The organism is Romboutsia sp. (assembly GCF_051659545.1).
Classification (GTDB): domain Bacteria; phylum Bacillota; class Clostridia; order Peptostreptococcales; family Peptostreptococcaceae; genus JBOFOR01.
The window spans coordinates 57,672-115,342 of sequence record NZ_JBOFOR010000273.1 but is presented as its reverse complement, the minus strand read 5'-3'; the positions used below and the strand labels follow the sequence as shown (position 1 = coordinate 115,342).

62 protein-coding genes, 2 tRNA genes and 1 other RNA gene (2 of these 65 cut by a window edge) are annotated in these 57,671 nt (G+C 27.8%); 51 read left to right on the top strand and 14 right to left on the bottom strand.

Features of this window, described 5'->3' with window-relative positions; genetic code table 11:
• On the bottom strand, window positions 1-230 hold the beginning of the coding sequence (locus ACRC03_RS16435) for a hypothetical protein (protein WP_438653676.1). Its footprint begins 445 nt before the window's first position; 230 of the gene's 675 nt are visible here — the first part of the coding sequence; the start codon lies at window positions 228-230; its stop codon lies off the left edge, out of view.
• A gap of 321 nt (window positions 231-551) precedes the next feature.
• On the opposite strand from ACRC03_RS16435, the gene ACRC03_RS16430 reads away from it, so the two are divergent.
• Both ACRC03_RS16430 and pepT read left to right on the top strand, forming a co-directional pair.
• Window positions 552-1,802, top strand: coding sequence for an HlyC/CorC family transporter (locus ACRC03_RS16430; protein WP_438653675.1), 1,251 nt, complete (start codon window positions 552-554; stop codon window positions 1,800-1,802).
• A 25-nt stretch (window positions 1,803-1,827) separates the two neighbouring features.
• Entirely contained in the window at window positions 1,828-3,051 is a 1,224-nt protein-coding gene (pepT, locus tag ACRC03_RS16425; RefSeq protein ID WP_438653674.1) for a peptidase T, read from the top strand.
• A 66-nt stretch (window positions 3,052-3,117) separates the two neighbouring features.
• Here pepT and yfcE read toward each other — a convergent pair whose 3' ends face one another.
• Both yfcE and ACRC03_RS16415 read right to left on the bottom strand, forming a co-directional pair.
• A complete protein-coding gene (gene yfcE / locus ACRC03_RS16420; RefSeq protein ID WP_438653673.1) occupies window positions 3,118-3,687 on the bottom strand; it encodes a phosphodiesterase in 570 nt (189 codons plus the stop codon).
• Window positions 3,688-3,709: 22 nt separating this feature from the next.
• On the bottom strand, window positions 3,710-4,510 hold the full coding sequence (locus ACRC03_RS16415) for an NAD(+)/NADH kinase (protein WP_438653672.1): 801 nt from the start codon (window positions 4,508-4,510) through the stop codon (window positions 3,710-3,712).
• Window positions 4,511-4,690: 180 nt separating this feature from the next.
• Here ACRC03_RS16415 and megL point away from each other — a divergent pair, with 180 nt between their 5' ends.
• The 5 genes from megL (at window position 4,691) to ACRC03_RS16390 (ending at window position 9,583) form a co-directional block, all read left to right on the top strand.
• Window positions 4,691-5,887 carry a methionine gamma-lyase gene (megL, locus tag ACRC03_RS16410; protein ID WP_438653671.1) on the top strand — a complete coding sequence of 399 codons (1,197 nt, stop codon included), beginning with the start codon at window positions 4,691-4,693 and terminating at the stop codon, window positions 5,885-5,887.
• Between the two features lie 109 nt (window positions 5,888-5,996).
• A complete protein-coding gene (locus ACRC03_RS16405; protein ID WP_438653670.1) occupies window positions 5,997-7,181 on the top strand; it encodes an MFS transporter in 1,185 nt (394 codons plus the stop codon).
• Window positions 7,182-7,306: 125 nt separating this feature from the next.
• Window positions 7,307-8,209, top strand: coding sequence for an RluA family pseudouridine synthase (locus ACRC03_RS16400; protein ID WP_438653669.1), 903 nt, complete (start codon window positions 7,307-7,309; stop codon window positions 8,207-8,209).
• A 24-nt stretch (window positions 8,210-8,233) separates the two neighbouring features.
• Window positions 8,234-9,238 carry a nucleoid-associated protein gene (locus ACRC03_RS16395; RefSeq protein WP_438653668.1) on the top strand — a complete coding sequence of 335 codons (1,005 nt, stop codon included), beginning with the start codon at window positions 8,234-8,236 and terminating at the stop codon, window positions 9,236-9,238.
• A 126-nt stretch (window positions 9,239-9,364) separates the two neighbouring features.
• Window positions 9,365-9,583: a hypothetical protein gene (locus ACRC03_RS16390; protein WP_438653667.1), complete on the top strand. Its 219-nt coding sequence runs from the start codon at window positions 9,365-9,367 to the stop codon at window positions 9,581-9,583.
• Window positions 9,584-9,635: 52 nt separating this feature from the next.
• Here the strand turns inward: ACRC03_RS16390 and acpP are convergent, their stop codons facing one another.
• Window positions 9,636-9,863 carry an acyl carrier protein gene (gene acpP / locus ACRC03_RS16385; protein WP_438653666.1) on the bottom strand — a complete coding sequence of 76 codons (228 nt, stop codon included), beginning with the start codon at window positions 9,861-9,863 and terminating at the stop codon, window positions 9,636-9,638.
• Window positions 9,864-10,010: 147 nt separating this feature from the next.
• Here acpP and ACRC03_RS16380 point away from each other — a divergent pair, with 147 nt between their 5' ends.
• From ACRC03_RS16380 to ACRC03_RS16325, 12 genes are all read left to right on the top strand, one after another.
• The gene (locus tag ACRC03_RS16380) at window positions 10,011-10,412 is read left to right on the top strand and encodes a hypothetical protein (RefSeq protein WP_438653665.1); all 402 of its coding nucleotides are present in this window, start codon (window positions 10,011-10,013) and stop codon (window positions 10,410-10,412) included.
• Window positions 10,413-10,477: 65 nt separating this feature from the next.
• Window positions 10,478-10,681, top strand: coding sequence for a hypothetical protein (locus tag ACRC03_RS16375; RefSeq protein ID WP_438653664.1), 204 nt, complete (start codon window positions 10,478-10,480; stop codon window positions 10,679-10,681).
• Window positions 10,682-10,813: 132 nt separating this feature from the next.
• Entirely contained in the window at window positions 10,814-11,020 is a 207-nt protein-coding gene (locus ACRC03_RS16370; protein ID WP_438653663.1) for a hypothetical protein, read from the top strand.
• 158 nt (window positions 11,021-11,178) lie between these two features.
• Window positions 11,179-11,397, top strand: a complete 219-nt coding sequence (locus ACRC03_RS16365) for a hypothetical protein (RefSeq protein WP_438653662.1) — start codon at window positions 11,179-11,181, stop codon at window positions 11,395-11,397.
• Window positions 11,398-11,599: 202 nt separating this feature from the next.
• Window positions 11,600-11,773: a hypothetical protein gene (locus tag ACRC03_RS16360; RefSeq protein ID WP_438653661.1), complete on the top strand. Its 174-nt coding sequence runs from the start codon at window positions 11,600-11,602 to the stop codon at window positions 11,771-11,773.
• Between the two features lie 129 nt (window positions 11,774-11,902).
• Window positions 11,903-12,094 carry a hypothetical protein gene (locus tag ACRC03_RS16355; protein WP_438653660.1) on the top strand — a complete coding sequence of 64 codons (192 nt, stop codon included), beginning with the start codon at window positions 11,903-11,905 and terminating at the stop codon, window positions 12,092-12,094.
• Between the two features lie 298 nt (window positions 12,095-12,392).
• A complete protein-coding gene (locus tag ACRC03_RS16350) occupies window positions 12,393-13,406 on the top strand; it encodes a LacI family DNA-binding transcriptional regulator (RefSeq protein ID WP_438653659.1) in 1,014 nt (337 codons plus the stop codon).
• Between the two features lie 235 nt (window positions 13,407-13,641).
• A complete protein-coding gene (gene hutH / locus ACRC03_RS16345) occupies window positions 13,642-15,210 on the top strand; it encodes a histidine ammonia-lyase (protein WP_438653658.1) in 1,569 nt (522 codons plus the stop codon).
• Window positions 15,211-15,283: 73 nt separating this feature from the next.
• Window positions 15,284-17,278, top strand: coding sequence for a urocanate hydratase (locus tag ACRC03_RS16340; protein WP_438653691.1), 1,995 nt, complete (start codon window positions 15,284-15,286; stop codon window positions 17,276-17,278).
• Between the two features lie 29 nt (window positions 17,279-17,307).
• Window positions 17,308-18,201: a glutamate formimidoyltransferase gene (ftcD, locus tag ACRC03_RS16335; RefSeq protein ID WP_438653657.1), complete on the top strand. Its 894-nt coding sequence runs from the start codon at window positions 17,308-17,310 to the stop codon at window positions 18,199-18,201.
• 4 nt (window positions 18,202-18,205) lie between these two features.
• Window positions 18,206-19,471 (top strand): imidazolonepropionase, encoded by a 1,266-nt coding sequence (gene hutI, locus ACRC03_RS16330; RefSeq protein ID WP_438653656.1) that lies wholly within the window; start codon window positions 18,206-18,208, stop codon window positions 19,469-19,471.
• A 21-nt stretch (window positions 19,472-19,492) separates the two neighbouring features.
• Entirely contained in the window at window positions 19,493-20,137 is a 645-nt protein-coding gene (locus tag ACRC03_RS16325; RefSeq protein ID WP_438653655.1) for a cyclodeaminase/cyclohydrolase family protein, read from the top strand.
• Window positions 20,138-20,187: 50 nt separating this feature from the next.
• On the opposite strand, the gene ACRC03_RS16320 is transcribed toward ACRC03_RS16325, so the two are convergent.
• Window positions 20,188-20,634, bottom strand: a complete 447-nt coding sequence (locus ACRC03_RS16320; RefSeq protein WP_438653654.1) for a hypothetical protein — start codon at window positions 20,632-20,634, stop codon at window positions 20,188-20,190.
• Window positions 20,635-20,845: 211 nt separating this feature from the next.
• Here ACRC03_RS16320 and ACRC03_RS16315 point away from each other — a divergent pair, with 211 nt between their 5' ends.
• Window positions 20,846-21,628 (top strand): hypothetical protein, encoded by a 783-nt coding sequence (locus ACRC03_RS16315; RefSeq protein WP_438653653.1) that lies wholly within the window; start codon window positions 20,846-20,848, stop codon window positions 21,626-21,628.
• Between the two features lie 127 nt (window positions 21,629-21,755).
• Window positions 21,756-21,943, top strand: a non-coding RNA gene (gene ssrS, locus ACRC03_RS16310) — 6S RNA.
• A 55-nt stretch (window positions 21,944-21,998) separates the two neighbouring features.
• Here ssrS and ACRC03_RS16305 read toward each other — a convergent pair.
• Window positions 21,999-23,012 (bottom strand): hypothetical protein, encoded by a 1,014-nt coding sequence (locus ACRC03_RS16305; RefSeq protein WP_438653652.1) that lies wholly within the window; start codon window positions 23,010-23,012, stop codon window positions 21,999-22,001.
• 182 nt (window positions 23,013-23,194) lie between these two features.
• Here ACRC03_RS16305 and ACRC03_RS16300 point away from each other — a divergent pair, with 182 nt between their 5' ends.
• Window positions 23,195-24,346, top strand: coding sequence for an exosporium morphogenetic protein CdeC (locus ACRC03_RS16300; RefSeq protein WP_438653651.1), 1,152 nt, complete (start codon window positions 23,195-23,197; stop codon window positions 24,344-24,346).
• A 43-nt stretch (window positions 24,347-24,389) separates the two neighbouring features.
• Here ACRC03_RS16300 and ACRC03_RS16295 read toward each other — a convergent pair whose 3' ends face one another.
• Genes ACRC03_RS16295 through ACRC03_RS16285 form a run of 3 tightly spaced genes read right to left on the bottom strand, consistent with a single transcriptional unit; the run spans window position 24,390 to window position 27,225 of the window.
• Window positions 24,390-25,046, bottom strand: a complete 657-nt coding sequence (locus tag ACRC03_RS16295) for a hypothetical protein (protein ID WP_438653650.1) — start codon at window positions 25,044-25,046, stop codon at window positions 24,390-24,392.
• Window positions 25,043-26,380, bottom strand: coding sequence for a polysaccharide biosynthesis protein (locus ACRC03_RS16290; RefSeq protein WP_438653649.1), 1,338 nt, complete (start codon window positions 26,378-26,380; stop codon window positions 25,043-25,045). Before ACRC03_RS16290 ends, ACRC03_RS16295 begins: the two co-directional genes overlap by 4 nt.
• 50 nt (window positions 26,381-26,430) lie before the next feature.
• Window positions 26,431-27,225 (bottom strand): histidinol-phosphatase HisJ family protein, encoded by a 795-nt coding sequence (locus tag ACRC03_RS16285; RefSeq protein ID WP_438653648.1) that lies wholly within the window; start codon window positions 27,223-27,225, stop codon window positions 26,431-26,433.
• A 109-nt stretch (window positions 27,226-27,334) separates the two neighbouring features.
• Here ACRC03_RS16285 and ACRC03_RS16280 point away from each other — a divergent pair, with 109 nt between their 5' ends.
• From ACRC03_RS16280 to ACRC03_RS16270, 3 genes are read left to right on the top strand one after another with little or no spacing between them, the layout of a single operon-like run.
• Window positions 27,335-28,762 (top strand): PLP-dependent aminotransferase family protein, encoded by a 1,428-nt coding sequence (locus ACRC03_RS16280; protein WP_438653647.1) that lies wholly within the window; start codon window positions 27,335-27,337, stop codon window positions 28,760-28,762.
• 52 nt (window positions 28,763-28,814) lie between these two features.
• On the top strand, window positions 28,815-29,024 hold the full coding sequence (locus tag ACRC03_RS16275) for a DUF896 domain-containing protein (RefSeq protein ID WP_438653646.1): 210 nt from the start codon (window positions 28,815-28,817) through the stop codon (window positions 29,022-29,024).
• A 24-nt stretch (window positions 29,025-29,048) separates the two neighbouring features.
• Window positions 29,049-30,443 carry an aminopeptidase gene (locus tag ACRC03_RS16270; RefSeq protein ID WP_438653645.1) on the top strand — a complete coding sequence of 465 codons (1,395 nt, stop codon included), beginning with the start codon at window positions 29,049-29,051 and terminating at the stop codon, window positions 30,441-30,443.
• 36 nt (window positions 30,444-30,479) lie between these two features.
• Here the strand turns inward: ACRC03_RS16270 and ACRC03_RS16265 are convergent, their stop codons facing one another.
• Window positions 30,480-31,385, bottom strand: a complete 906-nt coding sequence (locus ACRC03_RS16265) for a selenium metabolism-associated LysR family transcriptional regulator (protein ID WP_438653644.1) — start codon at window positions 31,383-31,385, stop codon at window positions 30,480-30,482.
• Between the two features lie 230 nt (window positions 31,386-31,615).
• Between ACRC03_RS16265 and ACRC03_RS16260 the strand changes: the two genes are divergently transcribed.
• The 11 genes from ACRC03_RS16260 to ACRC03_RS16210 all read left to right on the top strand — a co-directional run bounded on the left by ACRC03_RS16260 (window position 31,616) and on the right by ACRC03_RS16210 (window position 39,894).
• The gene (locus tag ACRC03_RS16260; RefSeq protein WP_438653643.1) at window positions 31,616-32,347 is read left to right on the top strand and encodes a hypothetical protein; all 732 of its coding nucleotides are present in this window, start codon (window positions 31,616-31,618) and stop codon (window positions 32,345-32,347) included.
• Window positions 32,348-32,474: 127 nt separating this feature from the next.
• The gene (locus ACRC03_RS16255) at window positions 32,475-34,175 is read left to right on the top strand and encodes an ABC transporter ATP-binding protein (RefSeq protein WP_438653642.1); all 1,701 of its coding nucleotides are present in this window, start codon (window positions 32,475-32,477) and stop codon (window positions 34,173-34,175) included.
• 103 nt (window positions 34,176-34,278) lie between these two features.
• Window positions 34,279-34,461 carry a hypothetical protein gene (locus ACRC03_RS16250; RefSeq protein WP_438653641.1) on the top strand — a complete coding sequence of 61 codons (183 nt, stop codon included), beginning with the start codon at window positions 34,279-34,281 and terminating at the stop codon, window positions 34,459-34,461.
• Between the two features lie 310 nt (window positions 34,462-34,771).
• Window positions 34,772-35,692: a hypothetical protein gene (locus ACRC03_RS16245; RefSeq protein ID WP_438653640.1), complete on the top strand. Its 921-nt coding sequence runs from the start codon at window positions 34,772-34,774 to the stop codon at window positions 35,690-35,692.
• Between the two features lie 163 nt (window positions 35,693-35,855).
• Window positions 35,856-36,005, top strand: a complete 150-nt coding sequence (locus ACRC03_RS16240; RefSeq protein ID WP_438653639.1) for a hypothetical protein — start codon at window positions 35,856-35,858, stop codon at window positions 36,003-36,005.
• Window positions 36,005-36,247 carry a hypothetical protein gene (locus ACRC03_RS16235; protein WP_438653638.1) on the top strand — a complete coding sequence of 81 codons (243 nt, stop codon included), beginning with the start codon at window positions 36,005-36,007 and terminating at the stop codon, window positions 36,245-36,247. Before ACRC03_RS16240 ends, ACRC03_RS16235 begins: the two co-directional genes overlap by 1 nt.
• A gap of 16 nt (window positions 36,248-36,263) precedes the next feature.
• The gene (locus tag ACRC03_RS16230) at window positions 36,264-36,410 is read left to right on the top strand and encodes a hypothetical protein (protein ID WP_438653637.1); all 147 of its coding nucleotides are present in this window, start codon (window positions 36,264-36,266) and stop codon (window positions 36,408-36,410) included.
• A 211-nt stretch (window positions 36,411-36,621) separates the two neighbouring features.
• The gene (locus ACRC03_RS16225; protein ID WP_438653636.1) at window positions 36,622-37,152 is read left to right on the top strand and encodes a hypothetical protein; all 531 of its coding nucleotides are present in this window, start codon (window positions 36,622-36,624) and stop codon (window positions 37,150-37,152) included.
• Between the two features lie 13 nt (window positions 37,153-37,165).
• Window positions 37,166-37,369 (top strand): hypothetical protein, encoded by a 204-nt coding sequence (locus tag ACRC03_RS16220; protein WP_438653635.1) that lies wholly within the window; start codon window positions 37,166-37,168, stop codon window positions 37,367-37,369.
• A 393-nt stretch (window positions 37,370-37,762) separates the two neighbouring features.
• Window positions 37,763-38,461: a hypothetical protein gene (locus tag ACRC03_RS16215; protein WP_438653634.1), complete on the top strand. Its 699-nt coding sequence runs from the start codon at window positions 37,763-37,765 to the stop codon at window positions 38,459-38,461.
• 242 nt (window positions 38,462-38,703) lie between these two features.
• Window positions 38,704-39,894, top strand: a complete 1,191-nt coding sequence (locus ACRC03_RS16210; protein ID WP_438653633.1) for a hypothetical protein — start codon at window positions 38,704-38,706, stop codon at window positions 39,892-39,894.
• Window positions 39,895-40,297: 403 nt separating this feature from the next.
• On the opposite strand, the gene ACRC03_RS16205 is transcribed toward ACRC03_RS16210, so the two are convergent.
• Window positions 40,298-40,954 (bottom strand): hypothetical protein, encoded by a 657-nt coding sequence (locus ACRC03_RS16205; RefSeq protein ID WP_438653632.1) that lies wholly within the window; start codon window positions 40,952-40,954, stop codon window positions 40,298-40,300.
• A gap of 116 nt (window positions 40,955-41,070) precedes the next feature.
• Between ACRC03_RS16205 and ACRC03_RS16200 the strand changes: the two genes are divergently transcribed.
• The 3 genes from ACRC03_RS16200 (at window position 41,071) to ACRC03_RS16190 (ending at window position 43,840) form a co-directional block, all read left to right on the top strand.
• On the top strand, window positions 41,071-41,475 hold the full coding sequence (locus ACRC03_RS16200; RefSeq protein WP_438653631.1) for a hypothetical protein: 405 nt from the start codon (window positions 41,071-41,073) through the stop codon (window positions 41,473-41,475).
• 201 nt (window positions 41,476-41,676) lie between these two features.
• Window positions 41,677-42,582 (top strand): phospholipase D-like domain-containing protein, encoded by a 906-nt coding sequence (locus ACRC03_RS16195; protein WP_438653630.1) that lies wholly within the window; start codon window positions 41,677-41,679, stop codon window positions 42,580-42,582.
• Between the two features lie 235 nt (window positions 42,583-42,817).
• On the top strand, window positions 42,818-43,840 hold the full coding sequence (locus tag ACRC03_RS16190) for a hypothetical protein (RefSeq protein ID WP_438653629.1): 1,023 nt from the start codon (window positions 42,818-42,820) through the stop codon (window positions 43,838-43,840).
• A gap of 180 nt (window positions 43,841-44,020) precedes the next feature.
• Here the strand turns inward: ACRC03_RS16190 and ACRC03_RS16185 are convergent, their stop codons facing one another.
• On the bottom strand, window positions 44,021-44,812 hold the full coding sequence (locus ACRC03_RS16185; protein WP_438653628.1) for a YkgJ family cysteine cluster protein: 792 nt from the start codon (window positions 44,810-44,812) through the stop codon (window positions 44,021-44,023).
• A gap of 354 nt (window positions 44,813-45,166) precedes the next feature.
• Between ACRC03_RS16185 and ACRC03_RS16180 the strand changes: the two genes are divergently transcribed.
• The 4 genes from ACRC03_RS16180 to ACRC03_RS16165 all read left to right on the top strand — a co-directional run bounded on the left by ACRC03_RS16180 (window position 45,167) and on the right by ACRC03_RS16165 (window position 49,184).
• A complete protein-coding gene (locus ACRC03_RS16180) occupies window positions 45,167-45,373 on the top strand; it encodes a hypothetical protein (protein ID WP_438653627.1) in 207 nt (68 codons plus the stop codon).
• A 66-nt stretch (window positions 45,374-45,439) separates the two neighbouring features.
• Window positions 45,440-46,060: a phage regulatory protein/antirepressor Ant gene (locus tag ACRC03_RS16175; protein ID WP_438653626.1), complete on the top strand. Its 621-nt coding sequence runs from the start codon at window positions 45,440-45,442 to the stop codon at window positions 46,058-46,060.
• Window positions 46,061-46,265: 205 nt separating this feature from the next.
• A complete protein-coding gene (locus ACRC03_RS16170; RefSeq protein WP_438653625.1) occupies window positions 46,266-47,384 on the top strand; it encodes a hypothetical protein in 1,119 nt (372 codons plus the stop codon).
• A 1,269-nt stretch (window positions 47,385-48,653) separates the two neighbouring features.
• The gene (locus ACRC03_RS16165) at window positions 48,654-49,184 is read left to right on the top strand and encodes a hypothetical protein (RefSeq protein ID WP_438653624.1); all 531 of its coding nucleotides are present in this window, start codon (window positions 48,654-48,656) and stop codon (window positions 49,182-49,184) included.
• Window positions 49,185-49,203: 19 nt separating this feature from the next.
• On the opposite strand, the gene ACRC03_RS16160 is transcribed toward ACRC03_RS16165, so the two are convergent.
• Together ACRC03_RS16160 and ACRC03_RS16155 are read right to left on the bottom strand one after the other, a co-directional pair.
• Window positions 49,204-50,190, bottom strand: coding sequence for a tyrosine-type recombinase/integrase (locus tag ACRC03_RS16160; protein WP_438653623.1), 987 nt, complete (start codon window positions 50,188-50,190; stop codon window positions 49,204-49,206).
• 117 nt (window positions 50,191-50,307) lie between these two features.
• Window positions 50,308-50,393 (bottom strand) — tRNA-Leu (locus ACRC03_RS16155).
• Between the two features lie 148 nt (window positions 50,394-50,541).
• Between ACRC03_RS16155 and polA the strand changes: the two genes are divergently transcribed.
• The 8 genes from polA to ACRC03_RS16115 form a co-directional block, all read left to right on the top strand.
• Window positions 50,542-53,190 carry a DNA polymerase I gene (gene polA / locus ACRC03_RS16150; protein WP_438653622.1) on the top strand — a complete coding sequence of 883 codons (2,649 nt, stop codon included), beginning with the start codon at window positions 50,542-50,544 and terminating at the stop codon, window positions 53,188-53,190.
• An 8-nt stretch (window positions 53,191-53,198) separates the two neighbouring features.
• Window positions 53,199-53,801 (top strand): dephospho-CoA kinase, encoded by a 603-nt coding sequence (gene coaE / locus ACRC03_RS16145; protein WP_438653621.1) that lies wholly within the window; start codon window positions 53,199-53,201, stop codon window positions 53,799-53,801.
• A complete protein-coding gene (locus ACRC03_RS16140) occupies window positions 53,794-54,351 on the top strand; it encodes a lytic transglycosylase domain-containing protein (protein WP_438653620.1) in 558 nt (185 codons plus the stop codon). The genes coaE and ACRC03_RS16140 overlap by 8 nt, the downstream gene beginning before the upstream one ends.
• Window positions 54,351-55,973, top strand: coding sequence for an ABC transporter substrate-binding protein (locus tag ACRC03_RS16135; RefSeq protein WP_438653619.1), 1,623 nt, complete (start codon window positions 54,351-54,353; stop codon window positions 55,971-55,973). The genes ACRC03_RS16140 and ACRC03_RS16135 overlap by 1 nt, the downstream gene beginning before the upstream one ends.
• An 89-nt stretch (window positions 55,974-56,062) precedes the next feature.
• Window positions 56,063-56,149: transfer RNA gene (locus tag ACRC03_RS16130), tRNA-Leu, on the top strand.
• A gap of 37 nt (window positions 56,150-56,186) precedes the next feature.
• The gene (locus tag ACRC03_RS16125; protein ID WP_438653618.1) at window positions 56,187-56,399 is read left to right on the top strand and encodes a heavy-metal-associated domain-containing protein; all 213 of its coding nucleotides are present in this window, start codon (window positions 56,187-56,189) and stop codon (window positions 56,397-56,399) included.
• Between the two features lie 236 nt (window positions 56,400-56,635).
• Window positions 56,636-57,247 (top strand): hypothetical protein, encoded by a 612-nt coding sequence (locus tag ACRC03_RS16120; RefSeq protein ID WP_438653617.1) that lies wholly within the window; start codon window positions 56,636-56,638, stop codon window positions 57,245-57,247.
• A gap of 104 nt (window positions 57,248-57,351) precedes the next feature.
• A protein-coding gene (locus ACRC03_RS16115) for an endonuclease/exonuclease/phosphatase family protein (RefSeq protein ID WP_438653616.1) crosses the window boundary here: on the top strand, window positions 57,352-57,671 show its start. It continues 415 nt past the right edge of the window; the window shows 320 of its 735 coding nt (coding positions 1-320); its start codon is at window positions 57,352-57,354; its stop codon lies off the right edge, out of view.

The following is a 57,671-nucleotide window of genomic DNA, read 5'->3' as shown; positions in this document are numbered from 1 at the left end:
TTCATACCTAAATCTTCCCAAGCATTGTCTATATCATCTTCTTTTAATCCTACTATAGCTATACGTTGTGCAGCAGTAACCTTTATAGCAGCAACTTGGTATTTATCAGCAACATCAGCTATTTTTCTAAGTTGGTCAGGACTTACTAATCCAGCGGGAAGGTGAGGTGCTATAGCGTATGTTTCTTTGTCTCTTTGTAATACTGCGCCTTTTTCTAATAAATCTTTCATAAATTTAACCTCCTAATATATTGATAATGATTTACCTATTTCTTATATACGTATAGAATATTTTTTTTTAAAGGTTTTATATAAATATAGTATTAGTATGTGAATATAGTAATTATTTTATAAATCAAATAATATATTTTATTTTTAAAGAGATTTATTGCATATATAATGCTCATTAATAAATAATTACTAGGCTAGCAAGGGAATAATAAATTAAAATACAAAAGAAATAGTAGTTACTTGTATTAATTTCCAAATACAAATTAAATATGATATAATCTATATTGACATCAAAAATAAAAACTAGGAGAGTGGTAAAGGTTGGAAGGAACCAGTATTTTAATTCAAATTATAATCTTGGTGATATTACTTATAGGCTCAGGTTTTTTTTCTGCATCTGAAACTTCGTTAATGTCACTAAGTAAAATAAGAATGAGGCATATGCAAGATGAAGGAGTAAAAGGAGCAAAACTAGTAGCTGACTTAATAGAACATCCAAATAGTTTATTAGGCTCTATATTAGTTGGAAATAACGTTGTAAATATAGCTGCAACATCTATATCTACATCATTATTTATAACATTGTTAGGACCAGAAGGAGTTCCTGTAGCTACTTTAGTTATGACAATATTAGTTTTAATATTTGGAGAAATAACCCCTAAAACTATTGCAGCAAACAACTCAGAAAAAGTTGCTATTTTAGTATCTAAGCCAATAAAGGTAATAATTTTTATATTAAGACCTGTAGTATGGGTATTTAATTTAATAACAGGAGTAATATTTAAATTAATTGGTGTAGAAAATAAAGGCAATCAACCATATATAACTGAAGAAGAGCTAAGAACTATGGTTAATGTAAGTCATGAAGAAGGAGTATTAGAAATAGAAGAGAGACAAATAATAAATAATGTATTCCAATTTGGAGATATGCAAGCGAAAGAAGCGATGGTTCAAAGACTAGATATGGTTGCCATTAGTAGTGAAGATAGCTATGATGAAATAATAGAAATGTTTAAAAATGAAAAATTAAGTAGAATGCCTGTGTACAATGACTCAATTGACGATGTTATAGGTATATTGAATATAAAAGATGTAATATTTTTAACTGATAAAGAAATTGAAAATTTTGATATTAATAATTACATTAGAGAACCGTTTTTCACATATGAATTTAAAAAAATTACTCAATTATTAGAAGAAATGAAAATAGAAAAAAGTCAAATGGCTATAGTAGTAGATGAATATGGTGGAACTTCAGGCCTTATAACTATAGAAGATTTAGTAGAAGTTATAGTTGGGGATATAGAAGATGAATATGATGAAGAAGATGAGGAGATTATAGTAATAAAAGAGGATGAATATATAGTAGAGGGTAGTACAAAAATAAGTGATGTTAATGAACTTATAGGCGTTAAATTAGAATCTGAAGAATTTGATTCTATAGGTGGATTTATAATAGGTTACTTAAGAAGATTACCTGAAGAGAATGAAGTAATACAAGTAGAAAATATAAAGTTCTGCATAGAAAGCCTAGATAAAAATAGGATTAAGAAAATAAGAATTTTCACATAATGAAAAAAAGAAAGAGGTACTAAAGATGAGAAAAAATGTAGTAGAAAGATTTTTAAAATATGTTACGTTTGATACAACGGCAAATCCTAAAAATTCTAATTGTCCATCAACTGAAGGTCAAAGAGTTTTTGCTAATTATTTAGTAGAAGAATTAAAATTATTAGGGCTTGAAGATGCAAATGTAGATGAAAATAGTTATGTTATGGCAACATTAAAAGGGAATGTAGAAGGTGCAGAAACTATAGGATTTATATCTCATTTAGATACAGCACCAGATGTTAGCGGTAAAGATGTTAAGGCGAGGATTATTGAAAATTACGATGGAAAAGACATAGTTTTAAATTCAGAGCAAAATATAATTACAAGTGTTAAAGATTATCCAGAGATTACTAAATTTGCGGGTGAAGATTTAATAGTTACTGATGGTACAACTTTACTTGGTGCTGATGATAAGGCTGGAGTAGCAGAAATAGTTACTGCAATAGAATATTTAGTTAACAATCCTGAAATTAAACATGGAGATATAAAAATAGGATTTACTCCAGATGAAGAAATAGGCAGAGGTGCAAATTTATTTGATGTAGAAAAATTTGGAGCAAAATATGCTTATACTATTGATGGTGGAATTGAAGGCGAGCTTCAATATGAAAACTTTAATGCTGCAGGTGTTACTATAACAATACAAGGCAGAAATGTACATCCAGGAGCATCTAAAAATAAAATGGTAAACGCTTTACATATAGCTGCAGAAATATCAGAAATGTTCCCAACAAGTGAAAGACCTGAAACTACAGAAGGATATGAAGGATTCTATCACTTAAACGACCTAAATGGAAATGTTGAAAAAGCTACTATGGTTTATATAATAAGAGATCATGATAAGCAAAAATTCGAAAAAAGAAAAGCTTATATGGAAGAAACAATAAATAAGTTAAATGAAAAATACAATGGTAGAATTACTTTAGATATGAATGATCAATACTTCAATATGAGAGAAAAAGTAGAGCCAGTTAAATTTATAGTTGATATAGCAGAAGAAGCTATGAAAGAAGTTGGAATAGACCCACTTATAATACCAATAAGAGGTGGTACAGATGGAGCAAGATTATCATTTATGGGACTTCCTTGTCCTAACATATTTACTGGAGGATTAAACTTCCATAGTAAAAATGAATGTGTACCAGTAGGTACTATGGAAAAATGCTCTAAACTAATAGTAAAAATAGCGGAAAAATACGCTCAAATATAAAGTTAATATTATTAATTACTAAAGAACAAAAAGGTGCCAAGTTTAATCTTGACACCTTTTTGTTCTTTAATCTTTATTATTTATTTTTATAATTCTGCCTGTATTAATATCTATTAAATTAAAATTCATATCAAGCTCATCTTCGGTTTGAATTATATCTATAATTGCGATAGAATGAGTTCCGTCTTTTGGGATAGAAGTACTTCCTGGATTTAAAACAATTAAATTTTCATCACAATATAACTCTTTAACATGAGTATGTCCTAATATTAAAATATCAGCACCCATACTTTTAGCCTTTTTTATTGTTTCATCTTTAGACTCAGTATATCCATGAGTCATAATAATTCTAACTTCTCCAAATTGACTCATAACATAAGGTCCTTGGATTGGATGATTTATAACCATTTGATCTACATCAGCATCGCAATTTCCTCTAGTAATAAGTATATTATTAACTTCATTTATTTTAGCAATAATACCTTTAGGATTATATCCTTCAGGGATATCATTTCTAGGACCATGATATAATACATCTCCACCGTGAAGTATAACATCACATTCAGATAATGAATCTAGAGCTTTTTCAAAATAAAGTAGACTTCCATGAGTATCGCTCATTACGCCAATTTTCATATGTATTGCCTCCTAAGTATAGTTATAAGAATTTTTCAGTGACTCTACTCCAAAACTCATAATTAGACATTCTAAGTAAATTCACCTTAATATCTGATACAAATATTTTAATATCAGATACATCGCTAAATCTATGCTCTACCCCATCTACAACTACTAAAATGGAATTTTCAAACCTATATTCTGGTGCTATGTTTATTATAGACTCACTAGAAAATATTATACTAGATGTAAAACATCGGTAAGCATTTGTATTTATTGGATGAAGTGGAGTAAGTTGCATAAGGTTTAAACTAGGATCTACGATACTACCACGAGCAGAATAGTTATAGGCAGTAGAACCAGTAGGTGTCGATATAATTAAGCCGTCGCCTCCAAAATCTTGTATATGCTTATCATTTACCTTTAAATCTAAATGTATAACTCTAGACTTATCTCCTCTGATTACAACTTCATTAATAGCATAAATATTCTCACAGCATTCATGTGAGAATATTTCAGCTTCAATAAGTGATATACCTTGTATAATATAATCATTATTATTATAAGCGTCAATAAACGTGTCTATGTTGTCAGGACTGATATCTGCAAAAAAACCAAGGTGACCAGTATTTATTCCAACTACAGGAACATTAGGAAAGTTAAAATCATGTACAGTCTTCAAAAAAGAACCATCTCCACCAATGGATACAACTAATTCTGTATCTGGATGGAAATAATCTTTTACATCAAAGCCTTCAGATATTAATTTTTTAGTTAGTAGCTCTTTAGTCTCAAGGGACTTATATACTTGGTTTGAATTTATAGTTACAAATCTTTTCATCTTTACACCCCTTTATACTTTGTATTATAGCATAATTTAATAATTCGAAATAACAATTATTATTTAAATAGGAACGTATATAGAAGAATTTTATTACATAAAAGAAATATAATACTATAATTAAAGTAGAGCATTAAAATAAAAGGATAATCTAACTTTATATTAAGGGGGGTACTTATTATGAAAAATCTAGAAGAAATGAGTTTTTCAACTAAGGCAATTCATGGAGGCTATAAAAAAGATTCAGTGTGTGGAGCTTTAACAACACCAATTTATCAAACATCAACATTTATATTTGACAATGTAGAACAAGGTGGGAGAAGATTTGCCTTAGAAGAGGAAGGTTATATTTATACAAGGCTAGGAAACCCAACTCTTACTCAATTAGAAGAAAAAATTTCTGTTTTAGAAGGTGGAGAAGCTTCTATAGCAACAGCTTCTGGTATGGGGGCAATATCAGCAGCGCTTTGGACAGCTTTAAAAGCAGGAGACCATGTTTTAGCTGACAAGACTTTATATGGATGTACCTTTGCTTTATTAAACCATGGGCTTACTAGATTTGGAGTAGACGTTACTTTTATAGATGCATCTAATTTAGAAGACGTAAAAAATTCAATAAAAGAAAATACAAAGGTAGTGTACTTAGAATCACCAGCAAATCCAGACCTTAAACTTGTAGATATAAAAGCGATATCAGATATTGCACATGAAAAAGTAGAGAATTGTTTAGTATTTGTAGATAATACTTTTGCCACACCTTATATTCAAAGACCAATAGAGTTGGGAGCAGATGTAGTTATTCATTCAGCAACTAAATACTTGAATGGGCATGGAGATGTTATTGCAGGTATAGTAGTTGGCAAAAAACAGTTTATTGATGAGGTAAGATTCTTTGGAGTTAAAGATATGACAGGGGCAGTACTTAGTCCATTTGATGCTTATTTGATAATAAGAGGTATGAAAACATTAGATGTAAGAATGGAAAGACATTGTAAAAATGCACTAGAGGTAGCAAAATTCTTAGAAAGTCATAAAAATGTAGAAAAAATAAGCTATCCTGGGCTAGAAAGTTTCCCACAATATGAACTTGCTAAAAAACAAATGAGATTTCCTGGTGCAATGATATCTTTTGAAGTAAAAGGTGGAGTAGAAGCAGGAAAGAAACTACTAAATTCATTGAAGCTATGTACTCTTGCAGTTAGTTTAGGTGATTGTGAAACCTTAATTCAACATCCAGCATCAATGACACATTCACCATATAGTGAAGAAGAAAGATTAGAAGCAGGCATAGCAGATGGGCTTATAAGGTTATCTGTTGGCTTAGAAGATGTGAAGGATATTATAGCAGATTTAAAAGAAAGCTTAGATAATCTATAAAAATTTTATATAATAACATAAAAGCCTTACCAAATTGGTAGGCTTTTGTGTTATTATATAAGGTACAAAATATGCAGTATACAAAGACAAAATAAGTAGAGGTTAAGACATGGATAAAAACAAAATAAACAAGATTCTATTTATAAATTTTATAACAATGACTACATTTAACATGGCTCATCCAGTAACACCTACATTAATAAATACTTTAGGATTACCAACTTATATGTTTGGAGTTTTATATTCTACAATGGCAATAGCTCAATTCGTTATGGCTCCAATTTGGGGTTCAATATCAGATGCTAAGGGAAGAAAAAAGGTATTAATAATAGGAGTAATTGGCTATGGAATAAGTCAACTTGGTTTTGGGCTTGCACAAACATCCACATTAATTCTTTTATTTAGAATATTAGGAGGGGCTTTATCTGTAGGATTTATGACTGGCTCTATAGCTTATGTAAGTGATGTATCTACGAAGGAAGAAAGAATTAAGTATATGTCATACCATACAGCTACAATGTCTATAGCAAGTTCATGTGGTGCTCTTTTAGGTGGTGCAATCGGAGGATTTGGATATAAATATGCCTTTATTACTCAGTTTGTTCTTACTATTCTAGTAGGTGTATGTATATATTTATTACTAGATGAAACTATAGAAAATAAATCTAAAGAAGTAAAAATATATTTAGAACACTTAAAACCAGGAAAAAAATCAATAGATTTAAAGTCAATAATAGGTATAATGATGATAATAATGACTCTTGCTACAATTGCGACTACATCGTACAACTCAACAATAAACTTCTACGTAGAATCAGTGCTTAATATGCCGACAATAGTAAATGGTATAGTAATGGCTATAGCTGGAGTAATTGCGTTGATGATGAATTTATTCGTAAATCCTTATTTAGGTAAAAAGTTTGATGAAAATAAAACTATAGTAGCTGTTTTAGGTATTGCAGGAATTTCTATAGTAATTTCGAGTTTAAGTTCAAATATGATTGTAGCATTAATATTCTTAGCGATGTTCATTGCTTCAAGTGCATTAATTACTCCATTACAACAAAGTATTGTCTCTAAATTAGCTAAAAATAATTATGGAGAAGTAATGGGAATACAAGGGTCATTTAAAGCTATCGGTATGGTTACAGGTTCTTTAGTATCAGGATTTATATTTGATTACGGAAATAAACTACCATTTTTACTAGGTGGAGTATGTTGTTTATTTGCATTTATATTATTATATAAAGTATTTATAGGCAATAATAAACAAGAGTTAAAAAAAGTTAGCTAAAAAGTTAGTTAAAAAAGCTTTAGGTTATTATAGCCTAAAGCTTTTTAATGATAAAAAGTACTTATCTATTATTTAAAAATAGTATAAAATAGTAATGTTATGACTTAAGGAAAGCAGGTGTAGAATTGTTCAAAAAAGAAAATCAAAAGTATAATGTTATTTCATATACATCAAAAGAAGATTCAACTCTAAAAGAAATACTATTAGATAAATTAAGTTTTTCAGTTAGAGCATTATCTAAGATGAAAAGAGATCAAACCGTACTAGTAAATGGTATATTTAAAAAGCCTAGTACAAAAATAAAAAAAGGCGATTTAATAGAAGTAAAAATAGAAGAGGAAAGAGCTAAATTTGAGCCACAAGATTTAAATTTAGATATATTATATGATGATTTTGATATAATAATGGTAAATAAACCTCCATTTATGGTAGTACATCCAACTAAAAGTCATTTTGATAATACTATTGCAAATGGAGTAACAGATTATATAATTAAGAAAAACGAAGAAGTAAAAATTAGATTTGTAAACAGACTAGATATGAATACATCAGGACTAGTAATAGTTGCTAAAAGTGGATATGCACATCATGCTCTATCTTTGGATATGGGAGAAAACAAAGTTGAAAAAACTTATATAACTGTAGTCAAAGGAATAGTAAAAGAAGATGAAGGTACTATAGATCAACCTATATACAGATCTACAGAAGAAAGTATAAAAAGAGTAGTTGATGAAAGAGGTCAAGCATCACGTACTCACTATAAAGTACTAGAAAGATTAGAAGATGCTACAGTTTTAGAGGTAAAATTAGAAACAGGAAGAACACACCAAATAAGAGTTCATATGGAATACATAGGTCATGGTATAATAGGTGATGAGTTATATGGATATGTAGATGAAAACCTTATAAATAGACAAGCTTTACATGCATATAGCTTGGAATTTGAACAACCAAGAACTAAAGAAGAATTAAGCTTTAATGCTAAATTACCAAAAGACATAGAAGAATTAATACAAAAACTAAGATAAATATAAGGATTTGAGGTGGGAAAGATGATAATACATAAGTTTATAGTCCATGTTTTGGATAAAAATAGTGAGGTACCTATACTAAATGATTTTGAAGGAAAAGTAAATCAAGAAGTAGATAAGTTTTTCCAAAAGGTAATAAAAAGAGTAACTAAAGACGAGGACATAAGAAAAGCTGTTTTTAAAGACTACAATGATAATGTAATAAAAAATTGTTGTGAGCAAATCATTTACGATGAAGACACATTCTTAGAAAATTCTAAGGAAATTGCAGCATATTTATTTGATGTTATGAAAATAAATGCAGAAATAGAATCTTGTGATTTAGCAATATGCTTATACACTGTAAAAGACGAAAAAAATGTAGCTATAATAAAATTAGACTACAAAAAATTGTACACTCATTCAATAGAGTTTATAGATGAAAAATTTAATATCCAAATGGTAGCAAGTGAAATAGGTATACCAGAGACTGTAAGACAAAAACAATGTGCAATAATAGGAGTAAGTGGAATAAATGATGAGTTCCATTTAAGATTATTAGACAAAGATTCAGAAAAAGAAGAACTTGATTCTAAATTTATAACAGAGTTTTTAAATGTAGAAAAAATAGACGATGATAAATATAAAACAAAGGTATTTAAGAATAGTGCTGAGAACTGGATAACTAATGCTCTAAGCAATGACATAAAACATGCAGAAGAGGTTAGAAGTGTATTAAATTACACATTAAAAGAGAAACACGAAGTAGATATACACGATTTTGTAGAGAACTCTATGAAAGATGAGGAACTTAAAGAGAGCTTTAAAGAACACATGGAAGAAAAAGGACTAGAAAAAGGCTTTAATATAGACAAAAAGTGGGTTGAAAAGAAGCTTAAAAAGAGAAGTATAAAAACAGACAATGGATTTGATTTAAAAGGAAATCTATCAGACTTTGAAGATCCTATGAAATACAGTGTAAGGCAGAATCCAGATGGAACTATAGATATAGTAATAAAAAATGTAACTTTTTATGAAGAAAAGTAACTAATAGTCATCAAGGTTGTTATAGCCTTGATGATTTTTTTTAGGTACAAGCACTAAGTTTAAAAGAACATCATATATATAATAAGAGTATTTTTAAATTTGGTACATAATTAAGGGGGGGATAGTATGGACCAATTGAAAGATATGTTAAGAGGATTTGATGGTATAAATGACAATCCAATGCTGTTATTTTTGATAATAGGATTTATAATATTGTTGGTAATGAACAATGGAGATATAGGTTGCTTTTTTGAACAAAACAATTCTCTTATATGGATTGTATTAATTGTATTTTTATTATTTATATTTAATAATAATAACTGTGATGATGATTGTTGTTATTAATATATATATAAAAACCGAGTTGAATAAACTCGGTTTTTATATGTAGATATATTTACTTGTTATCTTCTATATACTTGAATAAATCTCCAACAGTCTTAAAGTTCTCAGCTTCTTCATCTGGAATTTCTATACCAAACTCATCTTCAAGAGACATAATAATTTCTACTGCATCTAATGAATCAGCTTCTAGATCATCTACTAAAGATGTTTCTAAAGTTATTTCATCTAAATTATCTATACCTAATTGATCAGCTATTATTGATTTTACTTTTTCAAACATGATTACCCTCCTAAAATCTTTGACAATTTTAATTGTAGTTTAATATAATATGAAGATTTTTTCAATACGGATTTGAATAAAAAGTAATAAATTTTTATTAATGGAATATAAATTACTATATAAAGCAAAAACATAGGAGGAATTATTATGAGGAACATAGGATTGTTTGTAGCATCAATAGGTGTATTCCTAGTTGTTGTAGCAAACTTATACTATAATTCAATAACTTTAGATATACAGATGATAAAGGCCTATATAGTAGAGTCTAATATTATATTAGAAGATATAGTAGATAAAGAAAATTATGTAAATAAGAAAAAGGATGAATATATATCTAGATTAATGACTTTAAAAAGAGGAATTGAAAATTCACATACAACTTTTTTAATAGATGATTATAAAAAATATAAAATTAAATCGATAGAATATTTAATAGAAGGTGTATCTGAAGATAAAGACAAAGGATATTATTTGAAAAAAGCAACCGAGTATAATCATTTATGTGAAAAAGAGTTAAATAAATTAGCAAATAATAATATAACAGAGTAAAGAACTTATTTAGGTATTAAACATATACTTATATATTAGATAGAGTAAAAAAAGGGGGGGAGGTCATGGCGAAGCTAGAGCAATCACTATATAGGTTATTTGGAGGCGAAGATGGCCTTTTTGGAAACGGAATGTTAATAATAATAGTGCTAGTATTATTATTTATGTGTACTGATATATTAGATATTTTCCTGGAAGATGATAATATGTGGATATGGATAATACTAGTAATATTATTGGTATTTAATTTTGATGATACTTGCTATTAAAAGAAATCGAATGATTTCTTTTTTTTTTGAAAAAATAATTAAGCAAAAAGTAACAATTTAATTCACAAATACATAATATTTATTAAATAGGTGTAAATATAAATACCTATAAATTCCAAAGGGGGCATAAATATGTCAAATAATATATCATTAGAACGTTTATTTGGAGGATGTGGATTTGGAGGATGTGGATTTATAATAATAATAATAATAGGTGCACTTCTTCTATTAGGGGATGAAATTATAGAATGGTTATTCTGTGAAGAGATGTCTTTAATATGGATAGTGTTATTAGTTCTTCTTTTAACTAATTTTGATGATGGGTGTGGATGTTGCTAATATTAAGGGACCTTTAAATGGTCCTTTTAAATTACTAAATTTTATAAAAAAATAATAACACTTTAGTGAGATTTACATAGTATATAAAGAGAGGGAAATAATCCCTATGACATCTGGGGATGCATAAATTAAAGATCTATATTTAGGAGGGGAATTATATGAGTAGTAAGTTGACTAGAATGTTCGATTGTTTTGGAGGCGGAGGATGGTGGATAATAGTACTATTTTTCCTATTCTTAGCTTTCCAAGAGTGCTGGAGTGAAATATGTATAACTGATTGGATTCCATTCTTAATATTATTACTAATTGTATGTTCTTGTGGAGAATTTGGAGACGACGGAGATTGTGGATGCTTAGATAATAACTACGACTGCTAGTAGTCAAGTGAACAAAAGAAGTAAAAAAGGATGCTTTTGCATCCTTTTTTACGCTTAAGGAAATTATAGTTAGCAACAGGAGCAAATTAAATTTTTATGTTAAATAAAAAAAAATAAATAAAACATTATCACTTAACATATAACATGCATATTATATGTTAAGAGTGAAAGCTCAAAATAAATAACAACAGGAGGTAGCAAAATGTTAGATAGATTTTTTGGTGAAGATGGGTTATTTGGAGGAGTATGGTGGATAATAATATTATTTTTCTTATTCCTAGCATTTGGGGATAGCTGGGTAGACATAGATATAATGGCTTGGATACCTTTCTTAATAGTATTGTTAATAATTTGCAGTTGTGGAGAATGTTTGTAACAAAAAACTAATTAATATCATAGTATATACTATGAAAAAAAGTTAATAAAAATGGTTAACTGTCATATAGAATATACTTGTCTATAAAGTATATCTAAGTTAAATCTTTAATTATGGGGAGGACTATATATGTTAAGTAGATTATTTGGAGAAGGTGGATGTTTCGGTGGAGGAGCATGGTGGATAATAGTATTATTCTTCTTATTCCTAGCATTTGGAGATAGTTGGGTAGATATAGACATAATGGCTTGGATACCTTTCTTAATATTATTATTAATAACTTGCTCTTGTGGAGAATTATTTGGGGGAGATTGCTGCTAGTAGCATATAGCAATCTCAAAGCATTGGTACAAAGTACCAATGCTTTTTTACGCTTAAGGAAATTTTTCTATTATAGAACATGTAGCATAAAAATGATTTTTTCATTTGAAAAGGTATAAAATTGTGCGCTTAGAGTAATATAAAAATATATTAAAGTATATCAGTAAAAAATAGGTATTTTGTAGAACATTAAATTATATATTTATATAATGTAATATTTATGATAAAATATAGTTTTGATTAATAAAAAATAAATTAAAATAAATTAAGTTAAAATAAATAAAGGAGGGCATTAAACATGAAGAGTGTTATTACGATAAAAGATGTAGCAAAACAAGCAGGCGTTTCTATATCTACAGTATCTAGAGTTATAAATGATTCAAAGCCAGTTACAGATGAAGTAAAACAAAAAGTTTTAGATGTTATAAAGGAAACGGGGTATATACCAAATCCATTAGCTAGAAGTTTAGTAACAAAGAAAAGTCAGCTTATAGGAGTAATAGTACCTGAAGTTTCAGACTCATTTGTAAATGAAATATTAAACGGAATAGAAGAAGTAGCTAAAATGTATGACTATGAAATTCTTTTAGCAAATACATATTCAGATAAAGAACAAGAATTAAAAAGTATAAATTTACTAAGAGCAAAGCAGGTTGAAGGTATAGTTATGATATGTTGGAATGTAGAAGAAGAACATATAAGCTACATTCAAAATTGTGGAATACCAGCAACATATATAAGTAAAACAGCTAGAAACTATGATATTCATACAGTTAGTACGAGCAATAAAGAAGCTACTTATGATATGACTAAGTACCTTATAGCTAAAGGACATAAAGATATAGCTTTCGTAATGACTAGTAAAGATGATACGGTTTTAGAAATGGAAAGACTTGCAGGGTATGAGCAAGCACTTGAAGAAAATGGAATAAATATTAATAAAGAGTTAATAAAATACGGTGGAACTAATTATGAAGCGGGATATGAAAGTATGAAGGAACTTCTAGATGAAGGTAAAGTACCTCATGCAGCATTTGTAACGGGAGACGAAGCAGCAATAGGAGCTATCAACGCAATATGCGATGCAGGATACAAGGTGCCTGAAGATATATCAGTAGCAGGATTTAACGATGTAAAAATAGCAAAAATGTATAGACCTAAATTAACAACAGTACATCAACCATTATACGATATGGGCGCTGTTGCAATAAGAATGGTAATAAAAATGATAAGTAAAGAAATTTTAGAATCTAAAAAAATAGAACTTCCATATAAAATAGTTGAAAGAGAAAGTGTTATAGAGAGAAGATAAGTAAAAGGCATATTATCCATATAGATAGTATGCCTTTTTGATTTTCAAAATAAATAAAATGACTAAAGCGTAGTAAATTATTATCTCATTAAATTTATACATATAAATTTAACAAAATAAAATATGAATATATAGAAGGACTGAAGAAATATATATAGAATTATTAAAAAGAATGTTGAAAAAAGTCATTCTAAAATCAAACTTTAGAAAATAATAACATTAAGGAGTATTGGTTATGGGAAAAATATTTATAGACGGGAATAGTTTGACGATTGAAGATGTTGTTAATGTAGCGAGACAAAATTATGAAGTGGTTTTAACGGAAGAAGCACTTAGCAAAGTTAAAAAAGCAAGAGATTTAGTAGACAAGCTTGTGGAAGAAGAAAAAGTATCTTATGGAATAACAACAGGTTTTGGAAAATTTTCAGATGTAGCTATAAATAAAAAAGATTCACAACAGTTACAAAAAAACTTAATTATAAGTCATTCATGTGGAGTAGGAAACCCTTTAAGTGAAGATATAGTAAGAGGAATTATGCTACTTAGAGTGAATGCTTTATCGAAGGGATATTCAGGAGTTAGAATAGAAACCTTAAGAACTCTAGTAGAGATGATAAATAAGGGAGTACATCCTATAATACCAGAAAAAGGTTCTTTAGGAGCGTCAGGGGATTTAGCACCTTTATCTCATATGGTTTTAACTATGCTTGGAGAAGGTGAAGCTATATATAAAGGCGAAAGATTAAGCTCAAAAGAAGCAATGGAAAAAGCAGGTATAAATATACTAGAATACTTATCTTCAAAAGAAGGTTTAGCACTTATAAATGGAACTCAAGTAATGACATCAGTAGGACTATTGACATTATATGATTCAATAAATTTATTAAAAACTGCAGATATAGCTTTTTCTCTTACTATGGAAGCACTGAATGGAATAACTTGTGCTATGGATGAAAAAGTACATTCAGTAAGACCTCATAAAGGTCAAATAAATACTGCAAAAAATATTCTTGAAATACTGTCAGGAAGTCAAATGACTACAAAACAAGGAGAGCAGAGAGTTCAAGATGCATATTCATTAAGATGTACTCCACAAATACATGGAGCTAGTAAAGATGCAATTGAATATGTAAAAAATAAAATAAACATAGAAATAAACTCTGCAACAGATAATCCAATAATATTCCCAGATGTGGAAGAAATTATTTCTGGAGGGAACTTCCATGGACAACCTATGGCATTAAGCTTTGACTTTTTAGGAATAGCGTTATCAGAGTTAGCTAATATATCAGAAAGAAGACTAGAAAAATTAGTTAATCCAGCTTTAAGCCATGGTTTACCAGCATTCTTAGCTAATAATGGAGGCCTAAACTCTGGATTTATGATAGTTCAATATAGTGCAGCATCATTAGTATCAGAAAATAAAGTTTTAGCTCATCCAGCAAGTGTAGACTCAATACCATCATCTGCAAATCAAGAAGATCATGTGTCTATGGGTACTATAGCAGCTAGAAAAGCAAGAGAGATTATGGAAAATGCACGAAAAGTAATAGCTATGGAAGTTTTAGGTGCAGTTCAAGCTATAGACTTAAGAGGAAAAGAAACTCTAGGAGCAGGAACAGAAGCAGCATACCAAGTAGTTAGAGAGCATACTTCTTTTGTAGATAAAGATAGAATAATGTACAAGGACATAAATATTGCAGAAGACATAATAATTAATAATCTGTTAGTTGAAGCAGTTGAAAAAGCACTTGGAAGTGAAATTTTAACAGATGAAAACTTTTTAGCACCGAGTTTAAGTTAATCTAAGGGGGATAATAGGTATGATTAGTATAGACAAGTCATTATCATATTTAAACAAAGAAATAGAAGAATCTATGAGTATTAAAATAACTCATATTCCAGAAAAGGTACCACAGTTTATAGAGGGAATAAGAAGGGCGCCAAAGAGAGAAGCAAAATTATCAGATGCAGATATTAAACTAGCATTAAAAAATGCTTTAAGATATATACCAGAAGAATATCATGAAGAACTTGCACCAGAGTTTTTAAATGAATTAATGACGATGGGAAGAATTTATGGATATAGATTTAGACCAGAGGGTAACTTAAAGGGAAATTGTATAGATGAATATAATAGTAAATGTATAGAAGGTAAGGCCTTCCAAGTTATGATAGATAACAATCTTGATTTTGATATAGCTTTATATCCATATGAACTTGTAACATATGGAGAAACAGGTCAAGTATTTCAAAACTGGATGCAATATGTCTTAATAAAAGAATATTTAAAAGTATTAACACAAGATCAAACTTTAGTTATTCAATCAGGGCATCCATTAGGTTTATTTAAATCTAAGCCAGATGCACCAAGAGTAATATTAAGTAATGGGCTTATGATAGGAATGTTTGACAATCAAGAAGAGTGGAAAAGAGCTGCTGCTATAGGTGTATCTAATTATGGTCAAATGACTGCTGGTGGGTGGATGTATATAGGCCCACAAGGTATCGTACATGGAACATACTCTACATTATTAAATGCAGGTAGACTTGTACTTGGAGTAGATGCAGACTTAGATTTAGCAGGTAAATTGTTTGTAACATCAGGACTTGGTGGAATGAGTGGAGCTCAAGGTAAGGCTTGCGAAATAGCTGGAGGAGTAGGCATAATAGCTGAAGTTGACTATTCAAGAATAGAAACAAGATACACTCAAGGTTGGGTAAGTAAGGTAGCTAGAACTTGTGAAGAAGCTTTTACTTTAGCTAATGAATATATGGAGAGAAAAGAACCTTGTGCTATAGCTTATCATGGTAATATAGTAGATTTATTAGAGTATGCTGTTAATAATAGCATACACATAGATTTACTATCAGACCAAACATCATGCCATGCGGTTTACGATGGAGGATATTGTCCTCAAGGGATTACCTTTGAAGAAAGAACTAGGCTATTAGCAGAAGATAAAAATAAATTTATAGAGTTAGTAGATAAAACTTTAATAAAGCATTTTGAGATGATTAAAGAATTACATAATAAAGGTGTTTACTTCTTTGATTATGGGAATAGCTTTATGAAGGCTGTATATGATGCTGGATGTATGGAGATATCTAAAAATGGAGTAGACGAAAAAGATGGATTTATATTCCCATCATATGTTGAAGATATTTTAGGGCCACAGTTATTTGATTATGGATATGGGCCATTTAGATGGGTATGTTTAACTGGAAAAGAAGAGGATTTAGAAAAAACAGATAAGGCTGCTATGGATTGCATAGATCCTAATAGAAGATATCAAGATAGAGACAATTGGGCTTGGATCAGAGATGCAAAGAAAAATAAATTAGTAGTAGGGACTAAGGCAAGAATACTTTATCAAGATGCTATGGGAAGAACAAGTATAGCTCTTAAATTTAATGAGATGGTAAGAAAAGGAGAAATAGGACCAGTAATGTTAGGTAGAGACCACCACGATGTATCTGGTACAGACTCTCCATTTAGAGAAACTTCAAATATAAAAGATGGAAGTAATATAATGTCTGAAATGGCTACTCATTGCTTTGCAGGAAATTGTGCAAGAGGAATGAGTTTAGTGGCTCTTCACAATGGAGGAGGAGTTGGAATAGGTAAATCTATCAATGGAGGTTTTGGAATGGTACTAGACGGTTCTCAAAGAGTAGATGACATACTTAGAACGTCAATGCCATGGGATGTTATGAGTGGAGTCGCTAGACGAGCTTGGGCTAGAAACGAAAACTCTATAACAACATCTATTGAGTACAATAAAATGTGTGAAGGAAAAGACCATATAACTCTTCCTTACATAGTAGATGAAGAATTAATAAATAAAGCAATAGAAAATACAACAATATAACTATATATCATAATAGGGGGGATTTTAATATGGCAATAGTACAATGCGTACCTAATTTTAGTGAAGGTAGAGATTTAGACAAAATAGAAAAGATAGTTAGTCCATTAAGAGGAAAAGAAGGAGTTAGGCTTTTAAATTATGAGCCAGACAAAAATTACAACAGATTAGTAGTAACAGTAATAGGAAATCCACAAAAAGTTAAAGCAGCAGTATTAGAAGCTATAGGAGTAGCAAAAGATGTTATAGATCTTAATGAGCATAAAGGACAACACTCTAGATTTGGAGCAACAGATGTATGTCCGTTTATACCGATAAAAGATATGACTATGGAAGATGCTATAAAAGTAGCTAAAGAGTTAGGTGAAGAGGTAGCAGAGAAATATAAGATACCAGTATTTTTATATGAGCAAGCAGCAGCTAAAGCTGAAAGAGAAAATTTAGCTACTGTTAGAAGAGGTGAATTTGAAGGTCTTGATTTAAAATTTGAAGATGCTAATTGGGCTCCTGATTTTGGTGAAAGCAAAAAACACCCTACAGCTGGAGCAATAGCAATAGGGGCAAGAAGACCTCTTATAGCTTACAATATCAACTTAGATACTACAAATATTGAAATAGCATCAAAAATAGCTAAGACAATAAGACATTCTAGTGGTGGCTATAGATATATAAAAGCAGGACCAGTAGAAATACCAGAAAGACAAATGACTCAAGTTACAATGAATTTAACAGATTATACAAAAACAAGTATATATAGAGCTTTCGAAGCTGTAAAAATGGAAGCGAGAAGATATGGAGTAAATGTTACAGGAAGTGAAGTTGTAGGACTTTGTCCAATGGAGGCATTAGTAGATACAGCTGCATACTATTTAGGTCTAGAAGATTTTTCTCTAGACAAGGTACTAGAAACTAGTTTAATGGAGTAAAAATATGAGAATAGATTTGATTATTAAAAATATAGGAAAACTAGCCACTATGAGAGGTTCTAATTCTCCAAGAATAGGCCAAGACATGAATAAGATAGAAATAATAGAAAATGCATATGTGGCAATAAGGGATGGAATAATTGTAGAAATTGGAACAGGAAAAGACTATGAAAATATAGTAAGTAATGATACAAAAATAGAAAATGCAAATGGTCTTTTAGTAACACCAGGACTTATAGATGCTCATACCCACTTGGTTCACGGAGGATCAAGAGAAAATGAGTTTTCTAAAAAATTACAAGGTATTCCTTACATAGAAATATTAAAACAAGGTGGAGGAATACTGAGTACAGTAAAAAGTACAAAAGAAGCTAGTGAAGATGAATTGTACAATAAGGCTAGAAAAAGCTTAGATAGAATGTTAGAGTTTGGTGTTACAACTGTAGAATCTAAGAGTGGATATGGTTTAGAATTAGATACGGAAATAAAGCAATTAAAGGTAGCTAAAAAACTAAGCGAAGAGCATCCTGTAGATTTAGTACATACATTTTTAGGAGCTCATGCAATTCCTATGGAGTATAAAAATAACTCTAAAGCATTTGTAGATATAGTAGTCAAAGAAATGTTACCAAAAGTAAAAGAACTAGAGCTAGCTGAATTTTGTGATGTATTCTGTGAAGAAGGAGTATTCTCTATAGAAGAAGGAGAATACATACTTTCGTCAGCAAAGAATATGGGATATAAATTAAAAATTCATGCTGATGAAATAGTTTCCTTAGGAGGAGCTGAATTATCTGCAAAATTAGGATGTATCTCATCTGACCATTTAATGGCAGCGAGTGAAGATGGATTAAAGATGATGGCAGAAAATAATGTTGTTGCTAATATACTTCCAGGCACATCTTTTAATTTAAATAAAAACTATGCAAATGCAAGAAAAATGATAGAGTTAAATGTGGCAGTAGCTTTATCTAGTGATTATAATCCAGGAAGTTGTCCAAGTGAAAATTTACAGTTTGCTATGCAATTAGGATGCTTAGGATTAAAAATGACACCAAATGAAGTTTTAAATGCTGTTACTATAAATGCAGCATATGCAATTGATAGACAAGATGAAATTGGGTCTATAGAAGTAGGAAAAAAAGCAGATTTAATAATATTTGATGCACCTAATGTAGAGTATTTAATGTACCATTTTGGAATAAACCATGTAGATAGAGTTTATAAAAATGGTGTGTTAGTTGTTGATGATAAGAAAGTAATACAATAATAAAATTTTAAGGGGGAAAATATGAAGTTAATTGATATGACTATAGTAGATTTTTCAGATGAAGTAGATTCTAACTCACCAGCACCTGGTGGGGGTTCTGTATCAGCTTTTGCAAGTAATATAGGAGTTGGACTTGCTAGAATGATGGCTCATTTAAGCTTTGGAAAGAAAAAGTATGAAAGCTTAGATGAAGATATAAGAGTTGAGTTTGTCAGTAGATTTAATAAACTAGGAGATATAAGACAAGAATTAGTAAAACTAGTAGATAAAGATACTGAGTCATTTAATGAAGTAATGAAGGCTATGAAGATGCCAAAAGATACAGAAGAAAAACTAGTAATTAGAAAACAAGCTATACAAGATGCAACTTTGTTCTCTATAGATGTTCCTCTAAGAACTGCTAAATTATCATTAGAGGCTTTAGAGATATTAGAGCATTTGATATCACATGGAAATCAAAATGCTATAACTGACATAGGGGTAGGAACTCTTATGATATATAGTGGATTAGAAGGAGCAATATTAAATGTAAAGGTAAACCTAATGGGTCTTGAAAATAAAGAGCTACATGAAGAATACAGCAAAGCATGCAAAGAAATTTTATCTAAAGCATGTGATATTAAAAAAATAATAATAAAAGATATACATTTAAAATTAGAAAGCTAAAAAAATAAAGGAGAACTCAATGTATTGAGTTCTCCTTTATTTTTTTAATTTTAATTAGAATCAGTGCTTGATTTTTTTACTTTTCTTATTACTTTTTTAGTTTTTTTAGTAGAAGATGGTTGATCGGATTCTGTAGCAGTAGAATTATTTTCATTAGATTTAGATTTTTGAGATTTTTTTTCTTGGGAAGTACTGTCTATATTGGTATTCTTCTTACTTTTAGATTTTTTACTATCAGTTTTACTTTGAGCTTCGGCGTCAGAAATTTTGTTCATTATTGCGTCTATTTTCTTTCTTTGACCATCATCAAGAAAAGTTTTTAATTTAGAAACAACCTCTTCTTTACCCTCTAAAGTTTTTCCAATTTTAACAAGTTCATCCATAAGCTCAGATTCTGATTTGCCTTTATATCCATCAGCTATCTTTTCAATTTGATCTTTGTCTATATTTTTTTGTTTAGCCATTTTTTCAATAACTTCAGTATTTACTTTTTTCATAAAATTCTCCTTTCTTATAATATAAGTGAGTTTTAATTCATATTATTTATATATAGAAAAATAGAAAAAGTGTGAAAAGTAAAGTAATTAAGATAAATAAAATTTTCTATAGATAATATATATGCATTAAATTTAAAAAAAAGTAACACTAGTATTAAATAAAACATACTTTATATATGAGGAAGAAGTATATTTTAAGGGGTGACGAATATTGAATAACCTATTATTAATAATTGGAATAATAGCATTAAGTAATGGTAATATATCCCTAGGAAACGTATCATTATTTGATAGTAAAAATAAATCAAAACAAGCTACTAAAGAGACTGCTACTGATTCTTCAAATACAAATAAAAAACCTAAGCCTATAAAGAAATCAACTACTAAAAAACAAAGAAATAAAATAGAAAATATACTTGGATTTAATATAGATGATATAAACAAAGGTATGAAGTTGATGGATTTAAGTGATGAAGACTTAGAAAGAGGTATGGAAATAATAGCTAGAACTAAAAAATATATGTCTAAGGATGAAAAAAAGCTACTAGTAAAAGTAGAAAGTTTATTAGATTTGGTAAGAGGAATAAAGAAACTTAGCTCTCTAGACATTATGGAGGAAGATGAAACAAACTTTTTTAGAAGTATGGATGAAGAAGATAAGAAAAATATGATGATAAAAGAAATACTAGAAGTTTTTCCAGAGAAAAGGAAAGACTCTATTGATAAAGCTATTGATATGAAGAAAAAGATTGATTTATTTGCAGAGCTATTTTTACCTGATGATTTTGGAGAAAGTGGATTTAGTTTAAGTTCTTTAGTAAATATAAGTAATTTAGGAAGTATGAATAATCTTAAATTATTAGGAAACCTTTTAAGAAGTGATGATAATGATGACTCTGAAGATGAAGAAGACTATGAAGAAGAAGATCATGATGTCTATGAAAATGAAGAAGATTACTATGAAAATTATGATTATGAAGATGAAGAAGATTAAAAATATGAAGTTTTGACATGTACATATAAGACAATAATGAAAAAAATGGAAAAAAAGAATAAATTTCTTATATTTCCTATATAAAACCACTTTCAAAATTTTGATATTTATTATATAATAAATATAAGAAATCCTGAAGCATACGACAAGGCTTATTTAAATTCAACCGACAAATGTTATAAGGGAGATTGAAGTTTAATAAAACTATAACAAGCCACTTATTTATAAGAGGAAGTTAAAAATTATTAACAGATCACCCACCTGGGAGTATCTCGGGTATGAATTTATATGAGTCACCGGTGTTTTGGGATTTTAAAAAAGTGTTGCTAATTTAGCAACACTTTTTTTTTGAATTTAAGTAATTTTAATTTTAAAAACCAATAATACCGATTGTACTATAGGTAGTAAATACACCTGTTGGATTATAAGGCAAGTCATCTATACAATTAGAGGCAAAGTTAGCTCTAGTAAAATCTTCTTCCACGCTAAATTCATCAACATCATGTTCACCCCAAGTCTTACCTAAATCATTAGATACTGAGGTGTATAATCTTTGATAATTGACCCACATTAAATATAATGCAGAATCATATTTAAGAATAGTAGGATACATACAAGTGGATGGACCTGTAATATAAGTTGAAACATTGATCTCTAATTTATTTTCATTTAAATAGCCGTTTATGTATTTAACTGAATATCCATTATCTGTGTTTTCACAGAAAGTTAAATGGTAAAAGTTCATACTATCTTTAAGTACAGAGAGGTATAATTTGTTTTTATTTGAATTTGTAATTTGTACAGGATTAGACCAAGAAAAAGTACTAATATTAAATCTTGAGAAAAATACCTCTTCATAGCCATCTACCAAATTGAAATAAAATACTATAGGAGAGTCTTGACTTAAAACTACAGTAAATTTATCTAATACTATATGATTGATAAAATCAATTTTATTTTCTATCCAAACTCCATTGTGACTATAATGATGAAACAAAGCACAAGTATTATTAGAGTTATTGTTAAAAACATAGTACAAGATATGTATATTTCCATCAATTACATTTATATAGGGAAATGAAATACTAAATTTTTTATAGTTATAAGTTAAAATCTCTCTACTTGAAAAGTCAGAACTACCTTTGTTAATTTCAATAATCTTTAAAGAATTATCTTTATAAATACCATAAACAGTATCATATTTATCCAAAGTAAAATAACAGTTTGTAAAATCAATAGGTGTAGATGACTTTAAAGTTTTGGACGAAATGAAGTTATTATCCTTATCAAAGTAATCAAACACAATATCGTTATCTAATCTAATATTAAACACATCTCTTTGACTACGTCTAATAATAGTAAAGCATTTATTAATAAAACTCATATATATCCTCCTTATCAAAATGTTTATACTAAATATATATTTACAAAAAAAAAAAATATTCTACTTTTATATTAAGAAAGAGTACAAGTAAGTAACAAATATTAACTAAACTGCATATTATTAATTAGGCAAAGAAAGCCAATAAATTTTAAAGAATTCATTCTAGGGGAGGACATTTATAAATGAAAGATATGAAAAGGGTCACAAAAAAGGTAACAAGCAAACCAGTTGCACAATCAGTAATAAGAGAAGAAGCTGTTTGTGAAGAGTTAGATAGAGGTTGTAAATCAAAAGGACATCAAGAGCATGAAACTAAAAAAATGCATTGTGAATGTGAATGTGAATGTACTAGCAAGCCAACTTGCGAGCCATGCAAAATAGACGCAACAGATTGTATAGATAATGTTGATTGTGGTCCAGATTGCTGCTGTCCTATAGTTCCACCAAAATTCTCAACTTCTAACTGTACACCATATGCAATAGAAGCTAGTAGAATATATGATACTATGCAATTTCAAACTTTTACAGATGCATTAGGAGAAAACGGAGAACCGTTATGCTTTGAATATGAAGTACTAGAAGTTAGAGGTCCAGTTCCAAGAGGTGGGCAAGTAAATGTAACAATAGATAAGGTTTGCTTAAATTATTCTTCTATATCAATAATTCCAGGAGTACCAAGCTTAGAGGATTATGAAATAGAACTTATAGAAAATGAAAGACCTTGTGAAACTACTTTTGATTATGCAGTATGCTTAGAAAAAAATTCTGCTTGCTGCAGACAAGGAAAAGGTCAAAACGTAGTTTATAAGCAAAAAGGTGTAGCAGTAATGGTAGAAGATTTAGTATTAGAATTAAGAGGAAAATGTGGATGCACAGAAATAGTTGCTTTAGCATATCCTTCAACTAAACCATTTGGTGGTCAAAAAAGAAAATGTAATGAAGTTGAATTTATATTTAACACATTATCGGCTCCAATATGCCTTCCTGCTGACGGAAGAAATATTACTTTAAGACAAGATTTCCAAGCTAACTTAACAGTAGACTGCGTAGGAAAAGCATTATTAAAACATGTAGGAAGAGACTGTTGTGACGATTGTTGTGACGATTTCTGTGGACATGAACAATACAAATTATGCATACCAAATGATATAGATTTAATTTGTTGCTTACAAGTAGTAGTTAGCATACTAATAAATGAGCAAATAGTAGTATTAGGGGCTTCACAAGTAATAAAACCAAGAGTAGTAGATACTTTTGCAAAAGTGTGTGATTTCTCAGGATGTGGAGATACTGCTAACCAAAATCAAAATAAAAAAGGTCATTGTGGTTGCTAAATAAAAACAAAGGCTATCAGTTTCTGATAGCCTTTATTAATATCTAAATTTTATACTTTATGCTATAGCAGTATTCAAAAATATCATCTTTTATATTTGAGAGAGGCATTCTTAAACTACTACCATTAGGATTACATCTAATAAGAGCATTTGGAGTAATCCACTTTCTTCCAAGCGTGTTAAAAATAAGTATGTTATCAGATAGATTTCTACTAATATTAGATTTAGATTTGTATTCAAATATAATATTGGAAAGTTCATCAATATTTAGTTTATAAATACACTCTTTATCTTTAAATATATTGGTTATATTGTATCTACTAACATTATAATTGCTAATATTGAAATAAAGATGAGATATCTTATACAAATTTTCAGATATAGGAGAGCTTTCCACAACAAATACATTAAGTAAATCATTAATTATATAAAGTCTCATATCTTTAATATTCCTTAAACTATTAAAAAACTTATGGATAACCTTCTTTTTCCAAGAACCATTATTGTTGAAAAAATGTACTAGTCTACCGGATGTATCTAAACAACATAGATGAATATTGTTCTTATCATCAAGATTAGCTGAATAAGAGTAAATATTATTTGATAATTTTTCTGTATATTCATTAATATTTTTTATATATAGACAATTTTTTTCAGTATATATATAAAAGGGTTTTATATTTTTATTAGTGCTATTCATTTTAACCTCCTAATGTTTAGAAATTTTAAAGCTCTAACAAGAACTATAGCATGTAATAAGCATGTAAACACTGAAACTAGAGTTATAGTATGTATATAAGCGTAAATATTAATAGTAGGAATAGGAATTAATATATATATAGAAAGTAATTGAATTACCATTCCTGATATGGTTATAATGCTACATAAAAATTCTTTTCTTATTGCTTGTAAGATTCCAGAAAGTGTTTGATTTAAAGATATAAATAAAGGAGCTAAAAACATGGATTTCAAATAAATGCCAGCTAATTTGTTGTTAAACATAATTAAACATAAATGATTAGAGAAAAAATAAAATAAGAAGGAACAAAAGCTACCTACAAAAAAACTTAATAGTAAAGAGTACTTGATTTTTTTTTTGATATTTTCGTACTTATTCAAAGTTAGTTCTTGTGAAATACTTGGAATTAGGTTAACTACTAAGGCAGAACCAAGTGTAAGAGGAAGGTAAATAAAAGGAATTACCATTCCGCTTAGAATACCGTAAACTCTTAAAGACTCTCCGTAAGTTATGCCAGATAAGGTCAATCGTGATGGAATTATAATAGAACTAATTGAATTTATCAATATACTAGACATACGATTACAAGTTATGGGTACAGACATTTTAATTGTTTCTAGGGAGGCATAGTAAAAATCCTCAAGTTTTATAGTATATTTATTGTAGATATTAGAATTTTTATAAAATGAAAGTGTCATGAATAGAATATTTGCAATCTCCCCAACCGATATACCCAATAAAGCTATGTAACAACTTAAATATTTATTATTAATATATAAAATAACTAAGAAAACAAATAATATTCTAACTACTTGTTCTATTATTTGACCTATTGCAGGAACAACAACATCCTCTAAACCATAGTAATATGCTCGTAAAATATTAGAAATAGTTATAAGTATGATAGCAGGACAAATAGCTAATACAAATAGGGTTAAATTAGAATCTTTCAAAAACTTAAAGGATAAGTATTTTGAATTAAATGAAACTAATAAGGATATTATTAAAGCCATAAAAAAGGATATGTATAATGTAGAGATAAAAAAAACATTACTACTGTGTTTATCATGTAAAGCTTTTTTGTTAGCGACTAAACAGCTAAGGGCAGTAGGTATACCCGTAGTGGTAAAAGCAATACACATCATTAAAAAATTAAAAAGCATGCAATACATACCTAAACCAGTTTCACCTATAGTTCTAGATAAAAATACTTTATATAAAAATCCAAGGATTCTAACTACAATATTAGATAAAAATAGGATAATAGTTGATAATACAAGGTTAGGTATTTTCAATAAATCACCCCCTTATAATTTAATATATTCATAAGGGGGTGAAAAAATAATTATATCTTAATAAATTCTGGATTCATTTTATCAAATTTACATACATACTTAAATCCTATACTCTTAAGATAAGAATATATATAATCAAATTTATAGGCAATTTGAGAAGGCATATGAGAATCAGACCCAGTAGTAATAATTTCTCCGCCTAATTCTTTATACATATTTAATATGTATCTAGATGGAGTTAAGTCTGGAAGATTATATCTATAACAAGATGTGTTTATTTCTATTCCCTTTCCATCTTGAATAATTTGCTTTAATATAGTTTCGATTATATCTGAAAATAATTTATCATCTAGTAATTTATTATAGTCTCCATATCTTTTAATTAAGTCTAAATGACCTAAAACAGAGTAATCTTTATAAGTTTTAACAACAGAGTAAAGCTCATTAAAGTACATCTCATAAGCTTCATGCTGATTTTTGCCTTTGAAGAATTCTCCAAAATATAAATCTAATTTATCAATAGAATGAATCGAGCATATTATAAAATCAAAAGGATATTGATTTGCTACACTACTACATGTATCAACTATTTGTTTTTGAAGTCCAAATTCAATACCTTTTTTTATTGAAATTTTATTCTTATATTTATCTTGAAGATTTTCAAGTTTATTAAAATATTCATCAAAAATAATTGGTGGACCGTAATCAGTATCTACATCATAATCGACATGATCGGTAAAACAAATTTCTTTAAGTCCTAGGTCAATAGATTTTTTTATCATATCTTCCATAGAAGACTTGCTGTCGTTAGAAAAGTTAGAGTGCATATGATAGTCATAAAACATAAATAGTTCCCCTTTTCTTGATTTTTTTGGTATTATATATACATACTACATATTAGCAGATATAAATACAACCATCAATAAATTAGTGTAAAATATAAGTGGTGATAAAATGGAAAAATATAATATAAAATTAGATAATAGCACTAAAAAGTATTTACAAATCTATAACTATATAAAAAACTTAATAATAGAAAAAGAACTAAAAGAGCATGAAAAATTACCACCAATAAGAAGACTATCACAAACTATAGGAGTAAATAACACAACTATAGTAAAGGTTTATGAACTTTTAGAAAATGAAGGGTATGTATATAAGACCATAGGTAGTGGAACTTTCGTTTCAAGATTAAAAAGTAACAAGGAAGACCCAAATACAGAATTCAAAAATGAAGATATAATCCATTTTGACAGTGGAAATCCATCTACGGAAATGTTTCCTATAGAAGATTTTAAAAATGCTGTAAATATGGCTATAAGCAAAGAAGATAAGGCTATATTTGAATACGATGAAGGTCTTGGGTGTGATGAATTAAGAGAAAAGATAGTAGAATATTTAAAAACTACAAAAGTAAAAACCACAAAGGATAATATACAGATAATATCAGGAGCACAACAGGGGATTGATATTGTATGCAAAGGGCTCATAAATTATTCTGATGTGGTTTTTCTAGAAGAACCAACCTACAATGGAGCAATACAAGTGTTTAAAAGTAGGGGTGCCAAAATAATATCAATACCTATGTTAGATGATGGAATTGATATAGGTATATTGAAATTAAAGCTGGAAAAGATAAAACCTAAGCTAATATATACTATGCCAAATTTTCAAAATCCTACGGGAATATCATACTCGACATATAAGAAGAAAAAGTTAATTGAGTTAGCTGAAAAATATGATTTTTATATTTTAGAAGATGATTTTATAAGTGATTTTAGCTTTGAATCAAATGATAATAGACCATTAAAAAGTTATGATGATAAAAATAGAGTTATATACATAAAAAGTTTTTCCAAAATATTTATGCCTGGTCTTAGAATTGGTATTGTAGAAATACCTAATGAATTATTAAAAAAAATACTATGGGCAAAGTATTCATCGGATATATCAACACCTGGACTTATTCAAAAATCAATGTATTATTACATGGAATTTTTTAATTGGAATGATTATATTAAAGTTGTAGAAAAAATATATACAGAAAAATATATTTTGGCTAAAAAATTAATAAAAGAAAGACTAAGTGATAGGCTAAAAGTAAGAAAAGCTAATGGAGGAATAAATTTCTTCTTGGAGTTACCAAGAGGATATTCATCTAAAGATTTTACCGATTTTATGCTGTCAAAAGGAGTTGCATTATTGCCAGGGACATACTTTTTTGACAATTTAGTTGATGATAGGTTTTTTAGAATAAACATAGCAAAGGCAAGTATACAAGATTTAGAAAAGGGAATATCTATAATAAGTGATAATTTAGATGAGTTTTTAGAAAACTACAAAAATCAATTGAATTTAAAAAGCAATAAGTTATTTTATTAAAAAATAGAAAGGAGAATGCTTAAAATATAAAAATTTTAAGCATAAATATAATATGTTTGATCAAAAAAAATTAGATAGAATAAATGAATTAGCAAAGAAGAACAAAAGTGAAGGATTAACGGAGGCTGAATTACAAGAAAGAGAAGTATTAAGAAAAGAATACTTAGAAAATTTTAGAGCACATTTTAAATCAAGACTAGATTCTGTTAAGGTAGTATCGCCAGAAGAGTATGAAGAACATATGAAAAACAATAAAAATTAATTATCAAATTTGGAGGGGTAAAATATGAAATTAAAGCATGAATTTAAAAATGCATGGGAAGTTGAAAGGGAAAACAAAAAAATAGAAGATGTAATGTCATACTCTAAAGAATATATGGATTTCTTAGATAGAGGAAAGACAGAAAGAACTTCAGCAAGAGAAATTGTTAAGATAGCAAAGGATAATGGATACATATCTATAGAAGAAGCAATACAAAAGGGAAATGTAAAATCAGGAGATAAAGTTTTTGCACTTAACAAAGATAAGGCAGTTGCTTTATTTGTGATAGGACAAGAAAAACTAGAAAAAGGAATGAAGGTTATTGGTGGTCACATAGATGTACCAAGGATAGATTTGAAACCAAATCCATTATATCAAGAAGCTAACCTAGGTTTTTTTAAAACTCATTATTACGGAGGAATAAAAAAATATCAATGGACAGCTATACCACTAGCAATACATGGATTAGTAATATTAAATGATGGTAGTAAAGTAGATATTTGTATTGGAGAAGATGAATCTGATCCAGTATTCTGTATAACTGATTTGTTAGTCCACTTAGCAGGAGATCAAATGCAAAAAAAACTTGCAGATGGAATAACAGGGGAAGGTCTTAATATATTAATTGGACATATTCCACTAGAGGGTGAAGAAAAAGAACCAATAGAACAAAACATATTAAAAATATTAAATGAAAAATACGGTATGGTAGAAGAAGATTTCTTAAGTGCTGAGATAGAGGTCGTTCCAGCAGGACGTGCTCGTGATTTAGGTTTTGATAGATCTATGGTTTTAGCATATGGGCATGATGATAGAGTATGTTCATATGGAGCTGTTAAAGCGATAATTGAAACAAAAGCTCCTAAGTACACAGCGGTTACATTATGTGTAGATAAAGAAGAAGTTGGATCGCAAGGAAATACAGGAATGCATTCAAAATTCTTTGAAAATACAGTAGCAGAGCTTATAGCTTTAGAAGGAGAATATTGTGATTTAAAAGTTAGACGAGCTATGGCAAATACTAAAGTATTATCAGCAGATGTTTCAGCTGGATATGATCCTAACTTCCCAGATGTATATGAAAAAAGAAATTCTGCTTATATGGGACATGGTCTAGTATTAAGTAAATACACTGGAGTTAGAGGAAAAGGTGGATGTAATGATGCGAATGCAGAATTTATGTCAGAAGTAAGACAAATATTTAATCAAGCTAGTGTAGTATGGCAAACTGCTGAACTTGGAAAAGTAGATCAAGGTGGAGGCGGAACTATAGCGTACATTTTGGCAAATTACGGTGCTGAAGTTATAGACTGTGGAGTAGGTGTTTTAAATATGCATGCACCACATGAAATAGTTTCAAAGGTTGATATATATGAAATGTACAAAGGATATAAAGCATTCTTTAATATAAATTTATAGAACTATAAAAAATAGACCTTAGAGTATATATAAGGTCTATTTTTTTAATTTGAAGTATTCACATAATTTATTTAAAAATTTGTCTTCTAAGGGATTGAAGATTTTTTTCTTAGAATAAATAAAGTAGAACTTTCTGAAGAAATCGATATCTTTTATCCTGAAAAAATCTAGATTATCATTGTTTATATAGTCTAAAGCTGAAATATACGAGATTAAAGAAACACCAAGACCGATTTTAACCATTTCTTTTATGGCATTATTAGATTCAACATGAGCTAGAATATTTAGTTTATCAGTATCGAAGTTATTTTTATTTAAAGTGTTAAAAATTAAATCTCTAGTTCCAGAACCTTCTTTTCTCATAATAAAAGTAAGATTGTATAATTCTTCAATATCAATATATCCATCTATATTTTTTAATTTTAAATTTTTAGGTGCTATAAGAATCAATTCATCATCAATTAAGTCGATATATTCAACTTGAGGATTGTTATTTTTGGAACCGACAAGACCAAAACTTATTCTTTCATTTAAAATTTCAGATATTACATATTGTGAATCGTAATGACTAATGTTAAACCTTACATCAGGATAATTAGTTGAAAGGCATTTTAAAAAATTAGGTAGAATATAAGCTTCGGGAATTGAACTGCAAGCAATATCAATAATACCTTCTATTTTACCTGAAAACTCTTTTATATCATAAATAGCCTTTTTGCAATTATTTAATATATATATAGCATGATCGTATAAAATTTCACCAGACTTAGTTAATGTAACTGTTTTGTTACTTCTATTAATAAGAATAGTATCTAATTCTTTTTCTAGATTTTGAATATGGGAACTTATTGTAGGTTGAGTTAAAAATAATTCTCTAGCAGCTTTCGAAAAACTTTTATGTTTTGCAACAGCTACAAATGCTTCTAGTTGTTTAAAATCCATTATTAATCCTCCTTAAATTATCTATTATTATTATATCATAAATTAATTTTATGGATTTGACTAAATGTCATATATTATTACAAAAACATTACAGATTTACTATAAATATTATTAAAGAAGCTTTTATATTATATAATTAAATAAAATAATAGGAATAATATTTTATACATAAAAATATTATTTAAATAAGTTGTATACATAGGTAATGTTTTAATGAAAGGGGCTAATATATGAATTTAAAGCAATCATTACTCAGTACTATTATACTAAGCATCTTTATTACAGGATGCAGTTCAAATCAGATAAGTAAAGGGAATGAAATAAAAAATGAAGCAGTATACCAAAAAACAATGACAAAGGTGCAAAATGATGTAAATGAAATAATGAATAAAGACTATGAATATGTGTTAAATAATATGGGAGAGCCATATTGTACTACATATTATATAAATTCGAAACAAATCAATAGTAATGAAATACTGAATGAAGATTTTAAAGCTGAAAATATGAGATTAATATATCCTAAACATGCTGAAGAAAGTCAAATAGAAGAAAGTGCCATCTATATAGAGATAAAAGATAATAAAGTTGTAGATGTAGAGACTTACGAATTATCAGATTTTAGTGTTGAAGAAGAAAATATCAATCACGGTTCAGATATAATATTAAATAGATACTACAATGATATGAGTTTACCTTTGAGTAAGAAAATTAACGTTGATTTAAAAAAATATATTGGCCAAGATAAAAATAACATAAAAAGTATAGTAGGAGAAGTATTTCCTAATTATGAAATATACGATAATACAAATGGTTCCGAGATAAGTATATATTTCTTAAGTGGAATTAATAAAGAAGATGGAAAAATTTTAGGAATATGTACACAGGAAAATAAGATTAAAGATATTCAAGTAATAAGTCAAAATAATATAAACTTAATAAAGAAATATTTATGCCAATAAAAAGCTATAACGAATTCGTTATAGCTTTCTTTGAAGGATATGATTAGCAACGTAATGAATAAAGTGGTAAAATTATATGATATACTTATCTAATAAGAGTAAATTTTAGCCGGGAGGAAGAGTATTAATGATAAAAATGTTTATACAATACTATAAGCCGTATAAGAAGTTGTTTATATTAGATATTTTAGCTGCATTTTTATTTTCAATGTGTGACTTAATCTATCCGATTATAACAAGTAATATAATGGATAAAGTAGTTCCAAATAAAGATTTAAGAATGTTAATAATATTTGCTATAACATTAACCGTTATATTTATAGTTAAAGCAGGTCTGAACTATTTTATGCAATACTGGGGGCATGTTGTAGGGGTTAGGATGCAAGCGGATATGAGAAACGATGTATTCATACATTTACAAAAAATACCGAACCATTACTTTGACAATAATAAATCAGGTATAATAATGTCGAGAATAGTAAATGACCTAATGGAAGTGTCAGAATTAGCTCATCATGGTCCAGAAGATTTATTTATATCAGCGGTTATGTTAATAGGTTCATTTTTAATACTTTTAGGTATAAATGTTCAATTAACATTAATTATATTTGCACTACTTCCATTTGTAATATGGTTTACTTTATCACAAAGAGGAAGAATGAATAAAGCATTTAAAAAAACTAGGGTAAAAATAGGTGAGGTAAATGCAACTCTAGAAAATAGTATTGCTGGAATGAAGGTAACAAAATCATTTTGTACAGAAAAAGAAGAACTAGAAAAATTTAATGAAAGTAATGACGTATTTAGATATGCTAGAGAAAGTGCATATAAGGTAATGGCGCAATATTTTTCAGGAATGAATTTTTTTATGGATATTTTAGGACTAGTAGCGTTAGTGTCGGCAGGTTATTTTACATTTAAAGGAGAAATAACATTAGGTGAATTTACAGCATATTTGCTTTATGTGAATATGTTTGTCCAGCCAATAAAAAAACTTATAAACTTTATGGAGCAATATCAAAGTGGTATGACAGGTTTTGAAAGGTTTGTAGAAATTATGAACCAAGAGGCTGAAAAAGAATCAAAAAATCCAATAGAGTTAAAGAGTGTGAAAGGTAAAATAGATATAGAAAATGTATCTTTCACCTATGAAGATGAAAATGAAGTATTTAATAACTTAAGTTTATCAATAGATGCTGGAAGAACTATAGCATTAGTAGGTCCTTCGGGTGGAGGAAAGACAACTCTTTGTAATTTAATACCTAGATTCTTTGATTTTACTGAAGGTGATATAAAAATAGACGGAGTAAGTGTAAAGGACGTAAGTTTAAAGTCCTTAAGAGAAAATATAGGGATAGTAGCACAAGATGTATTTTTATTTACAGGAACAATAAGAGAAAATATTACTATTGGTAATCCTAATGCCACAGAAGAACAAATTATAGATGCGGCTAAAAAGGCAAGGATACATGACTTTGTACAGACTCTTCCACAGGGATATGACACATATATAGGTGAAAGAGGAGTAAAATTATCAGGAGGACAAAAACAAAGGGTATCTATAGCAAGAATATTTCTCAAAAATCCTCCAATAATTATTTTAGATGAGGCAACTTCAGCACTGGACAATGTTACAGAGCGTGAAATACAACAATCATTAGAGGAATTAAGCAAAGATAGGACAAACTTAGTTGTAGCCCACAGGCTATCTACTATTAAAAATGCAGATGAAATAATTGTATTAACAGAAAGTGGCATAACAGAAAGAGGTACACACGATGAACTAATCAACAAAGGTGGTGTATATAGTAGGCTTCATTCTAAATAGTTTAATAGTTATAAATTTAATTTTACATTAAACCTAGAATATTGAAAAAAACTTTGGATAAATTAATCTTAAGAATAAATTAATTCTAGGAGGGTTATTTTAAATGGATAACAACAAAAATAGACTTAAAGATAGACCTAAGTCTAATGCAGAAATGAGAAAAATGTACTTTGAACATGGCTCTGAATTAGGAATAGAAGATGGAATGAAAATCGGGGCAAAAGATAGTGGAACTAACAAAACTAAAAAACAAAACCAATACAATAAAGCTAAAAAATCAGATTAAATAAAAATAAAAGAGAGATTATAATCATAATCTCTCTTTTAAATTGGTGCCGGATGTGGGACTCGAACCCACACGATACTTAAACCAACGGATTTTGAGTTAACTTTTCAATTAAAACAAGCCTACACATAAGTATTTTCAACAGGTTAAATCTATTCTAGTTTTTGAGATTTAAACGAACCCTATCAAAATTAAGTTATTTTTAGTATACTCGCATATCTCAAATATAGTCAAGAAAAATTTATCTTTACATTTCCAAAACAGGTGTATATACTCTGTCTTAAAGTTTAAAAAGAAGGAGTATAAGCAAATGATAAGCTATTATAAATTAAATAATAAAGTCTTAGAATTCGATGTAAACAAAGACGTAGACTTGATTAGGTTGAATCATTACCTAATGCAGAAAGAGAATTTACAAAGACTTAAAGGTGAGTTAGGTAAAGGTCAACTTTATCTAAGTACAAGAAATATTAGCAAGGATTTAAATATTTCTTTGGCTAAGGCTCAAAGAATGATTAAGAAATTTATTGAATTAGAAATTATCAAGCCAATTTCATTAAGCAAATCAAGTACACAAGCATCTGTGTATTTTTATTTGTCAATTAGTGAAACGGTAAATGATACGGTATTTGACGCGGAAAATAAAACGGTCAAACTTAGTAAAATCAATACACATAGCAAGGGTAGTGATACGGTTGTTGAAACTAAGAATGAAACGGTGTTTGATACATCTAAAAAAGAATTATTAAAAATAAGTTGTTGTAGTTGTTTAGAAGAACCACACTTGAACTTAGAAAATGAAATTGTAGAAGGAGCATTCCAACAAAAGCTAGACTTAGAAGATGAAAGAGTTGCTCTTGTAAAAAGCTATGGATTTAAAGTATCTAATGTACAAGAAAAAATGATACAAACTTTGGACAAGGATAGGTTATTACAAGCAATAGAGATTACCGTAGCACAAGAAGGTAAGTCTTTCTCTTACATCTACAAAGTGTATTTGAATAATAAAAAAGCACCAACTACGGGAATAGTCGATGCTTCAAGTTCTAATGCACAAAGCACTAAAACTAAGATTAAGAAAAGTATAGCAAAAAAGAGTAGAAAAGACAAGTCCATCTATATGTGTTCAACTAAAGTGGAATTCGAAGGTAAAATAGTTGATACGGAGGATTTAAGCGAAAGTGAATTTGAAAGATTAATAGAAGAAAAACAGAAACTAAAATGGGCTTAAATTGTAGGAATTTGTTAGATGAATTTTAGAACAATTTACTCCTTTAAAAACAACTTATTCTGTACGGATATTGTCGTGAAGTAACTGGTATTACTTGTATTTAAGTAGTTTATAATAAAAAGTATAAAAACTAAAACATTAAATAGTAAAGGAGTAAATACAAATGAAAGAAGAAACTAAAGCATTAACAATACAAATACCTAAGACCTTACACAAGGATATAAAAACATTAGCATCATCAAAAGGCTTAAAAATAAGGGAATTGGCAATTGAGATATTTGAAGCAAAATTGAAAAAAGAGGGTATGAGATAATGAAGAAGTTTATAGAATTTATCAAAGAAATAGCACCGTATGTTGTAATAGGGGCATTAACAACATTTATATATGCAGATTACAAATTAGAAAGTAAAAAATCACCAACATCAGTACAAATGCCCTATGTCAAAGACGAAGGATTGGACAATGATACAATTATAAGAAATGCAATTCCAAAACACCACAATGGGCAAGAAATAGATAAGAATGATATTACAAAATATATGCAAGAATTATAAAAGGGGATGAAGGAATATGAAATTAGAATTAAAGCAATTCACAATTAATTTAGGTAAAGATTTATTAGAAATAGGGATAATAATAGGAGTAGGGATATTGATGTTTCCTTTACTTCTTAAGGCTATGGAATGGATGTTAAGCTTATGGGGATATACACTCTAAATTGAATTTGAATTGAAACGACAAATGTGTCGAACATTCATTTTAAAAAAACTTGAACTGTTGAAAACAGTAGTGTATAGTAGAGTTACATCGATTTTGTTACCTATCTTTTATATAGATAGGAAAAAGGGTTAGGAGTGGTGTCCTAGCCCTTTTTTTATTTGTGAAATGATGGTAAAATAGAGTATATAATATTTCGTGGGGTAAAATAATGAAAAAGAAAAAAAGAAAAGCAATATACATAAAGAGGAAAAAAGAAGATAGTTGTAGTCCACTTATGCTAGATATGGCATTAAGATGCTTTGAACACGAGTATGATAGGTCGAAAAGACTAGAGAGTAAAGCAAATATTTTTATACCAGTAATAGGAATAATGTTTACTTTAACGTCAGCTTATTTTACAACGAACCTTAATGCAGTTTGGGATATAACTAGGCAAATATCAATTGTATTATTTGCTTTAAGTGGAATTATTTATTTTGCAGGAATATATAATTTTTCAGAAGTTCTTAAACTACAAGAATATAATTTGATTAATTACAAGACTTTTTTTGTTGAAGAAATGCTAGATTATACTATGTTTGAAATGGAAGCAGAATTAATGGATACATACAAGGGTATATTGGAAGATTTAAAAATAGGAAATGATAATAAAGCTGATTATTATGAAATAGGACTTAAATGTACTATAAGAGGAACTTTCATTAGCTTTGCATTGATGTTCATAAATTTTATAAATTAGGGGAGTAAACTATATGAAAAAAAACTATAAAACAATTAAAGCACGAGTTATACTTAAAAAAGAAGATAGTTCCAATGATGGAATCGAGATATTTATTTCAAATCAAAAAACAAAACCGAGAAGAAAACCACCAATTGAAACTAGACCAGTAAGAGCAAGAAGTAGTAGAATAATATCTAATTTAAGTAATGATAAAAAAGAACAATCTAAATTATAAATAGAAATAAAAAAGATAGGAGATTAATTCTATCTTTTTTTATGCGTAAATTATTACATTTTCAAAATTAAAGGTATAATCATTGGCTCACAATTCTTAACTTCATAATCCTAATTAAAATCACTATTACTTTTACTTTCTTCATACGAACTTTTTTCGTACCAAGAGAGTGCAAACAATATTTATATCCTATATAAAGGGTACGAAGTTTTTTCGTACCCTAAGTATAATTCACTATGAAACCATATCTTAAATTCGCACACGGTCGTGCAAAAAATATCCTAAAACAAATTCACATTTTTTATAAGAGGATACCCACTTATAGGGATATCTTTTTAAATGTGTATAAAAGTGGTAAAATATAAGTTAAGAAAGTATACAAGGGGTGAATCTATGATTTTTGGCAATACAATAGGTATAGGAGATATAATAAGTTCATTAGCATTACTTTGTACTCTTATTACCATTTCAATAATGATAAAGCAGAGAAGAGATGCAAATAGACCTTATGTAGTATTAGACTTAAAAGATAAATTTAATAGTGACTTCAATATAGAGCCAAGAGAAGTTAACTATGATGAATGCAGTTTTTATAATTCATTATATAAAATTGATAGTAGTCCATTTGATTTTTATATAAAAAATATTGGAAATGGTGTAGCTAGGGAAATAAATGTAAATATTAAAGTTGAAAATATTAATATTATAAAGTTAGATGAAAAAATGTATGTATCAGAAAATTTATTAATAGTAGAATGCCCAGAGCAAGAATCTGAAGGATATTTAAAGCAGAAATTTTTAGATGATGGTAAATTGTATTTTACTAATTTGGGTTATAATGACAAAATTTCTTTAACTAATAGCTTGAACAGATTTGAAAATATAGTTAATAGCGTCACATATCATTATATGAGAAATGATGATTTAAAATCAATTCAAGAAAAATTAATACCTAGTATTCAAATAGATATAAGTTATAAAAATATATTAAATAATAAATATAATGAAAGTTATATAATAGATATAAACCCAGGAATGTGGTCAAGTTTTCTAACTAAATATACAATAAAATTGAATCATAAAGAGAGATAGGTTTAGCCTATCTTTTTTTATATAAAATAAAAGTTTTTAGTAGTATTAGGTGGAAAAAATATTTCGCCAAAATGTTTCTTATGAAACCATCAAACCCAGTAATAATCAGAAACATGTTACACTTTTTATACTTCTATGTATAATAAAAATATAACACAATTTGGAGATGAGAACACAAATGGACAATGACAACATAAAAATATTAGACTTAATAAAAAGTCGGAAAGAATGAGGTAAGTAATATGGAAGAAATGTATCATGGTAGTATGTTGGAATTAGAATATGTAGATGGAGAAGAAAGTGTATTTGAAGAAGAAATGGATATGGATGTAGATATTACATCTATTATAAATCAAAATAAACACTTAGAAACGTTTTTAAAAATAGTAGATGATACTTATTCAAGAGAAAAACTATCTACTAATACAAGATTTATAACAAGATTAAAGAAGGAATTTAACACAAAATTAGATGGTGGTTATCCTTCATCACAGTTATTAAATAACACTATGCAAACTTGGAAATACGATACAAATGATGGTGAAATAAACTTAGACAATATGACTAGTACAAATATAGTTATAAATACAATATTCAAAAATATAGAAGGATATAGAAGTAAAACTATATCAGATATGAAATCGGATATAAATTATTACGGTGGCAGAGGAATAGACTATGAATACTTCTTAGACGATCCTTTTAAATGGACTTACAATAAGGTTGAAAAGATAAAAGTGAATAATGTATCAAGTGAGGGAATAGAAAAGCCTACAAAGGTAAATGAATACGAATATAAACCAAGAAGATTTCCTACGACAATAAATAATGAGGAAATTGATGATGAAGGAGAATTTATTATGAACTCAATAGATTTATTAAAAAAAGGAAAAATGAACTATATAGCATTTGGATATTTACAATCAATTTCAGATGGAGATAAAAATGATTACGATAAATTTAGAAAAGTTTACATAAAATATATTAATAATTCGACTATGGCAAAAGAATGTAAGGGTATAAGTAGAAATACAGTAAATAAAGCATTGTTGAGGTTGGAAAGTTTAGGATTATTAAGTAGAGATACATTCAAAGATGATAATGGCGAATACAAGAAATTATACAACTTAGATGGAAACTATGAGATATTAGACTTTGGACAAAAGCCAATTCAAAAACTTGTAACTTGTATAAAATCAGAAGGTTTAGCATTATTCTTAATCATAAGAAAATATTGCAGAATGTATAACAATGGAAAATGCACTCTAACACAAGAACAATTATTTGAAAAGTTAGGATATGCAAACAATGAAACAAGTAGAAAATCTATGAATTTATTCTTAGAGGTATTAGAGGATATAGGTTGCATAAGGATTGAAAGAATAAGGAATGAAAAAAATCAAAACAAAAATATATATTATAGCTTAGTTTAAGAAGGTGGTGTTTAACAGCTCCACTTTTTTTCATTGCACAAAAATAATAGGGTGCAAATATGAGTTGCACAAAAAAGATGGGGTGGTTTTACTAATATTGCATAAAATTAAGGGGGTGGTTTGCACAAAAAAGACAGGGTAAAGAATAGGGAATAGGACTATAGAATAGGAAAGGCTAAAGCCTTTATTTTCTTTAAAACATTATAAAGCATAAATTTACAAGTCATGGAAAAAGTGTTGAAAATAGCAATTAGAAAAAATGGGGGTACTGTAAGCATCAGATAAATACATTAATGATAGAAGCCATGAATGGTTTCTATCATTCTATTTTTAAAAATTCTTTGAAACCTTAAATACAAAAACAAACTAATAGACTATGAAGAAAAGGAATAAACCCTTGGAATTACTTGTTTTCAATTAATTCAATTTCCAAAATTGTGCCGTATTCATTACATGAAAATGTTATTTTGTTCCCGTTTGGGTCTTCTAAAACTTCCTTATCTCCTACTTTTTCAACTTCATTCCAAACCGTTGATAAATTGTTCATTAAATAGTTCTTATTAGTACCTACAAAGCTATCGAAGTAATCTTGATTGCCGTTGTAGGCTTCACCCGTAACTTTTTCTCTTTTAGCCTTAGCTTTTTCTTGTATTTGTTGTTCTTCTTCTGTTAACTCTTGCTCATTAGTGTTGTATATTTTAGTTATTTGCTGTACTTTCAATTTTACACTTGTAATAGTATCGTACTCATCAGTTTCAATTGTAATAGTATCGCTAGACGGACTTGTAAAGGTATTTTCTTCTTGTTTCCAATTTTCTTGTGTAAGTTCTCTTTCTATTTCCTTAATATTTGTCTCTATAAATGTATTCAGGTAATCTTGATAATGGTCATAAGATTTTTTATCTACATTATCCCTTTTAGATTTAGCACTTTCTTGTTCTACTAATGCTTGCTTATGTTCTTTAGTTATACTAGAAGTATTTTTGTTAATTTGTATAAATGCAAATATACCTACTACGACTACTGATGCCCCTATTAATATTTTAGATGATAACTTCATATTTATATATTCCTCCCATCTTAGTTATATAAATAAAATATACCATATTTTAGATATTGTTTGTAAGATTGCTATATAATATATGTATATTCTTATTAAATATTGGGGGAAACAAAATGACAAAAAGAAACAAAATAATTGCAAGTATTTTAATAGGGTTAACAGCTTTAATAGGTGGGTTCGTAATGGGGAGCAAAGTAGGTTATAAAAAAGCAAAAACCGAATTAGTTTATGAACAAGTAGAAATAGAAAGAGATAGAACGGAATATAGGGCAATAAAAATTGAAGATGAGCAAGACTCTGTAATCAAGTCAAGAATGCAAAAAATGGGTATAATAAGTTATAATAAATATACAATACCACTTTCAAACGGTAGTACAATTATAGCTTCTCCTCAAGTTGATAAATATTATTTTATTCCTTATGAAATGGGAGAATGGGTTTATGAAGTTGATAGTCAACGTCAATTAGAAAACATAGTTAAAACTTATATATCTATAAAAGGTACTGGTAAACACTAATAAGTACCCCTTATGAAGTAATTAAACGCTTCTAGTTTTTTAGCTTTTAATAGGGTAAATATATATGTTAGAATGATTTTAGAAACTAAAAATTGATAATTTTACAAATAAGCTAGCATTATATGTTAAATAAAATGTAGATTTTTAATATTAATTAAAATAAATAGAAAATTTATAACTATAAAAGAAAGGTCAAATAATATGATTGAAGATGGGGCTTATTTTGAAAATCAAAAGGATATAATTAATAAAGGACTTTTAACATCAAAAAGAAGTATAAAAATAGCAGTAGCATGGATAAATTTTGATGATTATAAAGATACACTTATTTTATTATTGAATAATAGAGTAAAAATTAAAATTGCAGTAAACGATGATGTAAAGAATAGAAAATACACTCAGACTATAAATGAATTAATTTATCTAGGGGCAAAAATTAAATTTATTAGCATGCCATCAAAATATAATTATATGCATCATAAGTTTTGTATTATAGATAATAAATTTTTTATGTCAGGCTCTTTTAACTGGACAAAAAATGCTAATAATAATAATTATGAAAATTTAATAGTAAGCCACAATTTAAATTTACTTAGGAATTATATTAGTGAATTTAAGGCTGTATGGCAATTATCTAAAAATGACTTAAAAATGTTAAAAAAACCAAATGAGTGTGAGATGTGTGGAAACCCTAAAATAATTATTTGTGTATTTATCCAAGATGGAATTTGTAATACAAAAGCCGATATATACAAAGTATGTACGTGCGAAATAGACTATATAACTTCAGACTATTTTGATATATCGGTATATAGTAATCTTATGGGGATATTTGAAAAATATAGTGATATGGATGAGTATTATTACCAACATGGATATGATTATGACAAAAAAGAGAGAAGTAAAGAACTCTACTTTGAAATAGAGCAATACTTATCAACTATTAGAGGAAATAGAATGAACTTTCCGATAATACATGCAGTAGGTGTATATAGTTGGAGATGGTTTGATAAAGACGATGGTGAGAATATTATAAGAGTTCTTTGGAAAGAAAAATATACATCAAATTATATTTTAGATAAATATAGTTTAAATGAGGTACTCTGATATATTATCTTATTTATATAAAATTTTAGTTTTAAAGAAAAAAAAAGCTATAAAATAATATCTTAAAGTAGAAATACTAACTTAAAAATTTAGTAGCTAGGATAGACGAAAAAACGCCTATCCTAATTTTTTTATAATTAAATTTTTGTTATAAAGTATTAGTTTGTATACATAGGAAATAAATTGCAAGATAATGTATAATTATAATATAAACAAATGAAAGAGGAGTAAAATTATGAAACAACCCAATATTATTAATTTATTTAGATGTACAGAACGACAATATGCAAAGTCTTTTTGTGAAACAGGTAATATGAAATTTAATACACCAGGATATTGGATTGAGTTAGAAAAGGAAGAAGGCAAAGGTAGAGGCGACTTGCTAGAAGGTGTTTGTGCAAGTTTTCATAAAGATGATATACCCATGTTAGCACAATTAAGAGATATTAGGGAAAATATATGTGGAGAAACTATCAATAATATTACCTATCTAAGGAGTAAAGATATTTTAGAATTGCCAAGTTACTGTTTTTTTGGTCTTGATGTTAAGGATTTTTCAGATATAAGTATAGATGAAGAGGGAATAAAACATTATACAACAACTGTAACTCAACAATATTTCAAAGATTTTTCAGATAATACTACTAAGGAAATAGCTAAGGAATTGCCTGTGCATAAGCAACCTGTTTTAGTAATAATTACAAATCCAAATGAATTTTTCAAAAGGATTACAGACTACCTTATAAAACTTGGGTTAAAAAGAGAAGAAATTCTAATAAATCCAGTTGAATATATGGATAAAAGCCAAGGGTTTTATTCTCCTAAAGAAGTATATCCAGGAGAGTTATTCTTAAAGGATATAAGCTTTGAATATCAAAAAGAGGTTAGGGTAGTTATAAATACTAAAAATAAGAAAGTAATAAAACAGATTTCTGCTAAAAATAATATTATTGACATAGGTAACTTAAGTGATATAACTCATATAGAAGAATTCTACTATGATAAAGATATGCTTATGGAAAAAAGGGGGAATAGTTTGTTATATGTTCTATCCGAGCCTAAAACGTATCCATTAGAAGATTTAGGTAAAGAGGAATTACTTGGTCTTGTTTGCCAAATTACAAATGAAGATGTAAGAAAATATGGTGTTGAAACAGATGAACAGAAAAGAGATATTATAAAAGAAATTGAAGAAATACTAAGAATAAAACATAATATGGTTATACTTTGGGAAGAAAATGTAGTTATGCAATATTAATAATAATTTATTCTTATAAATAAAATGATAATTTTAAGGTAGTAGATAGTCTTAGAAATAGACTATCTACTTTTCTGTTTATTTATAAAAAAGTGGAAGTGAAAATTAAAATATAGAAAATACACAATATCATTTACATACTAATTTTAGTAATTTGATATATAATTACTATATTTGTGCTTAACGTGTATTTAATAAATATTCAACCATTTCGGTTTCAGACATAGATGCAACTTTATTGTATAGTATAGATTTTCTAAATTGATTTAAGTTAATATTATTTTCTTTTAAGTGGTAAAACCAGTAAAATATAGGGTATGGTCGCTTGGATACTAATTTATTATTATGTCTAAATGAAAATAAACCGTACATATCATCTTTATATGTTGTTAAATCAACAAACTCATTTCTATTTTTAGATGAAATTTCCAATTTACTACAAATTTTATTATTTTCTTCTTCATTGAAAAAAGCTATTCCATGAGTTCTACAAATTAAAGGTCTTACTTTATATATACTACATTCATTTTTATAATTTAAAAATATGCATCCTTTAGGGATAACAGTTTCTGGTGAAGGCATCGTGAAATTAATAAAATCATAAGCATCTCCTCCCTCAATATTGGTTTTCAACTTATTAAAGTATATCGGGTCTTCATTTTTTATATAATTATAAATATCATAACTTTTTTCAAATATAGTTTGTATTTCGTTTTTTGAATGTTCCAGTAAATAGTCAATGATAATGCAAAACTCTACCTCTGAAATCGCGAAAACCTGGTGGCAACACTCACTACATCCTTTTCCACATTTTGGATTTAAGTTTAATGTATTTATATCCTCTTTAATAACTTTATCTATTTTATTATATAATTTAAATGTTTTGGCATATTTACTATTTGATTTTATATTTTTATGTAACTGCTCTCTACATTTTTTATTTCCACAAAAACATTTTTTTTCTTTGTTCAAATTTATATTCCCCCCATATTGTATTAATTTTAAAATTATTAATACAACTATATTCATAACTATATTTAATAGAACTAATTTTATAGTTTTTATATATTAAAATTGAAATTAAATTTTAAATTAGTATAATAAAATATTGATTTTAACTAAATTTGACTTTTAAATAAAATTCTAGTTTTAAATAATCAGAGTATGCAATTTTGCATACTTTTTTGTTTGGAAGTATTGAAATTTACAGGTTTAAAATAAATTGAAAAACTGTTGAGCAGTCTGTTACACCTGTGAAATAAAAATGTATAATATAAATGTAAGGCAAGATAAAAGCTAGAAAAATAGAAATTGAGAGGTATAAAAATGATTGAAAATAAACCAAATAGAACAGTAGAAAAGATAAAAAAGCTTATAGATGTAGGTTTAACTAAAACTAAGATATCTAAAAGGTTAGGAGTAAGTGATACAACAATAAGTTATGCTTATAAATACGGTAAACAAATATCTAGTGTATATGAAGAAGAATTAGATTATATGATACAAGATATTATAGATATATTGGAAACATAATGTAGGATATTTTTACAAAATGAAGTGTCAGAAAATTAAGATAAATAAGAAGGGGGTAGATGTAGTATGCGACAAATGATAAGTAATGAAGATATAAAGATAATAGAGGTTAATGAGGTACAAGTAGTTTCTTCAAGAGAAGTAGCTACAAACTTTGGAAAAGAGCATAAGCACGTAATTGAAAAGATAGAAAATACGATAGAGGAAATTATAAAAACATCGGTCGAAAGTTCGACCAATCTATTTTTCGAAAGTACATATAAAGATAATTATGACAGAGAGCAAAAACAATATCTTATGACAAAGAGTGGATTTAGTTTATTATGTATGGGCTTTAATGGTAAGAAAGCATTGAAATGGAAATTGAAATATATAGAAATATTTGAAAAAATGGAACAAATAATAAAAGATAACTTGCAACAACAGATAGAAGTGAATGAACCTCTAGTAATATTTGCAAGAGCGGTAATGAAATCTAGTGATACAACATATATAAATACATTTGCTAAATTATTAAATAGCAAGGATTTAAAGATAAATGGAAAAGAAATAGGTCAAAAGAAGTTATTTGCTTTTCTAAGGGATAATGGTATATTAATGAAAAATAATCAACCTTATCAAATTTATGTTGATAGAAAATACTTCAAATATAATAAGGTAGAAACACCTAAAGGGTTTGTAAATTAAACAGTTTTACTTGGTAAAGGTGAAGTAGCTATAACAAAGCTAATAAAGAAAAAGATGTATGAATATGAATTAAATAATCTGACTGACAAATTAGCATAAGTATATATTTAACTATCTGATGAGAATGATAACTGAATGAGTTTAGGTGTAGAAAATATATCTACACCTAAATATTAAAAAATTAAAATATGGAGGATGATTTAAAATGATAAATAGAATTATTTATAGTAATAAAGTTTATTACAAAGTTAAAGATTTAGTAGAAGTGTATGATAATAAGTTTAGCTTATATAAGATAAAGAAGGTTATGAAGGAACAAGGTATAGCTACAACAAAACTAAAAGGCTATGGCAATGCTTTATTTATAGAAGAAACTAATATAGCTATGATAGAGATAGAGGGGGCTATAACTGTGATGGAAACTAAATTTAAAGATAGAAAGCAATCATTAAAAAGTGAAATAAATATGGCAAGTTTAAGTAACTTTATGTTTAGAGATATGTTACCTATAAAGTCTAATGAAGAAATGATAAAAGAAGTACTAGAAAAAGTTGATGAAAGTATGGACAAACCTATTAAATTTGAAGAAGATAATTTAAAAAAGGATAGGGGAATTCAGCCATTAGAATTAAATGAAGTATTAAGTAAAAATGGTATAGAAGAACGATTTATAGGAGTTGAACTTTTATATGAGGATAGATGTAGAAGTACTATGAGGACTAGCACAATAGGAGTGCTAATAAATAATAATGATGATGTATTGTCTGATAGTCATATTCTTAATATGAATGGATACAATGAAAGGCTATTAGAGGATTTAAGTAGTGGAAAAGTTTGTGTAGATGAACCTTGTTATGATAATGAAGATGAAATGTATGAACAAATACATTATGGAAATGCAAAGCAAAGAACTAAAGAAGATGTAATTAAGATAATTTTTGAAAAAGTATTAACAAAGGATGACTATATAGATGAAGATGATTGGATAGTTGTGAAATTAGATAATGATAGGTGTATGTCGGTAGATAAAGATTTATTACTTTGTATATTAAGAAATAAGTTTAAAATAATTGAAGTATATGGATGTAATGAAGATGTAGTTGATAGTGAGGAAAAAGATATTATTGATGTTAATTATACAGAAATAGAAGAACAAGAAATAATGGAGCAAGGTATAAAAATAGCAGAAACTACATTGGGTAAAGATATAGTTGAAGAAATAAATAATTTAGATGAAGAAGAAACAGAAGTTGAATATAAGAATATATATGAAAAGATAAAAGCAAGAGCTGAAAAAAATAAACGAAAGTTCAGAGAAGAATAAGAACTTATAAGTTTAGATATATCTTTAGATTTAAGTAATATATATGTAGAAGATGAAGATATAGAATGATAAGTTAGCATTAGTAGTAGTTAAAGGTAAGTTTATTTAGGTAGATTTATCTTTAATTATTACTAAAAAACTGTATAAAAATATTAAAAAAATGGTAAAAAAATTATTAAAAATGATTAGAAAATGATGAAAATATAGCATAAAAAGCAGTTATTTTAGTGTATTTATAGATGTTTTTAGAGCAAATATATAAGATATTAAAATTAAAAACAAATGTGACAATATAAGAGTAAAATGGATAGAGTTGAGTGGTATCAAGGGTTATACCCCCCCACTAATTTTCTAGGGAGTTCTGAAGGGGTGTCAGGACGAGGGAAGCCTAAAATTACACAAAATGCCTAAATGGAGATTTTTTGATATTTTTAGCCCCAAAAGGTAAGAAAAGTTTAGTAATATAACTAAGCTATCAATAATATATACGATGGGTGAAACAGTTGCAATAGCTTACTAAAATTAAATATAACAATATTTAGAAAATATCTAGAAACTGTTATATCTGATTAAAAAATATGTATAATACAGCTGTAAGGTTAATCAAGTTTAGAAATCAAAATTGAAGTGATTGTAATAAGCTATAAATAAATTTAAAAAATTAAAAAAGAAAGGGTATAGATTTGATGGCTATATGATGGTAACACTATGCAAAAAATGAAATAATACAAGAGAATAGAGAAGTCACTTATAAAAAACTATCTAAGTACGACAGAATGACCAAAGTGAGTTAATTAAAGACCCGAAGACAGGAAAGACATTAAAGTTATCAGAACTATTCAATAGTAAGGGGGTAGAAGTTATATATGAGGAATTAAGTAAATATGATATGTTAGCTCAAAGTGGATTAATGAAAACCACTGATGGTAAATATCTATCTATACCTCAAATGCTACTTGGTGGTGGAGGTAATACGGGAATAGTAAGACGGTTACTTTGCTAGGTAAAAATGAAAACTTCGATGTAGTATTAGGTTAAAGGTAATTTAGGGTAGAGCTTAATTTCTATACCTTTTTTATGTCTATATACACAAAAGTTTTATTTTAAACATTATAAAAGTTCAGTACTTTTACATTTTAAGACTTCAAAATAATGCTTTAATACAAATGTATATATTAATGAAGGAAACTTATCAGAAAGGCATCAGAATAGCTTAAAGTTGGTGTTACAATCATATTTTAAATATGTATAATATATAGGGGCGAATTTATGAATGATAGAAATAGAATAGATAGAATGTGGAAGGATATGCAGATAAGATGTAGTGACAAATATAGAAATAGGTATCCATCATATAAAGATGTAGAAATAGCAGAAGAATGGCTCACATTTGAAAACTTCTACAATGATGTAGTAGATATGCCTTTCTATGATGCCAAAGACCATAGATGTAAATACTATTCATTAGATAAGGATATATTAGGATTAGAATTATATAGCAAAGATACGATATGTTTTATACCACAAGATTTAAATTCATTCTTTACTAATGTTCAAAGTGGGAGTGAGTTACCACCGGGTATTACATTTGAGAAAAGTAGAAACAAATATAAATGTAGAATAACTAAATTCGGTGAGCGAATTCATCTTGGGTATTTTGATAATGTTGATGAAGCATATTCAGTATATTGTGATGCTAGGAATACTTATGCAAAAGAATTAAGTGAATACTATAAAGGTCAAATTGAACAACGTGTAGTGAATGTTCTTATGAAATATGATGAAGAAGTGTGGTTGTAGAGAAGTATTATAACCTTCTCTACTTCAAGAATTTAGATAGAGGTGATACCTCTTTGTGTTTCTTCATTAAGTCTTTATCAGACAACTGTATATATCTCCTAGACATATCTAAAGTACTATGTCCAAGTATTCTTTGTAGTGCGAATACATCACCACCACCTTTAATGAAGTTCAAGGCGAAAGTATGCCTGAATACATGGGGAGTACATTTAGTCTTTATATTTGCAGACTTTCCATATTTCCTAAATGAATTTATAACTTGGTTAGTATCAAGCTTATTTCCATATGCAGAAGGGAATAGATAATCAGTATCCTCAACAATAGCAATTATATCCTTAAGCAATTTCACAGTTTTAGATGAAATAGGCATTTGCCTAAAGGTTCTAGCTTTAGCAATTTCAGAAGGTACGTTTATACATCTACCCTTCAAGTCAATATTTTCAACTTTTAGATTAACCAACTCACCAACACGTATTCCACAATCCAACATAACAACCATAATTGTAAAATCTCTTAACCCAGAATAGGTTTCTTTGTTTGGAACTCTTAGTAATTTCTTAACATCGCTATCCGATAGAGGAACAATAGTATCTAGTGGCTCTTTTACAAGTTTAATTCTAGTAGCAATATCTTCGTCAATATAACCTTCTTTAAATAACCACTTTAAATAAGCCTTTAAAGTTCTAAGCCTAATATTTATAGTGCAAGGTTTGAACTCTTTTTCTTGGTGCATATAGAAAACATACCCTCTAAACACATCAATATCAACACAGCGGATTAGTGCAGTTCGTTGTTCTTGTTCAAGATATTCTTTGAAATACCTCGTATTAGTTTGATAATCGTGAAGACTTCTAGGTGCTAGTCCTTCTAATGTTTTCAGAGTTATAAATTCATCAAATACATTAAAGAATTCTTCAAATGTGAAGTCGGACATAAAAATCTCGGACTTTCTTATTAACGAATTCGAATATTTATTTTTATCTACCTTTAACATAGTTCTAGACATTGCAATACCTCACTTTCATATTCTTTATTATTTTTAGACCACCTTGACGGACTACCTATTTTTTTGCAAAATAAAAGAGTTCCAACTAAAATAGTTGAAACCCTTGAAAATACTTATTGGTGCCGGATGTGGGACTCGAACCCACACGATACTTAAACCAACGGATTTTGAGTCCGTCGCGTCTGCCATTCCGCCAATCCGGCATATTATAAAATAATTATACCAGTACGGAAAACAGTTTGCAACATTTTAATCTTAATATACTACAAATATTATGGTAATATTAAATAATAGGATATTTGTATATAATATCAATAAGATAAATTTTATAAAAACACGGGAGTGATGAATTTGGATAAACGATTAATTATAATAGATGGAAATTCAATAATAAACAGGGCATTTTTTGCCTTACCAGAAATGAATAATAAAGAAGGTTTAAAAACAAATGCTATATATGGATTTACAACAATGTTATTTAAAATAATAGATACATATAAGCCAACTCATATAAGTGTAGCATTTGATAGAAAAGCACCTACTTTTAGGCATCTAGAATATGAAGCTTATAAAGCTGGTAGAAAGAAGATGGCAGATGAACTAAAAGAACAGTTTGAACCATTAAAAAAACTATTAGACAAGTTCAATATAAATAGATTGGAAATTGATGGTTACGAAGCAGATGATATAATAGGTACTGTTTCAAAAATTGGAGAAGAAAATGGATATAAGGTATACATAGTAACGGGAGATAAAGATGCTATACAATTAGCTTCAGATAAAACTACAACTTTAATAACTAAAAAAGGTATTGGAGAAGTTGAAGAATATGACTTTAATTCTGTTATAGAAAAATATGAAATGACACCTACCCAATTTATAGACTTAAAAGGTCTTATGGGAGATAAATCAGATAATATTCCAGGAGTACCAGGTGTAGGAGAAAAAACAGGAATAAAATTAATAAAAGAATTTTCTAATATAGAAGGTATAATTGAAAATGTAGACAAACTAAAGGGTAGTGTAAAAACAAAAATAATTGAAAATAAAGAATTAGCAATAATGAGCAAAAGATTAGCAACAATAATAAGAGATGTTCCAATAGAAATAAATTTAGAAGATCTAAAATATGGAGACTATAAAAAAGACGATATTATAGAAGAATTTAAATACTTAGGATTTACAAGTTTAATGACAAGAATAGCAAATTTAGATGGTGGTAAAGAAAGTGAATCTAAAGCGATAGAAGTTAATATAAAAGAACTAGAGAATGTAGATGAACTAATAAAAAACATAGAAGAAAACAAAAAAATTATCATTAAGACGGTAAGAAAACATGGAAATATACTTGATAAAAATATTATGTATATGTTCATAAGTTTAAATGGTGAGGACATATACTACATAAAAGAGGAACAATTGTCTAAATTTGAAAATGTACTTAGAAGCAATGAAATAAAGAAATTTGGATATAATTTAAAGGACGACTATTTAGCATTAAGACCTTACAACATAAAATTAGAAAATATAAACTTTGATATTACAATAGCTGAATACTTGATAGATTCTACTTCATCAACTTCTTATGAATGTAGTGCAATAGCTATGAAATATTTAACTCAAAAGGTTAAGTCAGAAGAAGAACTATTAGGCAAGGGAGTAAAAACTAAAAAATATGAAGACTTAGAATTTGAAGAGTTAAGCCAGTATATTAGTGAAATACTAAATACAGTTTATAGAGTAATGCCTATTATGGAAGATGATCTAAATGAAATGGAAATAGACGGCTTATTTTATCATATAGAAATGCCTTTAGTGGAAGTTTTAGGAGAAATGGAGTTTGAAGGTATAAAGGTAGACAAAGAAAAGTTAAATGAACTAGGAGAAGAATTTAGGATAAAAATAAAAACTTTAGAAAAAGAAATTTATGAAATGGCTGGAGAAGAATTTAATATAAACTCTCCAAAACAGTTGGGAGTAATACTATTTGAGAAATTGCAATTACCAGTAGTTAAGAAAACTAAGACTGGCTACTCTACTAATGCAGAAGTATTAGATAAATTAAGAGATCAAAGTCCAATAATTGATAAAATAACAGAGTATAGACAAATAGTAAAGTTGAATTCAACTTATGTTGAAGGCTTATTATCAATAGTAAATCCTATTAGTAATAGAATACATTCATCTTTTAACCAAACTATAACTACAACAGGAAGAATTTCTTCTACAGAACCAAATCTTCAAAATATACCTGTTAAATTAGAAATGGGAAGAAATATAAGAAAAGTATTTATATCAGATGAACACTGTAAATTGGTGGATGCGGATTATTCACAAGTAGAGCTTAGGGTACTTGCTCACATGAGTCAAGATGAAACTATGTTAGAAGCTTTTGAAAACAATGAAGATATACATACTAAAACAGCATCTCAAATATTTGAAGTAGATTTAAAACAAGTAACGAATAAGCAAAGAAGTGATGCCAAGGCAGTTAACTTTGGTATTGTATATGGTAAAAGTGACTTTGGATTATCAGAGGATTTACATATACCAGTAAGACAGGCAAAAGAATATATAGAAAATTACTTCAATAAATATAATAAAATAAAAGTATTTATGGATGAAGTTATAGAAAGTGCTACTGAGAATGGATATGTAACGACTATACTAAATAGAAGAAGATATATACCAGAGATAAATTCTAGTAACTTTATGATGAGAAATGCAGGAAAAAGAGCTGCTATGAATGCACCTATTCAAGGTAGTGCAGCAGATATAATTAAAATAGCTATGGTAAATGTATATAAAAAGTTAGAAGAAAAAAATCTTAAGTCAAAGCTTATACTTCAAGTTCACGATGAACTTATTGTTGAAGCTGTAGATGATGAAATAGAATTAGTACAAAAGATAGTTAAAGAAGAAATGGAAAATGCAGTTATTATGGATGTGAATTTAGATGTAGATTTAAATACAGGTAACTCTTGGTATGAAACGAAGTAGGTGATGAAATGTTAATATTAGGACTAACAGGTAATATAGGTTGTGGAAAAAGTTGTCTTTCAAGTATATTTAAAGAATATAACATAGATATAATAGATGCAGATGTTATATCTAGACAGATATTTGAAGATAAAAAAGTATTGAATTCAGTTTTTCAATATTTTGGAGAAGAAATAAAAAATATTGATGGGACTCTAAATAGAAAAGCATTAGGAAATATAGTATTTAACAATAATAAAAAACTTATTGCTTTAAATAATTTAACTCATCCTAAAATAAAAGAGAATATAATATCAAAAACAAATGAACTAAAAACAATAAGAAAAAAAATAGTTGTAATAGATGGAGCATTACTGGTAGAAGGAAATTACATAGACATAATTGATAAATTATTAGTTGTAACATGCAAAGAAAATGTACAAATAAAAAGAATAATAACAAGGGATAATTGTTCTATTGAAGAAGCTTTAAGCAGAGTAAATTCACAAATGAATCAAGACGAAAAATCTAAATATGCAGATTACATAATAGATAATTCAGGAACAATAAAAGAATTAAAAGAAAAAGCTAATAATTTTATACTGTATATAAAGGAGAACTGGTGTGGTTAAGAAAAAAAATTTTTTAATTTTAGCTATTATCATAATCCTATTTGGTACATTTTTTAGTGAGACTAAAATAATAGATAAAATAATGTATCCTAAAAAATATTCAGAACAAGTAATAAAGTACTCTAATGAATTTAATGTAGATAAAAATTTGGTATATAGTATTATGAAAGCAGAGAGTAAATTTAAAAAAAATGCAGTTTCAAATAAGGGTGCAAAAGGATTAATGCAAATAAGTGATATAACTAGAAATTGGGCTATTGAAGAATTAAACTTAGGAACAATTGATATTTTTGACCCAGAGATAAACATAAGAATTGGATGTTGGTATTTAAATAAACTGTACAAAGAGTTTGGAGACAAAAATTTAGTGATAGCGGCATATAATGGTGGTTCGGGAAATGTAAGAAAATGGCTAGATAATAAAGATTATAGTAGAGATGGAGAAAATTTACATAGTATACCATTTCAAGAAACTTCAAACTATGTACAAAAAGTAAATAAAAATTATGAAATGTATAATAAGATATATAGCGAGAAAGGAAAAAACTAATGAAAAAAATTAAATTTCTAACTATTATTCTAGTTATAGCCATTATAACAGTTGGATGTAGGGGAGAAGAAGAGAAGAGTGTAAAGAATGAAACGCAAACTACAACAAGTGGCATAAAATCAGACCATATAAATTTAACTATGGTAAATCCAAAATCTTTAAACCCTGTATTAAACAAAGATGAGTCAGTTGGATATATAATGAATTTATTGTATGATGGATTATTTACTATAGACCAAAATTATAATGTAGTACCACAATTAGTAGATGAATATCAAATAGACCAAGATGGAATGAATTTAAATATTAAACTAAAAGATGCTAAATGGCATGATGGAACTTCTATAATATCAGATGATGTAAAATTTACAGTTGATTTGATTCAAAAAAATTCAGATAGTCCATATAGTATTTTTGCTCAAAACATTGAATCTATAAGAGTTATAAATGATAAAGAATTTACTATTAAATTTAAAAATAAATACCCATTTTCAGTAGAAACACTAATTTTTCCAATAGTATCTGAAAAGAAGTTAAAATCTTTAAATACTGAAGAAATAAACAATTATAAGAATAATTTAGTTGGAAATGGACCATATAAAATAGAGAATTACGAAGAAAGAAAAGGTATGGTTTTAAGTGTAAATCCTGATTATTATGATGATATAGAGAATAATATAAAGGGTATAAATGTAGAAGTTGTACCAGATGAAGAAGCGCAAGTATCTATGGTTATTGCACTTAGAAGTGATATAGCAAATGTATCTTTAAATGATTTAAGTAAATTTTATGAAAATGAATTTAATGTAACTAGCTATGAAGGCAGAGATTATGAAAGTATAATTTTCAACTATGATAATCCGTATATGAAAGATGTAAACTTTAGAAAAGCTATAGCTGCGAGTATAAATAGACAAAAAATATTAGATGAGGGATATATGGGTGATGCAAGTTTAGTTGATTTTCCTCTAAACTTAAATTCTAAGTATTATAATAATGATATTAAAGCAATAGATTATAACAAAGAAAATTCTAAAAAGTACTTAGAAAAAGTAAAACCTACAACGGAATCAGAAACACAAAATAAAGCTAATTCTAATAAAAACAACAAAAACATAGAAACTAAAGAAAAAGAAGAAGATATCAAAAAGATTATCTCTAAAATGAATTTAAATATAATTGTAAACAAAGAAAATACAGAAAGAATAAAATCTGCACACTTAATTAGCACAGATTTAGAGGCAATAGGAATAAAATCTACAATTAAAGAATTAGAACCTGATGAAATGAATAAAGCATTGCAGAATAAAGAATATGATTTAGCATTAGTTGGATGGGAATTATCTTGTATTCCAGATGCTACTAGTATAATCGAAAGTAGTGGATATAGTGATGAAAAACTTAGTAATTACTTAACATCATTGTTAAGTTCATATTCTTCATCTCAAACAACAGAGATATATAATTCTATACAAAGATATGTAAATGATAATGTATTATTTGTGAGTTTAGTAATTAGAGACAATTATATTGTTACTAATAGAAGGTTAGAAGGTAAAATTTATCCAAATAATTTTGATGTATATGAAGGTATATCAAATTTAAAGATTAAAACTAAATAATAAATAAAGCGTCTAATTAAATTTAGACGCTTTATTTATTATTGACTAAAGTACAAATTTTAATTATTCTTATATTAAGAAGAAAATATGCGGAAATGGCGGAATCGGCAGACGCACTATCTTGAGGGGGTAGCGAGTATATGCTCGTGCGGGTTCAAATCCCGCTTTCCGCACCAATTATATATAACAGGGTATATAAAGGAGGAATCGTATATGAAAAAAAAGTTGTTAGTAGAAGGAATGAGTTGTGCACATTGTGTAAATCATCTTAAAACAGCATTAACAGAAGATATAGAAGGTGTAAATGTTTTAGAGATTAGCTTAGAAGATAAATATGCAGTAGTGGACATGCAAGAGTCAGTAAAAGAGGAAGAGTTAAAATCTTTAATTGAAGAATTAGGGTTTGAATTAAAAGGTATAGAATAAAAAAATTAGCTGAAAAGCTAATTTTTTTTTAGCTAAAAGAAAAAAGACTTCTATTGGGGGAACAAATAGAAGTCTAAATGGGGGAGATTGAGTATGTTTGATTTTACTTTAATAGTATGTCCATACCCTAATAAGATATACATACAAATATAAAATAAAATTAAAATTGTCCAAGGAGGTAACTCACATTTTATAAAAAAATGAATATAATATAAATAACCAAGGGGGGAAGTATCGTGGATGAAAGATCATATAAGAATAATTTAAGAAAAATAATACTAGATATGGCCCAAAAGGAACTTGATAACTATGTATCTCAAAAAGGAGTCTCAAAATACTTTGAAGGAAATGTTGATAAAGTAATAGGTGAAAATATAAAGAAATTTAGTCAAGGTATGGGGATCAATAGAGTATATTCAAGTGTTATTAAAAAAGGTGCATATCAAGATAATATATCATCAGTAGCAAAAATAATTAAAGGAGAAGAAGCTTTTAAATCAAAAAATGAACTAGTTAAGTTTGCGAGACATTTGGGGATAAACGTCAATATAAAAAATTCGTATAATCAAATACTAAGAAAAGTATCATCTCATATATATTCAAATAGAGATACTTATAATAAAAAGTATTACTTATATAAAAGAGGGCAAGAAGAATATGTTTTAGAGCCAGAGCAAATAAAAAAAGATTTAGTAGAAAGCTACCAATCTAAAACTAGAAATGACATGAGATCAATAGCAAGATTATTAGATATAAAAGTTGAAGATGAAGATGGAGCAGAGGATATAAGAAAGAGAGTAATTAACTATATAATGAAAGAAAAAATTTCAAAAAAACAAAGTAAATAATAAAAATGAAGACGCGATATTCGCGTCTTTAATTTTTAATTTAGCATATACTATAAAAGAACTTAAATGAGGAGATGGTTAAAATACGTATTAAGAAAATGTTTATGATAATTTTCATAATAATTACATTTAGTTTAAGTTTTACTATAGAAATGAGATTTTATCCTCCTAAAAAAGAAATTAGAATAGTTAGTTATAATATACATAGTGGGTTAAATAAAGATATGTTTCCAACTCTTTTTGATATAATTGATTTTTTAAGAGTTTTAAATGCAGATGTAATTTGCTTACAAGAGGTCAATGAATCGGCTAAAGCAGGATTCCAAGTTAGTAGTTTTAAAGAAGAATTAAAAATGTATTCTCACTTTGGAGCTAATGTAGTAGAATTAGGCTCAAATTACGGACTAGTTACATATTCAAAATA

Excerpts from the sequence above, each read along its gene's own strand:
- ftcD (WP_438653657.1), top strand. The coding sequence starts at position 17,308 with ATGGCAATAGTACAATGCGTACCTAATTTTAGTGAAGGTAGAGATTTA.
- ACRC03_RS16320 (WP_438653654.1), bottom strand. The coding sequence starts at position 20,634 with ATGAAAAAAGTAAATACTGAAGTTATTGAAAAAATGGCTAAACAAAAA.
- ACRC03_RS16270 (WP_438653645.1), top strand. The coding sequence starts at position 29,049 with ATGAAATTAAAGCATGAATTTAAAAATGCATGGGAAGTTGAAAGGGAA.
- ACRC03_RS16180 (WP_438653627.1), top strand. The coding sequence starts at position 45,167 with ATGATTGAAAATAAACCAAATAGAACAGTAGAAAAGATAAAAAAGCTT.
- ACRC03_RS16260 (WP_438653643.1), top strand. The coding sequence starts at position 31,616 with ATGAATTTAAAGCAATCATTACTCAGTACTATTATACTAAGCATCTTT.
- ACRC03_RS16190 (WP_438653629.1), top strand. The coding sequence starts at position 42,818 with ATGAAACAACCCAATATTATTAATTTATTTAGATGTACAGAACGACAA.
- ACRC03_RS16170 (WP_438653625.1), top strand. The coding sequence starts at position 46,266 with ATGATAAATAGAATTATTTATAGTAATAAAGTTTATTACAAAGTTAAA.
- hutI (WP_438653656.1), top strand. The coding sequence starts at position 18,206 with ATGAGAATAGATTTGATTATTAAAAATATAGGAAAACTAGCCACTATG.
- ACRC03_RS16340 (WP_438653691.1), top strand. The coding sequence starts at position 15,284 with ATGAGTATTAAAATAACTCATATTCCAGAAAAGGTACCACAGTTTATA.
- ACRC03_RS16160 (WP_438653623.1), bottom strand. The coding sequence starts at position 50,190 with ATGTCTAGAACTATGTTAAAGGTAGATAAAAATAAATATTCGAATTCG.
- ACRC03_RS16175 (WP_438653626.1), top strand. The coding sequence starts at position 45,440 with ATGCGACAAATGATAAGTAATGAAGATATAAAGATAATAGAGGTTAAT.
- ACRC03_RS16240 (WP_438653639.1), top strand. The coding sequence starts at position 35,856 with ATGAAAGAAGAAACTAAAGCATTAACAATACAAATACCTAAGACCTTA.
- ACRC03_RS16370 (WP_438653663.1), top strand. The coding sequence starts at position 10,814 with ATGTCAAATAATATATCATTAGAACGTTTATTTGGAGGATGTGGATTT.
- ACRC03_RS16390 (WP_438653667.1), top strand. The coding sequence starts at position 9,365 with ATGGACCAATTGAAAGATATGTTAAGAGGATTTGATGGTATAAATGAC.
- ACRC03_RS16285 (WP_438653648.1), bottom strand. The coding sequence starts at position 27,225 with ATGTTTTATGACTATCATATGCACTCTAACTTTTCTAACGACAGCAAG.
- ACRC03_RS16355 (WP_438653660.1), top strand. The coding sequence starts at position 11,903 with ATGTTAAGTAGATTATTTGGAGAAGGTGGATGTTTCGGTGGAGGAGCA.
- ACRC03_RS16305 (WP_438653652.1), bottom strand. The coding sequence starts at position 23,012 with ATGAGTTTTATTAATAAATGCTTTACTATTATTAGACGTAGTCAAAGA.
- ACRC03_RS16205 (WP_438653632.1), bottom strand. The coding sequence starts at position 40,954 with ATGAAGTTATCATCTAAAATATTAATAGGGGCATCAGTAGTCGTAGTA.
- ACRC03_RS16365 (WP_438653662.1), top strand. The coding sequence starts at position 11,179 with ATGAGTAGTAAGTTGACTAGAATGTTCGATTGTTTTGGAGGCGGAGGA.
- ACRC03_RS16250 (WP_438653641.1), top strand. The coding sequence starts at position 34,279 with ATGGATAACAACAAAAATAGACTTAAAGATAGACCTAAGTCTAATGCA.
- ACRC03_RS16165 (WP_438653624.1), top strand. The coding sequence starts at position 48,654 with ATGAATGATAGAAATAGAATAGATAGAATGTGGAAGGATATGCAGATA.
- ACRC03_RS16235 (WP_438653638.1), top strand. The coding sequence starts at position 36,005 with ATGAAGAAGTTTATAGAATTTATCAAAGAAATAGCACCGTATGTTGTA.
- ACRC03_RS16125 (WP_438653618.1), top strand. The coding sequence starts at position 56,187 with ATGAAAAAAAAGTTGTTAGTAGAAGGAATGAGTTGTGCACATTGTGTA.
- ACRC03_RS16350 (WP_438653659.1), top strand. The coding sequence starts at position 12,393 with ATGAAGAGTGTTATTACGATAAAAGATGTAGCAAAACAAGCAGGCGTT.
- pepT (WP_438653674.1), top strand. The coding sequence starts at position 1,828 with ATGAGAAAAAATGTAGTAGAAAGATTTTTAAAATATGTTACGTTTGAT.
- ACRC03_RS16225 (WP_438653636.1), top strand. The coding sequence starts at position 36,622 with ATGAAAAAGAAAAAAAGAAAAGCAATATACATAAAGAGGAAAAAAGAA.
- ACRC03_RS16245 (WP_438653640.1), top strand. The coding sequence starts at position 34,772 with ATGATAAGCTATTATAAATTAAATAATAAAGTCTTAGAATTCGATGTA.
- acpP (WP_438653666.1), bottom strand. The coding sequence starts at position 9,863 with ATGTTTGAAAAAGTAAAATCAATAATAGCTGATCAATTAGGTATAGAT.
- ACRC03_RS16275 (WP_438653646.1), top strand. The coding sequence starts at position 28,815 with ATGTTTGATCAAAAAAAATTAGATAGAATAAATGAATTAGCAAAGAAG.
- ACRC03_RS16295 (WP_438653650.1), bottom strand. The coding sequence starts at position 25,046 with ATGAATAGCACTAATAAAAATATAAAACCCTTTTATATATATACTGAA.
- coaE (WP_438653621.1), top strand. The coding sequence starts at position 53,199 with ATGTTAATATTAGGACTAACAGGTAATATAGGTTGTGGAAAAAGTTGT.
- ACRC03_RS16280 (WP_438653647.1), top strand. The coding sequence starts at position 27,335 with ATGGAAAAATATAATATAAAATTAGATAATAGCACTAAAAAGTATTTA.
- ACRC03_RS16230 (WP_438653637.1), top strand. The coding sequence starts at position 36,264 with ATGAAATTAGAATTAAAGCAATTCACAATTAATTTAGGTAAAGATTTA.
- ACRC03_RS16415 (WP_438653672.1), bottom strand. The coding sequence starts at position 4,510 with ATGAAAAGATTTGTAACTATAAATTCAAACCAAGTATATAAGTCCCTT.
- ACRC03_RS16380 (WP_438653665.1), top strand. The coding sequence starts at position 10,011 with ATGAGGAACATAGGATTGTTTGTAGCATCAATAGGTGTATTCCTAGTT.
- ACRC03_RS16325 (WP_438653655.1), top strand. The coding sequence starts at position 19,493 with ATGAAGTTAATTGATATGACTATAGTAGATTTTTCAGATGAAGTAGAT.
- ACRC03_RS16375 (WP_438653664.1), top strand. The coding sequence starts at position 10,478 with ATGGCGAAGCTAGAGCAATCACTATATAGGTTATTTGGAGGCGAAGAT.
- ACRC03_RS16265 (WP_438653644.1), bottom strand. The coding sequence starts at position 31,385 with ATGGATTTTAAACAACTAGAAGCATTTGTAGCTGTTGCAAAACATAAA.
- ACRC03_RS16195 (WP_438653630.1), top strand. The coding sequence starts at position 41,677 with ATGATTGAAGATGGGGCTTATTTTGAAAATCAAAAGGATATAATTAAT.
- ACRC03_RS16215 (WP_438653634.1), top strand. The coding sequence starts at position 37,763 with ATGATTTTTGGCAATACAATAGGTATAGGAGATATAATAAGTTCATTA.
- ACRC03_RS16200 (WP_438653631.1), top strand. The coding sequence starts at position 41,071 with ATGACAAAAAGAAACAAAATAATTGCAAGTATTTTAATAGGGTTAACA.
- ACRC03_RS16255 (WP_438653642.1), top strand. The coding sequence starts at position 32,475 with ATGATAAAAATGTTTATACAATACTATAAGCCGTATAAGAAGTTGTTT.
- ACRC03_RS16210 (WP_438653633.1), top strand. The coding sequence starts at position 38,704 with ATGGAAGAAATGTATCATGGTAGTATGTTGGAATTAGAATATGTAGAT.
- hutH (WP_438653658.1), top strand. The coding sequence starts at position 13,642 with ATGGGAAAAATATTTATAGACGGGAATAGTTTGACGATTGAAGATGTT.
- megL (WP_438653671.1), top strand. The coding sequence starts at position 4,691 with ATGAAAAATCTAGAAGAAATGAGTTTTTCAACTAAGGCAATTCATGGA.
- yfcE (WP_438653673.1), bottom strand. The coding sequence starts at position 3,687 with ATGAAAATTGGCGTAATGAGCGATACTCATGGAAGTCTACTTTATTTT.
- ACRC03_RS16405 (WP_438653670.1), top strand. The coding sequence starts at position 5,997 with ATGGATAAAAACAAAATAAACAAGATTCTATTTATAAATTTTATAACA.
- ACRC03_RS16135 (WP_438653619.1), top strand. The coding sequence starts at position 54,351 with ATGAAAAAAATTAAATTTCTAACTATTATTCTAGTTATAGCCATTATA.
- ACRC03_RS16220 (WP_438653635.1), top strand. The coding sequence starts at position 37,166 with ATGAAAAAAAACTATAAAACAATTAAAGCACGAGTTATACTTAAAAAA.
- ACRC03_RS16300 (WP_438653651.1), top strand. The coding sequence starts at position 23,195 with ATGAAAGATATGAAAAGGGTCACAAAAAAGGTAACAAGCAAACCAGTT.
- ACRC03_RS16360 (WP_438653661.1), top strand. The coding sequence starts at position 11,600 with ATGTTAGATAGATTTTTTGGTGAAGATGGGTTATTTGGAGGAGTATGG.
- ACRC03_RS16395 (WP_438653668.1), top strand. The coding sequence starts at position 8,234 with ATGATAATACATAAGTTTATAGTCCATGTTTTGGATAAAAATAGTGAG.